57 protein-coding genes, 1 other RNA gene and 1 pseudogene (2 of these 59 cut by a window edge) are annotated in these 57,671 nt (G+C 28.2%); 50 read left to right on the top strand and 9 right to left on the bottom strand.

The genetic code is table 11. The annotated features are described in order from the left end of the window. The 12 genes from ftcD to spoVAE all read left to right on the top strand — a co-directional run. Positions 1-445: the final stretch of a glutamate formimidoyltransferase gene (gene ftcD, locus CSGHG_RS04360; RefSeq protein WP_010293009.1), read on the top strand. It extends 452 nt beyond the left edge of the window; 445 of the gene's 897 nt are visible here — the last part of the coding sequence; its start codon lies off the left edge, out of view; the stop codon is at positions 443-445. 290 nt (positions 446-735) lie between these two features. Next, a complete protein-coding gene (hutI, locus tag CSGHG_RS04355) occupies positions 736-1,971 on the top strand; it encodes an imidazolonepropionase (protein WP_010293008.1) in 1,236 nt (411 codons plus the stop codon). Positions 1,972-1,992: 21 nt separating this feature from the next. Continuing rightward, positions 1,993-2,628, top strand: a complete 636-nt coding sequence (locus CSGHG_RS04350; protein WP_010293007.1) for a cyclodeaminase/cyclohydrolase family protein — start codon at positions 1,993-1,995, stop codon at positions 2,626-2,628. Positions 2,629-2,820: 192 nt separating this feature from the next. Continuing rightward, a complete protein-coding gene (locus tag CSGHG_RS25035; protein ID WP_010293006.1) occupies positions 2,821-3,708 on the top strand; it encodes an HsdM family class I SAM-dependent methyltransferase in 888 nt (295 codons plus the stop codon). A gap of 401 nt (positions 3,709-4,109) precedes the next feature. Next, complete coding sequence (locus tag CSGHG_RS25030; protein ID WP_010293005.1) at positions 4,110-4,247, top strand: hypothetical protein; 138 nt, start codon at positions 4,110-4,112, stop codon at positions 4,245-4,247. After that, on the top strand, positions 4,244-4,570 hold the full coding sequence (locus tag CSGHG_RS25025) for a TaqI-like C-terminal specificity domain-containing protein (RefSeq protein WP_081496226.1): 327 nt from the start codon (positions 4,244-4,246) through the stop codon (positions 4,568-4,570). The genes CSGHG_RS25030 and CSGHG_RS25025 overlap by 4 nt, the downstream gene beginning before the upstream one ends. Before the next feature lie 475 nt (positions 4,571-5,045). Further along, positions 5,046-5,381 carry an anti-sigma F factor antagonist gene (gene spoIIAA, locus CSGHG_RS04340; protein WP_010293002.1) on the top strand — a complete coding sequence of 112 codons (336 nt, stop codon included), beginning with the start codon at positions 5,046-5,048 and terminating at the stop codon, positions 5,379-5,381. 13 nt (positions 5,382-5,394) lie between these two features. Next, positions 5,395-5,826 carry an anti-sigma F factor gene (gene spoIIAB / locus CSGHG_RS04335; RefSeq protein WP_010293000.1) on the top strand — a complete coding sequence of 144 codons (432 nt, stop codon included), beginning with the start codon at positions 5,395-5,397 and terminating at the stop codon, positions 5,824-5,826. Positions 5,827-5,835: 9 nt separating this feature from the next. Beyond that, entirely contained in the window at positions 5,836-6,591 is a 756-nt protein-coding gene (sigF, locus tag CSGHG_RS04330; RefSeq protein ID WP_010292998.1) for an RNA polymerase sporulation sigma factor SigF, read from the top strand. A gap of 152 nt (positions 6,592-6,743) precedes the next feature. Continuing rightward, positions 6,744-7,190 carry a stage V sporulation protein AC gene (gene spoVAC, locus CSGHG_RS04325; RefSeq protein WP_010292997.1) on the top strand — a complete coding sequence of 149 codons (447 nt, stop codon included), beginning with the start codon at positions 6,744-6,746 and terminating at the stop codon, positions 7,188-7,190. 4 nt (positions 7,191-7,194) lie between these two features. After that, positions 7,195-8,217 (top strand): stage V sporulation protein AD, encoded by a 1,023-nt coding sequence (gene spoVAD / locus CSGHG_RS04320; protein WP_010292996.1) that lies wholly within the window; start codon positions 7,195-7,197, stop codon positions 8,215-8,217. Then, the gene (spoVAE, locus tag CSGHG_RS04315) at positions 8,218-8,574 is read left to right on the top strand and encodes a stage V sporulation protein AE (protein ID WP_010292995.1); all 357 of its coding nucleotides are present in this window, start codon (positions 8,218-8,220) and stop codon (positions 8,572-8,574) included. 31 nt (positions 8,575-8,605) lie between these two features. Here the strand turns inward: spoVAE and CSGHG_RS04310 are convergent, their stop codons facing one another. Further along, positions 8,606-11,038, bottom strand: coding sequence for a transglycosylase domain-containing protein (locus tag CSGHG_RS04310; RefSeq protein ID WP_010292994.1), 2,433 nt, complete (start codon positions 11,036-11,038; stop codon positions 8,606-8,608). A gap of 183 nt (positions 11,039-11,221) precedes the next feature. Between CSGHG_RS04310 and yunB the strand changes: the two genes are divergently transcribed. Continuing rightward, positions 11,222-11,854 carry a sporulation protein YunB gene (yunB, locus tag CSGHG_RS04305; RefSeq protein ID WP_010292993.1) on the top strand — a complete coding sequence of 211 codons (633 nt, stop codon included), beginning with the start codon at positions 11,222-11,224 and terminating at the stop codon, positions 11,852-11,854. A 45-nt stretch (positions 11,855-11,899) separates the two neighbouring features. On the opposite strand, the gene hpt is transcribed toward yunB, so the two are convergent. Further along, positions 11,900-12,424 (bottom strand): hypoxanthine phosphoribosyltransferase, encoded by a 525-nt coding sequence (gene hpt, locus CSGHG_RS04300; RefSeq protein WP_010292991.1) that lies wholly within the window; start codon positions 12,422-12,424, stop codon positions 11,900-11,902. Positions 12,425-12,827: 403 nt separating this feature from the next. Here hpt and hflX point away from each other — a divergent pair, with 403 nt between their 5' ends. From hflX to CSGHG_RS04260, 8 genes are all read left to right on the top strand, one after another. Next, entirely contained in the window at positions 12,828-14,621 is a 1,794-nt protein-coding gene (gene hflX, locus CSGHG_RS04295; protein ID WP_010292989.1) for a GTPase HflX, read from the top strand. A 139-nt stretch (positions 14,622-14,760) separates the two neighbouring features. After that, positions 14,761-15,408 (top strand): HEAT repeat domain-containing protein, encoded by a 648-nt coding sequence (locus CSGHG_RS04290; RefSeq protein WP_010292988.1) that lies wholly within the window; start codon positions 14,761-14,763, stop codon positions 15,406-15,408. A gap of 14 nt (positions 15,409-15,422) precedes the next feature. Continuing rightward, complete coding sequence (locus CSGHG_RS04285; RefSeq protein WP_010292986.1) at positions 15,423-16,076, top strand: YigZ family protein; 654 nt, start codon at positions 15,423-15,425, stop codon at positions 16,074-16,076. A 129-nt stretch (positions 16,077-16,205) separates the two neighbouring features. Further along, complete coding sequence (locus tag CSGHG_RS04280; protein ID WP_010292985.1) at positions 16,206-16,946, top strand: YebC/PmpR family DNA-binding transcriptional regulator; 741 nt, start codon at positions 16,206-16,208, stop codon at positions 16,944-16,946. A gap of 150 nt (positions 16,947-17,096) precedes the next feature. Continuing rightward, positions 17,097-17,438, top strand: a complete 342-nt coding sequence (locus tag CSGHG_RS04275) for a hypothetical protein (protein WP_010292984.1) — start codon at positions 17,097-17,099, stop codon at positions 17,436-17,438. Positions 17,439-17,443: 5 nt separating this feature from the next. Beyond that, on the top strand, positions 17,444-17,617 hold the full coding sequence (locus CSGHG_RS23035) for a hypothetical protein (RefSeq protein WP_155844728.1): 174 nt from the start codon (positions 17,444-17,446) through the stop codon (positions 17,615-17,617). 278 nt (positions 17,618-17,895) lie between these two features. Further along, positions 17,896-18,057 carry a hypothetical protein gene (locus CSGHG_RS23030; RefSeq protein WP_155844727.1) on the top strand — a complete coding sequence of 54 codons (162 nt, stop codon included), beginning with the start codon at positions 17,896-17,898 and terminating at the stop codon, positions 18,055-18,057. Between the two features lie 80 nt (positions 18,058-18,137). Continuing rightward, positions 18,138-18,707 carry a GNAT family N-acetyltransferase gene (locus tag CSGHG_RS04260; RefSeq protein WP_010292983.1) on the top strand — a complete coding sequence of 190 codons (570 nt, stop codon included), beginning with the start codon at positions 18,138-18,140 and terminating at the stop codon, positions 18,705-18,707. 62 nt (positions 18,708-18,769) lie between these two features. Here CSGHG_RS04260 and CSGHG_RS04255 read toward each other — a convergent pair whose 3' ends face one another. The 3 genes from CSGHG_RS04255 to CSGHG_RS21730 all read right to left on the bottom strand — a co-directional run bounded on the left by CSGHG_RS04255 (position 18,770) and on the right by CSGHG_RS21730 (position 22,055). Then, a complete protein-coding gene (locus CSGHG_RS04255) occupies positions 18,770-19,798 on the bottom strand; it encodes a PTS sugar transporter subunit IIC (protein WP_010292982.1) in 1,029 nt (342 codons plus the stop codon). A 596-nt stretch (positions 19,799-20,394) separates the two neighbouring features. After that, positions 20,395-21,255 (bottom strand): response regulator, encoded by an 861-nt coding sequence (locus CSGHG_RS04250; protein WP_010292980.1) that lies wholly within the window; start codon positions 21,253-21,255, stop codon positions 20,395-20,397. A gap of 2 nt (positions 21,256-21,257) precedes the next feature. Next, complete coding sequence (locus CSGHG_RS21730) at positions 21,258-22,055, bottom strand: ATP-binding protein (protein ID WP_010292979.1); 798 nt, start codon at positions 22,053-22,055, stop codon at positions 21,258-21,260. A 717-nt stretch (positions 22,056-22,772) separates the two neighbouring features. Between CSGHG_RS21730 and CSGHG_RS04240 the strand changes: the two genes are divergently transcribed. The 21 genes from CSGHG_RS04240 (at position 22,773) to CSGHG_RS04145 (ending at position 44,339) form a co-directional block, all read left to right on the top strand. Continuing rightward, complete coding sequence (locus CSGHG_RS04240; protein ID WP_010292977.1) at positions 22,773-23,393, top strand: hypothetical protein; 621 nt, start codon at positions 22,773-22,775, stop codon at positions 23,391-23,393. Between the two features lie 220 nt (positions 23,394-23,613). Beyond that, positions 23,614-24,204: a Holliday junction branch migration protein RuvA gene (gene ruvA / locus CSGHG_RS04235; protein ID WP_010292975.1), complete on the top strand. Its 591-nt coding sequence runs from the start codon at positions 23,614-23,616 to the stop codon at positions 24,202-24,204. A gap of 57 nt (positions 24,205-24,261) precedes the next feature. After that, complete coding sequence (gene ruvB, locus CSGHG_RS04230; RefSeq protein WP_010292972.1) at positions 24,262-25,263, top strand: Holliday junction branch migration DNA helicase RuvB; 1,002 nt, start codon at positions 24,262-24,264, stop codon at positions 25,261-25,263. 320 nt (positions 25,264-25,583) lie between these two features. After that, positions 25,584-26,609 (top strand): tRNA preQ1(34) S-adenosylmethionine ribosyltransferase-isomerase QueA, encoded by a 1,026-nt coding sequence (queA, locus tag CSGHG_RS04225; RefSeq protein WP_010292969.1) that lies wholly within the window; start codon positions 25,584-25,586, stop codon positions 26,607-26,609. A 61-nt stretch (positions 26,610-26,670) separates the two neighbouring features. Continuing rightward, entirely contained in the window at positions 26,671-27,798 is a 1,128-nt protein-coding gene (tgt, locus tag CSGHG_RS04220) for a tRNA guanosine(34) transglycosylase Tgt (RefSeq protein WP_010292967.1), read from the top strand. A gap of 221 nt (positions 27,799-28,019) precedes the next feature. After that, a complete protein-coding gene (yajC, locus tag CSGHG_RS04215; RefSeq protein WP_010292966.1) occupies positions 28,020-28,313 on the top strand; it encodes a preprotein translocase subunit YajC in 294 nt (97 codons plus the stop codon). 56 nt (positions 28,314-28,369) lie between these two features. Beyond that, on the top strand, positions 28,370-28,738 hold the full coding sequence (locus tag CSGHG_RS04210) for a TIGR04086 family membrane protein (protein WP_010292965.1): 369 nt from the start codon (positions 28,370-28,372) through the stop codon (positions 28,736-28,738). 149 nt (positions 28,739-28,887) lie between these two features. Further along, positions 28,888-29,025: a six-cysteine ranthipeptide SCIFF gene (gene scfA / locus CSGHG_RS19845; protein ID WP_010292964.1), complete on the top strand. Its 138-nt coding sequence runs from the start codon at positions 28,888-28,890 to the stop codon at positions 29,023-29,025. A gap of 62 nt (positions 29,026-29,087) precedes the next feature. Then, complete coding sequence (scfB, locus tag CSGHG_RS04200; protein ID WP_010292963.1) at positions 29,088-30,461, top strand: thioether cross-link-forming SCIFF peptide maturase; 1,374 nt, start codon at positions 29,088-29,090, stop codon at positions 30,459-30,461. 93 nt (positions 30,462-30,554) lie between these two features. Then, the gene (gene secD, locus CSGHG_RS04195) at positions 30,555-31,799 is read left to right on the top strand and encodes a protein translocase subunit SecD (protein ID WP_010292961.1); all 1,245 of its coding nucleotides are present in this window, start codon (positions 30,555-30,557) and stop codon (positions 31,797-31,799) included. Between the two features lies 1 nt (position 31,800). Next, a complete protein-coding gene (gene secF / locus CSGHG_RS04190) occupies positions 31,801-32,670 on the top strand; it encodes a protein translocase subunit SecF (RefSeq protein ID WP_010292959.1) in 870 nt (289 codons plus the stop codon). A gap of 156 nt (positions 32,671-32,826) precedes the next feature. Next, on the top strand, positions 32,827-33,747 hold the full coding sequence (locus CSGHG_RS04185) for a DHH family phosphoesterase (RefSeq protein ID WP_010292957.1): 921 nt from the start codon (positions 32,827-32,829) through the stop codon (positions 33,745-33,747). 289 nt (positions 33,748-34,036) lie between these two features. Then, entirely contained in the window at positions 34,037-34,555 is a 519-nt protein-coding gene (locus CSGHG_RS04180; protein WP_010292954.1) for an adenine phosphoribosyltransferase, read from the top strand. Between the two features lie 352 nt (positions 34,556-34,907). Further along, complete coding sequence (locus tag CSGHG_RS04175) at positions 34,908-37,085, top strand: RelA/SpoT family protein (RefSeq protein ID WP_010292951.1); 2,178 nt, start codon at positions 34,908-34,910, stop codon at positions 37,083-37,085. Positions 37,086-37,105: 20 nt separating this feature from the next. Beyond that, a complete protein-coding gene (dtd, locus tag CSGHG_RS04170; RefSeq protein WP_010292950.1) occupies positions 37,106-37,561 on the top strand; it encodes a D-aminoacyl-tRNA deacylase in 456 nt (151 codons plus the stop codon). 19 nt (positions 37,562-37,580) lie between these two features. After that, positions 37,581-38,186: an MBL fold metallo-hydrolase gene (locus tag CSGHG_RS04165; protein WP_010292949.1), complete on the top strand. Its 606-nt coding sequence runs from the start codon at positions 37,581-37,583 to the stop codon at positions 38,184-38,186. Positions 38,187-38,213: 27 nt separating this feature from the next. Beyond that, positions 38,214-39,662: a coproporphyrinogen III oxidase gene (locus CSGHG_RS04160; protein WP_010292948.1), complete on the top strand. Its 1,449-nt coding sequence runs from the start codon at positions 38,214-38,216 to the stop codon at positions 39,660-39,662. 12 nt (positions 39,663-39,674) lie between these two features. Further along, positions 39,675-40,928 carry a histidine--tRNA ligase gene (hisS, locus tag CSGHG_RS04155; protein WP_010292947.1) on the top strand — a complete coding sequence of 418 codons (1,254 nt, stop codon included), beginning with the start codon at positions 39,675-39,677 and terminating at the stop codon, positions 40,926-40,928. 253 nt (positions 40,929-41,181) lie between these two features. Beyond that, positions 41,182-42,972, top strand: a complete 1,791-nt coding sequence (gene aspS, locus CSGHG_RS04150; protein ID WP_010292945.1) for an aspartate--tRNA ligase — start codon at positions 41,182-41,184, stop codon at positions 42,970-42,972. A gap of 139 nt (positions 42,973-43,111) precedes the next feature. Further along, positions 43,112-43,292: non-coding RNA, 6S RNA (ssrS, locus tag CSGHG_RS22490), on the top strand. Between the two features lie 477 nt (positions 43,293-43,769). Beyond that, a complete protein-coding gene (locus CSGHG_RS04145; protein WP_010292944.1) occupies positions 43,770-44,339 on the top strand; it encodes a DUF3867 domain-containing protein in 570 nt (189 codons plus the stop codon). Positions 44,340-44,448: 109 nt separating this feature from the next. On the opposite strand, the gene CSGHG_RS04140 is transcribed toward CSGHG_RS04145, so the two are convergent. From CSGHG_RS04140 to CSGHG_RS04125, 4 genes are all read right to left on the bottom strand, one after another. Further along, positions 44,449-44,898: a threonine/serine exporter family protein gene (locus CSGHG_RS04140; protein ID WP_010292942.1), complete on the bottom strand. Its 450-nt coding sequence runs from the start codon at positions 44,896-44,898 to the stop codon at positions 44,449-44,451. Further along, on the bottom strand, positions 44,898-45,665 hold the full coding sequence (locus tag CSGHG_RS04135; RefSeq protein WP_010292940.1) for a threonine/serine exporter family protein: 768 nt from the start codon (positions 45,663-45,665) through the stop codon (positions 44,898-44,900). The genes CSGHG_RS04140 and CSGHG_RS04135 overlap by 1 nt, the downstream gene beginning before the upstream one ends. Before the next feature lie 296 nt (positions 45,666-45,961). Next, positions 45,962-46,429, bottom strand: a complete 468-nt coding sequence (locus CSGHG_RS04130) for a threonine/serine exporter family protein (RefSeq protein ID WP_010292938.1) — start codon at positions 46,427-46,429, stop codon at positions 45,962-45,964. Next, entirely contained in the window at positions 46,429-47,199 is a 771-nt protein-coding gene (locus CSGHG_RS04125) for a threonine/serine exporter family protein (RefSeq protein ID WP_010292936.1), read from the bottom strand. The genes CSGHG_RS04130 and CSGHG_RS04125 overlap by 1 nt, the downstream gene beginning before the upstream one ends. A gap of 504 nt (positions 47,200-47,703) precedes the next feature. Here CSGHG_RS04125 and glyA point away from each other — a divergent pair. The 8 genes and pseudogenes from glyA to CSGHG_RS04085 form a co-directional block, all read left to right on the top strand. Continuing rightward, the gene (gene glyA, locus CSGHG_RS04120) at positions 47,704-48,939 is read left to right on the top strand and encodes a serine hydroxymethyltransferase (protein WP_010292934.1); all 1,236 of its coding nucleotides are present in this window, start codon (positions 47,704-47,706) and stop codon (positions 48,937-48,939) included. A gap of 12 nt (positions 48,940-48,951) precedes the next feature. Continuing rightward, a complete protein-coding gene (locus CSGHG_RS04115; RefSeq protein WP_010292932.1) occupies positions 48,952-50,307 on the top strand; it encodes a sigma-54 interaction domain-containing protein in 1,356 nt (451 codons plus the stop codon). Positions 50,308-50,748: 441 nt separating this feature from the next. Continuing rightward, positions 50,749-51,800: pseudogene (locus CSGHG_RS24560) on the top strand (NADP-binding protein). Between the two features lie 16 nt (positions 51,801-51,816). Continuing rightward, positions 51,817-52,110, top strand: a complete 294-nt coding sequence (ortA, locus tag CSGHG_RS04105) for a 2-amino-4-oxopentanoate thiolase subunit OrtA (RefSeq protein ID WP_010292928.1) — start codon at positions 51,817-51,819, stop codon at positions 52,108-52,110. 9 nt (positions 52,111-52,119) lie between these two features. Then, positions 52,120-53,541, top strand: coding sequence for a 2-amino-4-oxopentanoate thiolase subunit OrtB (gene ortB, locus CSGHG_RS04100; RefSeq protein ID WP_423243721.1), 1,422 nt, complete (start codon positions 52,120-52,122; stop codon positions 53,539-53,541). Between the two features lie 56 nt (positions 53,542-53,597). After that, positions 53,598-53,966 carry an ornithine aminomutase subunit alpha gene (locus CSGHG_RS04095; RefSeq protein WP_010292924.1) on the top strand — a complete coding sequence of 123 codons (369 nt, stop codon included), beginning with the start codon at positions 53,598-53,600 and terminating at the stop codon, positions 53,964-53,966. After that, positions 53,960-56,140, top strand: a complete 2,181-nt coding sequence (gene oraE / locus CSGHG_RS04090) for a D-ornithine 4,5-aminomutase subunit OraE (protein WP_010292923.1) — start codon at positions 53,960-53,962, stop codon at positions 56,138-56,140. Before CSGHG_RS04095 ends, oraE begins: the two co-directional genes overlap by 7 nt. 383 nt (positions 56,141-56,523) lie before the next feature. Further along, positions 56,524-57,671 carry the 5' portion of a GlmL-related ornithine degradation protein gene (locus CSGHG_RS04085; RefSeq protein ID WP_010292922.1) on the top strand. The gene runs 178 nt beyond the window's last position, so the window shows 1,148 of its 1,326 coding nt (coding positions 1-1,148); it begins with the start codon at positions 56,524-56,526; the stop codon falls past the right edge of the window.

Here is a 57,671-nt window from a genome sequence, read left to right as displayed (position 1 = left end):
AAAAATAAAAGAAGAAATGTGGGCACCAGATTATGGTCCTAAAGAGGTTAGTGTTAAAGGTGGCTGTGTTGCAATAGCAGCAAGACAACCATTAGTAGCTTTCAATGTAAACTTAGATACATCAAATGTTGAAATTGCAGATAAAATTGCTAAAACAGTAAGACATTTAGGTGGTGGATTAAGATTTGTTAAGGCTATGGGAGTTATGTTAGAAGAGAGAAATATAGCTCAAGTTTCTATGAATCTTGTAAACTATGAAAAGACAGCAGTTTACAGAGCTTTTGAAATGATTAAAATGGAAGCAAAAAGATACGGCGTTTCAGTAGTAGGTAGTGAAGTTATAGGGCTTGTACCGATGAAATCTTTAATAGATTGTGCAGAATATTATCTTCAAATAGAAAACTTTTCAATGGATCAAATATTAGAAAAAAGAATTAGTGAATAGTTTATAAATTTAGGCATAAAAAATAGATAATAGACTAGTATTCTTATTTATTTAACAGGAATATTGGGTATAGTATTTGTATTTATATGCTTTCATTTGAAGATGTATAGGGTTCTAAGTTGACTTTAAAGTTTATATTTTAAAACTTGGATACCCAAAAGAGTGAGACATGCTCGGGAACACTTTAGATTCAGCAAAACTCTTTAAAAAAGTTGTTTTTAGATTAAAATATAACTTTAAATACGAGCTTGTCTTTTTATATATTTAAAATTGAGGTGTTTAGTATGTCAATGATAATAAAAGAAATTGACTGTTTGGTGACTTGCAAAGGTAGTCATAGAAAGACCAAAAATGATATGAATAATGCTCATATCATAGAGAATGGATATATCATTGTAAAAGATGATATTATAGTTGAAGTTGGACAAGGCGATGGCTATAAAAAACATTTAAATGATTGTGATAAGTTAATCGATGGAAAAGGAAAAACTGTTACACCAGGACTTATAGATCCTCATACTCATTTAGTTTATAGTGGATCAAGAGAAAAAGAATTACCATTAAAATTAAATAAAGTAGGATATATAGAAATTTTAAATTCTGGTGGTGGGATTTTAAGTACCGTTGAAAATACAAAAAAGGCTTCATTACAGGAATTAGTTGATGAAAGTAAAAATAGATTGGATATAATGCTAAAATATGGAACAACTACTGTTGAAAGTAAATCAGGATATGGTCTTGATTTAGAAACAGAGCTAAAAATGCTTAATGCAAATAAAATTTTAAATGAAAGTCATCCAGTAGATGTAGTTTCAACTTTTATGGGATTGCATGCACTTCCAGCAGAATTTAAAAATAATAGAGAAGAGTTTTTAAAAATTGCAAAAAAAATGATTCCAGAGATTGCAAATAAAAATTTAGCTGAGTTTATAGATTGTTTTTGTGAAGACGGTGTATTTTCAGTAGAAGAGTGTAGAGAATTTTTAGAAGAAGGAAAGAAATTTAATCTTATACCAAAGGTTCATGGTGATGAGGTTGAACCAATGGGAGGAGCAGAACTTGCAGGAGAAGTTAAGGCAATTTCTGCAGAACATCTTATAGCAGCAAGTGATGATGGAATAAAGGCTTTAGCAGATAATAATGTAATAGCAGTATTACTTCCTTCCACAGCTTTTTACCTTATGGTTGGAAGTTTTGCAAGAGCTAGAGATATGATAGAAAATGGCGTTGCTGTTGCCTTAGCTACAGATTGTAATCCTGGAACCTCACCAACTGAATCTATGCAAGCAGTTATGACATTTGCAGCATTTGGCATGAGGATGTTCCCAGAAGAAATAATAAATGCAATGACTATAAATGCAGCAGCAGCAATAAATCGTGAAAAACAAATTGGAAGTATAGAAGAAAATAAGAAAGCAGATATAGTTATATTTAATTCTAAAAATTTAAATTACCTAATTTATCATTTTGGTATAAATGCAGTAGACAAAGTTATAAAAAATGGTAAAATTGTTGTTGGAAATTAATTAGGGAGGCGAAAAGAAAATATGTTAGATAAAAAAACAATTAGAGAATTTATGAGTGAACTTGCATCAAATTCACCTGCACCGGGTGGCGGTAGTGTTTCAGCAGTATCAGCATCATTAGCAGCATCATTAGTATCTATGGTATGCAATTTAACAATAGGAAAAAAATCTTATGAAGCACTTAGTGAAGAAGAAAAACTTCAAGTAGATAATAGCTTAAAAGTTTGTGATGTTGTTAAAGATGAATTCTTAGATTTAATGAATGAAGATACTGAAGTATTTTTAGAACTTATGAAAGCATTTAAAATGCCTAAAGAAAGTGATGAAGAAAAAAAAGCTAGAAGTGCTAAAATACAGTTGGGTTATAAGGGTTCATTAGAAGTACCTTTAAAAACTGCTAAAAAGACATTTAGCTTATATGATTATATATTATCAGTTGCTAAATATGGAAATAAAAATGCAGTTTCAGATGCTGGAGTAGCGGCATTAATGGCTCAAAGTGGTCTAGAAGCAGCTATATTAAATGTAAAAATTAATGTAACTTCCATAAAAGATGAAGAATATGTAAAAAACGTAAAAACAGAAATAGAACATTTGGTTAATGACGGAAGAGCAAGAAGAGATGAGATATTAGCTATAGTTGAAAGTAAGCTATAGAAATTAATTTAATAAATTTACAAATATAAAAAGTCATTTTAAAATAGAAAATTAAATCTATTTTAGAGTGACTTTTTTGTATCATTTTGATATAAACCCTTTTATTTACAGATATACTTCAATAATTTTACAAATTATGATATACTAAATTAAGAAAATTGTTTGAATATTGAGAAAAGATGAGGGGAAGTTATGGACTTTGATTTTAAAAGGCAAGTTATGGAGTTATATAATCTTTTAATAACTCCAATTGATGAAATTTTTAAACAAACTGCCATAGTGAAATTTAAAAAAAATATTAAATTAAAAGAAGATGATTTAATTGGAGAATATTATTATGAAGGTCTAAAAGAAAATAAAGAAAAGGGGATTGTATATACTCCATATCCAATAGCTAAATATATAGTTGAAAGCAGTATCACTAAAGAAGATGTGATAAATAATCCATATATTAAAGTAGTAGATCCTTCTTGTGGTGTTGGTAATTTGATTATTCCATGTTTTACACACCTATATAAAATGTATAAGGAGAACTTATCTAATATAAATAAAGTTAATGGTATCAATATTTTGGAAAAAGATATAACTAGACATATTATAGAAAATAATTTATATGGATTTGATATAGATGAAGTTGCATTAAAAATTTTACAAATAGATTTGTTCAGTTGTAGTAATTATATATATGATAAAAATCTTGGCAATAAGGATTTTTTATTTTTAGAAGAAGATTTAAGATTTGATATATTTATAGGAAATCCTCCATATGTAGGACCTAAGCAAATAGATAAAGAATACTCGTTAAAATTAAAAGAACGATTTAGAGATATATTCAAAGATAAAAGTGATTTATCATATTGTTTTTTTAAAAAGTCATTAGACTTATTAAGAGTAAAAGGAAAATTATCATTTATAACATCACGATATTTTTTAGAATCATCTAGCGGTAAAGAATTAAGAAAAACATTAAGAGAAAATACTCACATAATAAGAATAATAGATTTTTATGGGGTCAGGCCTTTTAAAGGTGTAGGTATAGACCCAGTAATTATTTTTATAGAAAAAGAAAAAATAGTTTAAGGGATGTAGAAATTATAAAACCGCTATCTGATAAAGGTCGTAAGGATGATAAATTTTATAACTCTTTATTTTTAAACCAGGGAGATGCTTATAAAAAATTTTTAATAAGTGAGTCTACATTAAATGGAGAACGATGGATTTTAAGAAGCAATGATATAAAATCCATTGTAGAAAAAATAGAAAGTTTTTGCCAGTTTCAATTATCAGATATTTGTACTAGCCATCAAGGAATTATTACAGGATGCGATAAGGCTTTTGTTGTTGATGAAGAAACTATAAAATGTGAAAATATAGAAAAGGAATTATTAAAACCTTGGATAAAAGGAAGCTTTATAAAGAAAAATCAAGTAAATAGAAGAAAAAATTATATAATATACTCTGATTTAATAGAAGATGAAGAAATGCAACCTAATGCAATAAATCATATAAGACAATATAAAGAAAAACTAAGTAAAAGAAGAGAGTGTATAAAAGGGGTCAGAAAATGGTATCAACTTCAATGGGGAAGAAATAAAGAAATTTTTGAAGAAGAAAAATAATATTCCCATTCAAGGCATCTGCTAATAAGTTTTCTTTAGATAATGGTAGTTATTTTAGTGCAGATGTTTACGCATTAAGGCTTAAAGAAAATAAAAATTTTAGATATGAAGACTTATTGTTTATATTAAATAGCAAAATTTATGATTTTTATTTTAAAACTTTTGCAAAAAAACTTGGAGAAGACTTATATGAATATTATCCTAATAATCTTATGAGACTATATATACCTAATATTAAAGGAAAAGAACTTTCAAGTGAGCAACAATTATATGAATATTTTAATTTTAATGATAAAGAAATTGAATTAATAAATGAACAATAAAATTGATATGAAAGTTTATTGTTCATTTATAAAACTATAGGCAAATAATCTCCAATTTAAATTTATTTATTAAGTGAGAAAAGTTCAATTAATATTTTACAGATAGTTAAAAAGTTATTTTAGTTAAGAGTTAAGGAGTTCATTATGCACTATGTTTCTGATAATTCTAACCGTAATTTTTTATTTTATATAAATTTATAAAGTAAATTATATTATTAAATTGAAGAAAACAGGGCTTCAATGTCTATAACAAATGTTATTGTAAAGTATAATATTAAAAAAATATTGGATTAAGTTAGAAAATATTTTATATTTTGCTTATAAAAAATAAGTTTTATTATAAAATAATAGTAAAATAATGTAAAAAATTTAAATTTGTGTTATAATGTTTTTGTAATATAACATATTTAAAAGAATATAATAATAAGTTAAATAGATTAATATTAGAATTTTAGTAATGGTTGGAGGGAATATTATGCAATTAACATTTGAAAAGTTAAATGAAAAGTTAATAGTAAAACTTAACGGAGAGCTTGATCATCATAGTGCTTCAGAACTAAGAAATAAGATAGATGACAGAATGGATATGGAAGGAACTATGAAACTTATATTAAATTTTTCAGGAGTATCTTTTATGGATAGCTCAGGGATAGGAGCTGTTATAGGAAGATATAAAAAAATATCTATGCATGGTGGAAGTCTATGTGTGACAGATTTAAAACCTTCTATAAAAAAGGTTTTTGAGTTGTCAGGTTTATTTAAAATTATTGATGTTTATGACAATGTTGATGAAGCATTAAAGAATGTTTAATGGAGGGATTAAGATGAGTCACAATAGAATGAAAATAGAGTTTTTAAGTAAATCTGAAAATGAAAGCTTTGCAAGAGTTGTAGTATCAGTGTTTGCAGCTCAATTAGATCCAACAATAGAGGAGATAAATGATATAAAAACTGCTATATCAGAGGCGGTTACTAATGCTATAATACATGGCTATGAGGAAGATTCAACCAAAATGGTTGAAGTAGAAGCAACTATAGAAGGAAATGAATTGACTGTAATTGTTGTAGACAAAGGAAAAGGTATAAATGATGTAAAAACAGCTAGAGAGCCACTATTTACCTCAAGACCAGACTTAGAAAGGTCAGGTATGGGATTTACTGTTATGGAGACTTTTATGGATAGTTTAGAGGTAATATCAACACAAGGTGAAGGAACTAAAGTTATTATGAAGAAAACTTTTAACTCAGCAGTATAGGTGACTAATATGGGGGAAAAAAATTATAAGGTGAATAATTATAATTACGATGATAATATGGAGCTTATAAAAAAAGCTAAAGGTGGCGATAAGGAAGCTCTAGATTTTCTAATTGAAATGAATTTACCACTAGTATCTGCATTAAGTAAGAAATTTTTAAATAGGGGCTATGAGTATGATGATATATTTCAAATTGGCTGTATAGGCCTTGTAAAAGCTGTAAATAATTTTGATGATGGGTTTAATGTTAAGTTTTCAACTTATGCAGTTCCAATGATTGTAGGAGAAATAAAAAGGTTTCTAAGAGATGATGGAATAATAAAAGTAAGTAGAAGTATAAAAACTGTTGCAAAAAAGATACATTATGATAAAGATACACTTGCAAAAAAATTAGGAAGGGATCCTACAATAGAAGAATTATCTAAATTTTCAGAAATACCTAAAGAAGAAATAATCACTGCACTAGAGGCATCTAATAATATGCAATATTTATATGATACTATTCATCATGATGATGGCGCACCAGTATTATTAATTGATAAATTAAGTGAAGATTATGAGGAAGATACAGAGGTTTTAGATAAATTAGCATTAAAAGAAGCACTAAGTAAATTAGATGCAAAATCAAGACAAATTATTATGTTAAGATATTTTAAGGATAAAACACAAGTTGAAGTTGCTAAGATGCTAGGTATAAGTCAAGTTCAGGTATCTAGAATAGAGAAAAAAGTATTGAAAATTATGAAAGAAAAATTAAGTGGTTAAGATGTAAAAATATCTTAACCACTTTTAATTTTTAGATATAAAGTTTTTAATAAGATTATATTTTATTTTAATATAATCTTATTAAAGAATAATAGTAAGATTAGTTACTAATAATATATAGAAGAATAATAGTTATAAAAGAGGTGAACTTTATGAAGGAAAATAAACTGAAGAAAAAATTTCATCAGTTATATGAAGAAGAAACTCCTAAACCAAATTTAATAAAAAACTGTTTTAGAGCATTTTGGACAGGAGGATTAATTTGCACTATAGGTCAAGTGATATATAATGTATTACTTCGATTTGGAATATCTGTTGAACAGGCTAAAGTATATTTACCTATAATAATGATATTTATAGGAGCTAGTCTAACAGGAATTGGTGTTTATGATAAAATTGGTGATTATGCAGGTGCTGGTTCTGTAGTACCAATAACAGGGTTTGCTAACTCTGTAGTATCTCCAGCTATTGAATTTAAAAAAGAAGGCTATGTTTTAGGTGTTGGAGCAAAAATATTTACAATTGCAGGTCCAGTTTTAGCATATGGAACAACAGCTTCGGTAATATTAGGACTTCTATATTATTTTATTAGGTGGTGATTTTTTGGCAATCAGAATGGGAAAGCAAACAGTAAAATTAGAAAGTAAACCTAAAATTCTTTCTACATATACAGTTGTAGGTCCTAAAGAAGGAGAAGGGCCATTAAAAGATTATTTTCACGAAATATTAGATGATGATATGTGTCAGTGTGAAACCTTTGAAAAAGCAGAAAGTAAGATACACTATTCAGCAGTTCAAGGATGTATAAAAGATGCAAATGTAAAAGAAAGTGATATAAACTATATATTTAGTGGAGATTTATTAAATCAATTATTTTCCTCAAGTTTTATGGCTAGAGATCTTTGTATACCATTTATAGGTATGTATGGTGCTTGCTCTAATATGACAGAAACTCTTTCAGTTGCAGCCATGGCTGTAGAAGCTGGATGTGCTAATTATGCTATCGCATCTACATCCTCGCATTTTTCGTCAGCAGAAAGACAATTTAGAGTTCCATTAGAAATGGGAAGTCAAAGAACGCCTAGTTGTCAATGGACTGTTACAGGAGCCGGAGCAATGATGCTAACAAATAGAAATGTTAAGCATAAACCACATATTACATATATTACAACAGGTAAGATTAAAGATTATGGGATAACAGATCCTAATGAAATGGGAGCAGCAATGGCACCAGCAGCAGTAGATACAATTAAACAACACTTTGTTGATACAGGTTTAAAACCTAATTATTATGATTTGATTGTTACTGGAGATTTAGGTAGTATAGGAAAAACAATAACAGAAAAGCTATTATTAGAATGTAAAATTGATGTTAAAAAAAATTACATTGATTGTGGTGCAGAAATATTTGATTGTGAAAAGCAAGATACCAATTCTGGAGGCAGTGGTTGTGGTTGCTCAGCGGCTGTTATGGGAAGTTATATTTACAAGAAGATGATTAAAGGAGAATTAAAAAGAGTTCTCTTAGTTTCAACGGGAGCACTTTTAAATTCTATATCAACCCTACAAGGTGAGACTATACCAGGTATTGCACATGCTGTAGCTATTGAAATGGATGGTGATTAAATGAATGAATATTTATCTGTATTTATAGTTGGTGGAATAATATGTGTTATTGGTCAAATATTAATGGATACAACTAAGTTAACTCCAGCAAGGATATTAGTTTTGTTTGTTACAGGTGGTGTTATATTACAGGGCCTTGGAATATATGAAAAAGTAGTGCAAATAGGAAAAGCTGGTGCTACTGTACCACTACCAGGCTTTGGATATTCGCTAGCAAATGGTGTAATGAAGGCTGTTGACAAAGATGGTTTTCTAGGAATATTTACTGGCGGTGTTCAAGGTGCAGCTGGAGGAATAAGTGCAGCTATTGTATTTGGGTATATAATGTCAGTTTTATCTAATGCTAAAACAAAGTAGAGCTTTGAATTTCAAAGCTCTACTTTGTTTTTTAAAATAATTTTCTATTACTAGATTTATTTTTATTTTTATTTGAATTGGAATTCTTATCTTTATCTTTGTCTTTATCCTTATCTTTATCTTTATTTTTCTCCTTGTCTTTATCAGTAGTCTTATAAGATGTTGGATCTGTTTCAGTAGGGACTAACCATTTTGAATCATTAAGGAATACATATGAATAATAATCCCTAGTTATAAATACTCCTGTTTTTATTTTGCTTTTTGGTGTATTTTCAGATGGTAAGTAATATTTTCCATCAGCGCCTAAAACATATTGAGACTCTACGTGAATGTTATCTAAAGAAGAAGGTTGAGTGCCGTCAATAAACAACTCTGAGTATACACGATTGCCTCTAGGATCTTTATAAGATAATTGTGTAGGAAGAGTACCTGAGTCTCTACAGATATCTACACTGACAATTCCATCAGGACGTGCTAATTCCGAATATTCTAAGCTCCTATGAGCAGCAGCCATAACTCTACCCCAAAGTGCAGCAGGTTTATCACTGTTCATATTATAAATTGGAGTATAATCATCATTTCCAATCCATACTGCAGCAGAAAGATAAGGCGTTAACCCTGCAAAGGTTAAATCAGTAGAATCAGAAGCAGTACCAGTTTTACCTCTAACTTCCATATTACCAAAAGCCGCACTAGGACCAGTTCCAATTACAGGTTCTTTTAGCATATCATAAACTATATATGAAGCTTGAGATGATAAGACAGTGTTTGTTTCAATTTTATTTTCTAAAATTACTTTTCCATGTCTATCTAATACTTTTGTATATAATCTTGGTTTAGTGTAAACTCCATTATTACCAAAAGTTCCATAAGCTGCAGATAAGGCTAAAGGATTTGTTCCAGCTAAACTACCACCATCTAGCTGTCCTAAAGCTAGAGCTGAAATTGAGCTTTTATCTGTTTCATCTAGTTGAATTCCAAAATTTGTGCCATATTTTGCAGAAATATCAAGACCAATAGTGTCTGTTACTTTAGTAGCAACAGTATTTCTAGAACTACGTATAGAATCTCGTAGTGTCATATAACCTTCATAGTCTAATTGCGCATTTTTAGGATCATATGGAGGATCTCCATATTTTGAACCTATTGAAGTTGGAATTGGAGAATCTTCAATCATTGAACCAGCAGTTAAAATCTGCTCATTTATAGCTGGAGCATAGACCGTAAGTGGTTTTAATGAAGAACCAGGAGAACGTAAGAAATTTTCAGAAGCAGCTCTATTATAAGAGTTTGGTTCCTGCTTACCACGGCCACCAACAATACATTTAACATCACCAGTTTTATAATCCATGATTGTTGCTGATGCTTGTAAGTTTGGATTATCATTAATATTTAATATAGATCCATTAGAATCATTTACTATTTCTTGAACCTCATTTTGAAGTTCTGTATCCATAGTGGTATAAACTTTATAACCACCATACATTAACTTATCAAGTGCTTCGGATTTAGAAATTTTATAAATCTCTACCATATCATCCACAACTTGATTTATGGCAGGTCTTGAAAAATATTCAAAATTCATTCCATTGTTAGAATTAATATTAAAGTCAAATGTCAAAGGGTCTTCAATTGCAGCATCATATTCTGTATTAGTTATTTTCCCAAGTTCTAACATTTTATCTAAAACAGTTTTTGTTCTAGGAGAATCAAAAGGTATATTATTTTTAAAGTTTTCATAAGCATTATAATAAGACACAGATGGATTCTGTGCAGCGCCTGCTATAAAAGCTGATTGCTTTAATGTTAAATCCTTTGAAGATTTATTAAAATACATTTGAGATGCAGCTTCTACACCATGGGAAGTTCCACCTAAGTATATAGTATTCATATAAGATTCTAAAATCTCACTTTTACTAAGTTCTTTTTCAAGTTTTAAGGATAAGTACATTTCTTGAACTTTTCTTTTTATGGATGTTCTATTTTCTAGGGAATCTTCTAGAAAATATCTATATTTAACTAACTGTTGAGTTATAGTAGATGCCCCTTGTAAATTACCTTCAGACATGCCAAAGATGATTTTAACATCTTGAAATATTGCTCCACCTATTCTTCTAAAATCAATACCTTTATGAGAATAAAAACGTTCATCCTCTATGCTAACAAAAGCATCTTTTAAATTTTCAGAAGTTTTATCTATATCTATAGATATTCGTCGCTCTGGAGTTAAGAATTCATCTATTAGATTACTTTTAGAATCATATATAGTAGAAGTTTCCTCAATATCAAGGAACTTTTCCACATCTATTGTTGGTGCAGTTTTTATCATACCGTAAACTACGCCAGTACCTATTGCTGCACATGATAAGAATAATATAATAAATACAATAAATATACCTTTAAGTATTTTTTTTCTACTTGTTTTATTATTTTTATTTTCAACCGTAGGCTTTTTTTCACTCATAAGCATCCTCCTTAGGATTATTCTGTTGATTATCATTTTTGTATTATATCATACTATATAAAATTAATAAAATTTATAAAATTATTCTTTATATAAATAATAGTACATATAATTTATTATTACTATTTTACTAGAAAGTAAACATATTAAGAAAATTTTATTAAAAAAAGGGGATAATTGTATATGAAAAAATACATGAAGTTAAAAATAGTAATGGTAATTATATTTATATTTGCCATACTTAGTTCATTTATATATTATTTTGATGAAATTATATTACCAAGTGTTCTTGCAATTTGTGATGGAGAAATGAGAGCAAGAGCAGTGCAAGTTATGAATAAATCTATTTTGGAAAAATACGTAAATGAATTTGATTATGAAGACATTATTAAATTTCAAAAAGATGAGAATGGGAATATTGTATTGGTACAAGCAGACACATTAAAGATGAACAAAATTGCTAATGAAGTATCTTTAGAAATTCAAGAAGAATTAAATAATTTAAGTTATCAAGATGTAAAAATTCCAACTGGATATATAACTAAGAATAATATATTGGCAAATTTTGGACCTAAAATAACAGCTAAAATGCAACCGATAGGGCATGTAGAAACAAAATACAGTTCAGATTTTGAGACAGCAGGTATAAATCAAGTAAGACATAAAATATATGTAGAAGTAAAAACAAATATTAAAGTGATATTACCTATGGCTAATGAAGATGTACAAGTTGCTACTCAGGTACCTATAGCAGAAACGATTATAGTAGGAAAAATACCTGAAACTTCAATACAAATGGATATGAATAAACAATAAAAAAACGAGTGATTTTTCACTCGTTTTAAGATTAAATAAATTTAATTATGATTCCCAATTAAATATGTAAGGTATGTTTCTATAATAATCACCATAGTTTAAACCATAACCAACTACAAATAAATCTTCAATAGCAAATCCGCAAAAGTCAGGTTTTATACTTACTTTTCTTCTTGATGGTTTATCAAGTAAAGAACAACATTTAACAGAATTTGCACCTAAGCTTTTTATATGATTTACAACAAAATCCATTGTTATCCCACTGTCAATAATGTCATCAACAATTAAAACGTCAAACCCTTCTATATTGTCAGGAACATCATTAACAACTTTAACAATACCAGATGATTCTTCATTATGACCATAGCTAGAGGTTGTCATAAAACCTATTTTTGTAGGAACATATATATATCTTACTAAATCAGCAGCAAATATAAAGCTACCTCTAAGAAGTGATAAAACATAAAGTTTTTTTCCTTCATAAGCTTCAGAAATTTCTTTTCCTAGTCTAGCATTTGCTTTTTCAATTTCTTCTTTAGAAAATAATACATTAACTTTTTTGTTTTCCATTTGAACACGCCCCTATATAAATATTTTGTTTGAATTTATTGTTTAATTAATGCTTTTAAAAATAATATATACGTTAAATATTATGCCCTTAGTGTAAATAATATATTGAATTTTAAATAACAATAAATTGTATTATAAAAATGATATATTATTTATATTAACAACAATTATAAGTTTTTTCAATAAATATATAAAACAAGCTATAATCCTAGTGTTTAATAACAGAAAAAACATAATTAGAGTTAAAATTTTAAATATAAGTTTATGAATTTAGTTAGGTATAAAATTAATTGGAATTTGGCAAGGATATAAATATTAGTAGATATTTAGCTTAAGATGCTATACTATTATTATGTGATTTTAAAAAAAGTATGCTAGTTAGCTTTTATAAGGAGGGGTTTGCATGATAGATGGAAATATAGATGGAGTAAAAAAATCCATATTAAATAAATTAGAAGTTATACAAGATTTAAAGGTGCCTAAAGATACTGTTGTTACTTTAGATATAGTAAATATATTAAAAGAAGTTACATTAGAAATTGAAAGGGAAGTTAGTGTTGCAATAGATAGAAAGGGGAATATAGTCTCAATAGCTGTAGGAGATAGTAGCACTGTTGACGTGCCTTTAATTGATGTTCGTGAAGGAAAACTTTCAGGTGTAAGGGTAATACATACTCATCCCAATGGTAATCCTAAACTTTCCGCATTAGATATATCAGCACTAATAAAATTAAAATTAGATGCTATGGTAGCAATAGCTGTTAGTGAAAGTGAAGAACTTAATTATAATATTGGTTTTTGTGATGTAACTGATAATATATTAGTAGAAGAAGAAGTGCATTTAAGAAACAGTGAGGAACTTTTAAATTTTAACCTTTTAGAAAAAATAAAATATATAGAAGATATTATTAAAAACAATAATGTCGTTGAAGATAATACGGAAAGAGCAGTTTTAGTAGGTACTGAAGATGAAGAAAGTTTAGAGGAATTAGAGGAGCTTGCTAAAGCTTGTGAGGTAGTGCCTGTATATTCAACGCTTCAAAAGAGAAGTAAGAACAAGATAGACCCGGCTTTTTATATAGGAAGAGGAAAGGTTGAAGAAGTAGCTTTAATTAGACAATCATTAAGGGCCAATGTTGTTATATTTGATGAAGAACTTTCTGGGGCACAGGTTAGAAATTTAGAGCAGGCATTAGGCGTTAAAGTTATTGATAGAACTACATTAATTCTTGAAATATTTGCAAGACGTGCTAAATCGAAAGAAGGAAAAATACAAGTAGAACTATCTCAACTTAAATATAGACTTTCAAGACTTGCAGGACTTGGAACCGTTCTTTCAAGAACTGGTGGAGGTATAGGTACAAGAGGACCAGGAGAGAAAAAATTAGAAACAGATAAAAGGCATATAAGAGAAAGAATATTAGATCTTTCAAAAGAACTTGACAGAATAAAGCATATTAGGGTTACACAAAGAGAAAAAAGAAGTAAAGATACTGTATCTAAAATAGCCCTTGCAGGTTATACAAATGCTGGGAAATCAACACTGAGAAATAAGTTATGTGATTTATATCCTTTAAAATCTGCTACCGTTAAAGAAAAAGTTTTTGAAGCAGACATGTTATTTGCTACCTTAGACACTACTACAAGAGGAATACTTCTTCCAGATAATAGAGTAGGAACAATAACAGATACAGTTGGATTTATAAGAAAACTTCCACATGATTTAGTTGAAGCATTTAAATCTACATTAGAAGAAGTTATATATGCTGATTTAGTACTTCATGTTGTTGATAGTGCTAATAGTGATGCTGAAAAGCAAATAGAAGTTGTAGAGGAAGTTTTAAAAGAGCTTAAGGCTAATGATAAACCTACTATGTTAATCTTAAATAAAATAGATAGTGCAGATAAAGATATAATCAATAAATTAAAAGAAAAGTACGATAACTATGAGATAATAGAAGTGTCTGCAAAAGAAAATATAAATTTAGATTTGCTTTTAAATAAATGTACAAAGTTACTTCCATATAAGTTGAAAAAATTTAAAGTTTTAATTCCATATAGTGATTCAAGTACTGTTGCGTATATTCATAGAAATGGAAAAGTAGATAGTGAGAGTTATGAAGCAGAAGGAACGCTGATGGAAGTTCAAGGTGATGAAGAAGTTTATAATAAGTGCAAAAAATATATAGTAGAATAATATTTTTAAAAGGTGACTTTATTCATTGTTAATGAAATTGAGTCATCTTTTAATTATGTCATTTAATTATGCCATGCTATGAAAATGTAAAGTGGTATATTATAATGTATATAATGAAATGTGTACAGGTGGTGAGAAGATGAGCAAAGGATTAGTAAAATTCGATTGGAATTTTATAGAAAACTATTCTGAAGAGGAAATATCATATTTTCTTCATTTAGAAGGAAAATCTTTAGATGCCATAAGTAGAATTAGAAATATTGACAAAAGTGATGTTCAAAGACATCTTATATTGTCAAAGATGAAATATAGATATTTAAATAAGAGTGAAAATATTGAACAATTGTTTAAAAATTTAACTACAGTAGCTAAAAATGAAAGAATATATATATTAAATAGCTTAGACACAGTTAATAAAACTAAACTTATAGATTACATATTAAATAATCATTTAAATATATCATTAAAAGAAAAAGAAGTAGCAATATGGATGTTAGGAGAGCTAAAGTCTAATAAATCCGTTGACTTTCTTATAAGATGTACGGTTCATAAGTTTGTAAACATAAAAAGATTGTCCGTTTCTGCACTAGGGAAAATTGGTGATGGAAAATGTGAGCCAGCGCTTGCAAGAGCATTAAAGGATGAAAATGGTCAAGTTGTTAGCTATGCCATAAAGTCATTAAAGAAAATTAATGGTATAGATTATAAGGAAAGAATAAAAGAAATATATAATTCTACAGATAAAGCTTATATACAAAAGGCTTGTGAGGAATATTTAGGTATATAGAATGGAGGAATGGTATGAGTTATTTTACTATAAAAGATGAAGCAAAGGCAGAGTTTGATGAGAGAAAATCAGTTTTTATAGGACATGCCAAAAGGGTAACAACAGAAGATGAAGCAAAAGAATTTGTAAGTAAAATAAAAGGTATGCATAAACAAGCTACACATAATTGCTCTGCATATATTGTAGGAGAAAATAAGAATATTCAAAGGTATAGTGATGACGGAGAGCCTCAAGGGACAGCAGGTATACCTATGTTAGAAGTTTTAAAGAAAAATGATTTAACAGATGTAGCAGTTGTTGTTACAAGATATTTTGGTGGTATACTTTTAGGGGCTGGTGGGCTTGTAAGAGCTTATTCGAAGGGCGCTGCTGAAGCCATAAAAGAAGCTGGGATTGTTGAAAAGGTTAAAGGGTTTGAGATAAGAGTTATATTAGAGTATGATTTACTAGGAAAAATACAATATATATGTGGGACTAACAATTGGTATATAGAGGATATAATTTACACAGATAAAGTTGAATTAATAATGTACTGTGAAAGTAGTAACTATGAAGAAGTCTCTAATAGTTTTGTAGAAGCAACAAGTGGAAAAGTTATAATAAGTGAAGAAGATGAAGAATTTTACTTTAAAATGGGAAATAGGTTATATAAAGAGTGTAATATTTAACTTGATTTTGATAAGAATTTATATATTCTTGAATTTGAAAGGAATATTTCATTATGTTATAATGTTGCAGTAATATTTAAAATAAGCCATTATAGGCAGTATTTATATATTTAGTTAGGAGGAGTTCAAATGTCAGGACATTCAAAGTGGCATAACATACAAGCTAAGAAGGGTAAAGTTGATGCTAAAAGAGGAAAAATATTTACAAAAATAGGAAAAGAAATAGTTGTTGCGGTTAAAAATGGTGGACCTAGTGAAGATACAAATGCTAAATTAAGAGATGTTGTAGCAAAAGCAAAAGCTGCAAATATGCCAAATGATAACATTCAAAGAGCCATAAAAAAAGCAGCGGGAGAGTTAAATGCTGTTGATTATGAAACAATTGTTTATGAAGGATATGGTCCTGAAGGAACAGCTGTTATAGTTGAATGTTTAACAGATAACAAAAACAGAACAGCAGGAAATGTAAGATATGCATTTTCTAAACAAGGTGGAAATATGGGTTCAACAGGATGTGTAGGATTTATGTTCCAGTCTAAAGGTGAAATAGTTATAGAGAAAATTGATAGCATAGATGAAGATGAATTAATGATGTTAGCTTTAGATGCAGGAGCAGAAGATTTTGCTGCAGAAGAAGAAGTTTTTGTAGTAACAACTGCACCAGAGGATTTTGGAAAAGTAAGAGAAGCATTATCAGAAAGTGGAATTGAATTTTTAGAAGCTGGAGTGAAAATGATACCAGATACATACACTGAAATAAATGAAGAAACAGCTGTGAAGTTCCAAAAAATGCTTGATGTTCTAGAGGATGATGAAGACGTTCAAGAAGTTTACCACAATGCTGAATTCCCAGAAGGATGGGAAGGTTAATAGTTGTAATAAACTATTGGAAAATCTATCTTTCATTACAGAATAACTATTTGTAATGAAAGGTAGATTTTTTTAGTTAATAAGTTTTTTTCTAGTAAACAATATAGTGATAGATTTTTTAAATTATAATCATAAGAATGGAGTGTTTATATGCTTTATACAATAATAGTTAGCATAATAGTTATTATATTATTTATATCTTTAAGAAAAAGTATAAATAGAATTATAAGGTGGATGTTATTTTTGTTTATAATATGTATTATTGGTGGAATTGTTTTTATAAAAGGAACAAATTTTGAAAACTATGTTGAATCTTTAAATACAAATTGGAGTTTAAATCTTCCAAAGGCACAAAAGGAATTAAAAGTTTTAGACAGTGGCTCAAGTTTTTTTGGTGATGGAGAAGATGTTGTTATATTGCAATATTCTAAAGAAAAATTACTTGATATAAAAAAGAGCTTAAATGGGAGAAATGTAATAAATATATTGTAGGGGATATGCAAAAATTTTATAGTAATAACAAAGAAAGTTATAAGAAAGAAAGTTTAGTACTAGATAATAATAATAAGTATTTATATTTTCATAAGTTTGAAAATGATAATTATGATTGGATTACTTTTCTTTTAGATGAAAGAGAAAATTGTATTTATGTTTTTGAAAGTCATATGTAATTTATAAAGTAAAATTTAAATATTTTAAGTATGTAATAAGTATGTAATTTGAAGCGTGTTTTAAAGTTGAAGATAAAAGAATAATTTAAGGTATTGTGTTTTTATAAATTAGATATATTACTGTTTTAGGTTAATTTCAAAATAATAAGATAAGGATACAAAAGATGATGAAATTAGTTGCTATATTTGGAATATTTTGATAATATGTATGTAATAAAAGTGTTGTATGGTAAATTATATGAATTAAGTTCATATAATTTAATTAGGGGGTGCTATTTATGTTAGATAGTTTTAGAAGAACTTCAGCTAGAGAAGCGGAATTTAGGGGAGAACCAAATGATACTAAAAAATATTTTTTAAAATCAAATGTTAAAGCAAATGCAATTATAGTAGGAGCTATTATAATTGGGATTGCCATAGGTTTTTACTTTTTATCATAATATTAAATAAATTATAAAAGCAATAACTAATAATTTATATAGTTATTGCTTTTAATTTATAAAATGGTATAGGAGTTTTTATGAGTATAGAAGATAGAAATGGTTACTTTGAATATTTTCCTTTTTTAGAAAGTGAAAGGTTTTACTTAAAAGAAGTAAATTACAGTTTTAAAGATGAATTTATTAAAATGATGTCAGATGATGAAAGTATGAAAAATTCAGGCATGGAGATTACTAATGTAGAAAAACAGTGTGATATGTATTTAAAAAAAGTTAAAAATATGTATGAAAATAAAACAGGTATAAGGTGGAGTATAATAGATAAGAAAACTGAAAAATTTTTAGGGGAGATAGGAATATATAATATAGATTTTAATTCAAATAATGCAGAAATAGGATATAGTATTTTGAAAGAATATTGGAGATGTGGAATCGCAAGCGAATGTATATTAACTGTTGAAGAGTTTTTTTTCAATAATCTTAAAATGCATAAAATTATAGCTAAAATAGATATAAAAAATACACCATCTGTAAAATTGATAGAAAAACTAAATTTTTATAGAGAGGGAGTTTTAAGAGAACATTATTTTAATAATATAGAAAAACAATATATCAGTATAGCTATATATTCAAAAATAATTAATAATTAAGAAAATAGAATCAATAAAAGACAGACAAGCAATTTAGTCTGTCTTAATTTATATTATTTATTTTAGGCTACTTCTTCAGTTCCGGTAATATTAGAAGGTTGTCTGCCTTTATTCTTAAATACAGACCCACCAAGTAATCCAGCAACAGTTCCACCAAGTATGGCAAATATTATAGCAAAAATCACATTTTTAGGATTATTAAAAGCAAATGGTGCTAATAGACCAGGAATCGGTGATGCTGTACCAGGGGCGTTGTTGATTATTCCAAATATTGCAGCTGAAAGTCCAGCAAGGCCTCCACCAAAGAAATTTGAAACATATATAGGGATTGCATTAATTGTTATTATATGAGCTTGAGTTAATGGTTCTAACATCACTGCTACAATATTGCTTTTATTTCCTAGTTTTAATTTTTTAAATATTAATCCGTTTGTAAAAGACCCTCCTACACAAGCTATAGAAGCAATACCCATTGCTAGACCTTTAAGTCCTAGCATTGCAGTAAGAGCCATTGAACTTAATGGAGATGTACAAATCATTTTCATTATTCCACCTAGCAAAAAGCCCATTAATAGTGGTGATTGTTCAGCGGCAACGGATATCATTCCACCTATACTAACTAAAGTAGAATTAACAACAGGATCCACACCTATAGCAATAAATCTTGCAAGTGGAGCAATAATTAAAGCACCTAATATTACATCTAATCCTTCAGGTAAATATTTCTCTATATAAGGAGATATAAGTCCAATAATATATCCAGCTATGAAGCCGGGTAATATACCATAGCCACCAACTGCTACACCACCAGCTACAGCGAAAACAGGGTTAGCCCCCATATTCAATGATACCAATATTACAGCAGCAACTCCACCTAAACTACCTGCGGCCGTACCTACAGTTCCAAAAAAAGTTAGTTGCAATAAGTCGCCAGTTATATATTTATGGATGGCTTCTACTAAAAAAGTAGCTACTGCTGCATTAGCAAGTCCAGACATTGCTTTTTGTCCTTTAGGCATTTTTAAACTAAATAGTGAGAATAAAACTAAGGTTAATAGTAAAAGTCCTATACCTTTAACTAGTATTAACATAAAACCCCTCCTAAAATTAAAGCTTACATGTGAAAAATTTTCAAAGTGAAATATGATAATAAAAAATGAATGTTGCATGTAAAAAGCACTAACGATTTTTAAAACAAATAGGTTTCTTTTAACTTATTTATAAGTATAATAGGTAGTTACAGAAAACTACAGATAATTACAAGAAAAATATTTAAATTTTTAGAATATACTAAAAATTTAAACAATGTACATGGCTTTATAAATTAACTTAATAATAATTTAAATAAATATATAAATGTTTAATAGGTTGTTAAAAAATAAAAAAACTTAAAGATATAATTAATTAAAAAAACTTCAATAAAATGTATAAGAAAAGAAGTTATCTTCACATATACATTTCATTGAAGTTTATATTACAATACTTAAATTAACATATTCATATAAGGTATTAAGTTGATCTTAAGAATTATCTATCCTCAAACTTGAATATCCCAAATAGTGAGAAATGATCAAAATCACTTAGAATTTAACACTGTATCTTACATAAAAATATTTTAAAGTTATCAAATAAATTTTAAATATAAATTTTGATACTTAATAATAAGTAGAAATAGAAATTACAAGTATTAATCTTTACTATAAAACATTAATGCATTTAAAAACTTTTTTATGTTTGTTTTTCCACCAGCAGAAATTTTCCCTCTTATAAAGTCCATTTCTTTTTTTACTTGTTCAAAATTATAAAGAGTATTAGAATATTCATTAAAACTATCATTCATATAATCTTCAAGTCCGAGATTAGCAAGGTTGACCATTCCGGCATTTGCTGCTCTACGGATTCTTTGTTCCATTGATTTTGGACTGTCAGTAAATTTTTTGCAAAGTTTATTTAGTGTGAAATCATATACACTCTGATTAGTTTTTATTAAATATTCAACTAAAGTTAAAATATCTTTACTACCTAACTCACCCATGATACCTAATTTTTGAAGTACTGCTTGAAGTTTTAACATAAAATTATTTTCTTTAGATAATTCTTCAGTTTGAGGAGTAGAATCATTTATGTTTGTTGAAATTTCTTTTATAAATAAATTTTGCATTTTATAAAATGTTCTATTTATTGATATTGATTTAGATACTTTATCTATAACATTTTCTACTTCTATAGCATTTATAGGTTTTTGAATAAAAAATTCAATACCGGCTTCATAGGCCTTACCTATAATATCTTTTGAACTTACTTGAGATAACATAATAAAATTAATATCTAAATTTTCTTCTTTACATTTTTCAACTAAAGATATACCATCCATTAAAGGCATCAGAAGGTCCACTATAACAATATCAGGAGTTAAGTTTTTTATATCTTCTAATCCATCTATTCCGTTAGTAGAATATCCTATAATTGTTCCTAAACTTCTACTTTCTATGATTAATTTTAATATATTTATTATGTTTACATCATCATCTATTAAAAAAAAATTCATGGTTATGATTCCTCCAATATATTCTTTGGTATATAAATTAAAAAGGTTGTCCCTATACCTTCAAGGGAAGTAACATCAATTGAGCCTTGTAATTCATCAGTTATTATGTCTTTTACTAGGCTTAACCCTAGACCACGATTAATTTCGCCTGTTTCATAATTGATTTTAGTTGAATATCCTGGTGAAAATATGTAATTTAAATTTTCACTTTTAATGCCTAATCCATCATCTTTAACTTTAAAAATATGATTTCCTTCATCTGTATAATGAATAACATTAATATAATGCTTCCTATCATCAGTAATAGATTCTATTGAATTTATAATTAAATTTCTAAGAATAGACATAAGAAAATAATGCTTGCTTGTAAAAAAATTTCTTTCTATAGAAAAAGATAAGGAGATATTCTTTTTGTAGGAAGAAATTTCTCGTATCATACTAATTTGAAGAATTTTTATGATTTCTTCAAAATAAATACCATTATCATTAAGATTATCTTCTAGAGCTTCTTTAATTCCCCTAACAACTAAATAATATTCTTTTTTTATTTCGTGAATGTCTTTTGCAATTATTAATGAATCATTGGCCCAGGTTTCACTAGATGTATTTTTAGAAATTTTTTCGAAAAGTCCATAAGATGTAGACATTATATTTTCAATTGTATGCATATTTTTTTCCATCCAAAAAACTTCACCTTTTAATTTAGCTGTTACCCATAAAAGTTTTTTATATCTTTCAGCATGCTCTTTTTTTAAAAGGATAATACTGTAATAATCAATTGCAACAAAAACTATATACACTAAAAGAGAACGTATAATGGCAACTAAAATAATACTTTCTTGAACTTTAAGGGAAAAGATTATAGTACCAACACGAATAAATCCTTCAATAAAATTAGCAAAATAATCTATTATTATTAGATTAAGTAGAAAAAATTTATTTTTTAAATTATAGTTAATAGTTTTATATAAAAATTAAAAGATAATCCATAAAATATATAAAAAAATATTTCAGGTGAGTATGCTGAAATTGAATTATCAAAACTGCCAGTAGTAAGAAAATGAACGATTATTCTTAGAAAAAAAATTCCTAGTGAAGATAATAATGTGGTTAAGGCAACATTAAAACTTCCTAGAAAATATATAAATATAGGCAACAATATTATAGCAAATGAAATTTTAAAATTTGTTAAAAATAAATTTATATGAAATTGTGCCCCAATAGAGATAAAAAAACTAACTAGAATAGTTCTTTTTATGTTATTATTTATATCTAATATATTTAAATTTATCATATAAAAACCCTTCTTAATCATTTGAAATATTCAAATATTCGCACTATTTATTTTATCACAAAATATGAAATATCTAAACTTTCATAAACAAAATAAAAAAATAATATAGAAAAATAAATTAAAATTTAAATTTATTCAGCAATATTCATCATAATTGTATAAAAAGTATAAAAATGGATAAAAATCTTAATAAAGACTTTTATACAAAGGAGTGAATTAAAAAATGAACAAATTAAAGGAATACAAATTTCAAATTTTATCATCATTAATAATAGTTTTTGCATTGTTTTTTTGTGGATATTCATTTTATATAAATATAGCTAAGAATAAACAAGTAGATACATTAACAAAGGAAGTTAGTTCTGCGAATGTAAAAGATAATACAGTGGTAGAGTTTCTTATAAAATATTCTAATTGCAATAATTTTATAAATGATGATAAAATGATGAAATTAGTAGAAAAGGATAAAGATAAAATTAAAGATTTAAAAGAGGGACAATTAGAAGAAATATATAAAGGATATGGATATAAATTAGATAAACATACCTCTAATAAAATTACCTTTATAAAAGAGATTCAAGGATATGCATATGAAAGTGGAAAATATTTTATAGGAATAAATGAGAATAAAGTTGTTATATACAATAAAAAAGAAGATAATAATTTAGTAGTTGTTGAAAATATGGTTCCAAATGTAAGAAGTGAAGATAAAAGGCCTATAACATTAGAAAATCTTAAGGATAAAGGCAATTTAATAGAAAGTTTTTATGAAGGAAAGAAAGAATATCAATTTGATGATAAAGAATCAGCATTAGAATATGCAAAAGCATTATGTAGTTCATAAAATATAAAATAATTAAGTTTAAAATGCATAGTAATTTTACTATGCATTTTTTATATACACATATAAAAACTAACTAAAATCATACATTGATGCAATTTAAAAGTGTTAAGGTTGAATTGAAAATCTGTTGATGTTAAAGTAATATAGTGAAATACTATATAAATTTAATGTTATAATTTATTAGTAAAAAATTATAGAATGTTAGGAAGGATTTATAAAAATGTATGAATATATAAAGGGTAAATTCATTTCTATAAATAAAGATTATGTAGTTGTAGAAAACAATGGAATTGGATATAAGATATTTACATCAGGAAATACAATGGCCCAGATGCCAAATACCAATGATGAAGTAAAATTAAATATTATCCAAATCGTAAGGGATGATTTTATAGGACTTTATGGATTTTTAACAAAAGAAGAAGTTGAAATGTTTAATTTGCTACTTACAATAAATGGGGTTGGAGCAAAGGCAGCATTATCATTATTATCTATATGTACAGTTACAAATCTTAAGTATGCAATATTAAGTAGTGATGAAAAAACTATTACAAAAGCTCCTGGAATAGGAAAAAAAATAGCCCAAAGAATCATTTTAGAATTAAAAGATAAGCTAGATTTGCAAGAAGTTATGGAAACTGGAATAGATGAGACTATAATAGAAATGGATGTTATTCATAACGAGGCTTTTGGTGCCTTACTAGCTTTAGGATATTCAGAGAAAGAGGCTGAAAAGGCAGTTAAAGCTGTTGGAAAAGAAGCAAATATAGAAGATATGATTAAGAAATGTTTAAGATACTTAATGAAATAATCTGAATTTAAAATAGTATATAAAGTTACTATATAATTTTAAGAAAGGAGTGATTATATGGAGGATAGAATTGTTACTTCTGATTTTATAGAAGAAGATGGCGATGGAGAGTACTCATTAAGGCCGCAAAGATTAAAAGAATATATAGGTCAAAATAAAGTTAAAGAAAGATTAGATATATTTCTAAAAGCAGCTAAAATGAGGGGTGAACCTTTAGATCATACTCTTTTTTATGGACCACCAGGTTTAGGAAAAACTACGCTTGCTAATATAGTTGCAAAAGAAATGGGTGGAAATTTAAAAGTTACATCTGGCCCTGCTATAGAAAGGGCTGGAGATTTAGCATCTATTTTAACATCCTTATGTGATAATGATGTTTTGTTTATAGATGAGATACATCGACTGAATAGAGCTGTAGAAGAAATTTTATATCCAGCAATGGAGGATTATTCTTTAGATATAGTTATAGGAAAGGGCGCATCAGCAAAGTCTATAAGATTAGATTTACCTAAATTTACTTTAATAGGAGCTACAACTAGGGTAGGACTTTTAACAGCTCCACTTAGAGATAGATTTGGAGTGCTTTGTCCTATGGAATATTATAGTGAAAATCAATTAAAAGAAATAGTTGTTAGGTCAGCAGAGATTATGAATGTATCTATCAAAGAAGATGCGGCATTAGAAATTGCAAAAAGGTCTAGAGGTACTCCTAGAATTACAAATAGGTTATTAAAAAGAGTAAGAGACTATTCCATTGTAAAAGGAAATGGAATAATTGATTATGAAGTAGCAAATAATGCAGCAGAGCTTTTAGAGATTGATAGAGAAGGATTTGATCAAATAGATAATAAAATAATAGAAGCAATAATATACAATTTTGGTGGTGGGCCAGTAGGAATAGAAACTTTAGCCTATTATATAGGAGAAGAATTAGGGTCTTTAGAAGAAGTATATGAACCGTATTTGATAAAAAAAGGGTTTATAATAAGAACACCTCGTGGAAGGATAGCTTCAGAAAAGGCTTATAGACATTTAGGCATTCAAATGCCAGAAAAATAATATTTGAGATATAGCTTATAAAGTGGTAAAATAATAACCTTGAGAGAATTTATATTAGAGACAAAAATAAAGTTATATATAGGAATTAAAGATGGCATTTAAAATAGTAATACTATATGAGAGTAAAAAGTGGCTAGAAGAAGGTTATATATGAAAGTTTATTGCTAGAGCTAGCCACTTAATGTAACTTTTTTGATGGTATAAAGGTTTCGCATATGATAAGAGTAAGAATCTAAAGGTTATGTTAAAATCTTATACTATATAAATATAATTTGAATTTTTTATTTTTAATAAATTTAAAAATTAGGACGGTGTAGACAGTGAACGTAAAAGATTTTTATTTTGATTTACCAGAAGAATTAATAGCACAAGTGCCCTTAGACAAAAGAGATGAATCAAGACTTATGCTAGTTGATAAAAATACAGGAGAATTAGAACATAGAACATTTAAGGATATTATAGATTTCTTAGATGAAGGTGATTGCTTAGTTTTAAATGATACAAGGGTTATGCCAGCAAGGTTATATGGACATAAAGAAGAAACTGGTGCTAAAATGGAATTCCTTCTTTTAAGAAGATTAGAAAAAGATGTTTGGGAAACATTAGTAAAGCCAGGAAAAAGAGCTAAAGTTGGAAACAGATTTGAATTTGGGGAAGGTAAATTAAAGGCTGAAGTAATAGAAGTACTTGAAAATGGAAATAGAAAAGTTAGATTTGAATATGAAGGAATATTTGAAGAGGTACTAGATGCTTTAGGAGAAATGCCATTACCACCATACATAACAGAAAAATTAGAAGATAAGGAAAGATATCAAACAGTTTATTCTAGGGAAGTTGGATCGGCAGCAGCGCCAACGGCAGGGCTACATTTTACAGAAGAACTTTTAGAAAAGCTTAAAGAAAAAGGTGTTAATATAGCATTTGTTACTTTACATGTTGGTCTTGGAACATTTAGACCAGTAAAAACAGAAAAGGTTGAAGAACATGAAATGCATTCAGAGTATTATTATTTAAATAAAGAAAATGCTGATACAATAAATGCTGCAAAAGATAAAGGTAAAAGAGTAATAGCAGTAGGAACAACATCCAATAGAACTTTAGAAAGCATTGCAGATGAAAGTGGAAGAGTTAAAGAACAATCAGGATATACAAGTATTTTTATATATCCAGGATATAAATTTAAAATAGTAGATGCTCTTATAACTAATTTTCATCTTCCAGAATCAACGCTTATAATGTTAATAAGTGCTTTTTCAACAAGAGATATTGTTATGAATGCATATAAAGAGGCTGTACAAGAGAGATATAGGTTCTTTAGTTTTGGAGATGCAATGTTTTTACATTAGATCTTGATACATACTATTATAAAAACATGTGTAATAAAATTACAAAAGGATGGTTGGATTTATGTACAAATTATTAAAAAAAAGTGGAAAGGTAAGAAGGGGTGAATTTACAACGCCTCATGGAGTTATACAAACTCCTGTATTTATGAATGTTGGTACACTAGCAGCTATAAAGGGTGCTGTGTCATCTATGGACCTAAAAGACATAGGCTGTCAAGTAGAGTTATCAAATACATATCATTTACATTTAAGACCAACAGATACGGTTGTTAGCAAAATGGGTGGATTACATAAATTTATGAATTGGGATAGACCTATACTTACAGATTCAGGTGGATTTCAAGTTTTCTCCCTTTCTAAAATGAGAAAAATAAAGGAAGAGGGAGTTTATTTTAACTCTCATATTGATGGGAAAAAAATATTTATGGGACCGGAAGAAAGTATGCAAATACAAAGCAACTTAGCATCTACTATTGCTATGGCTTTTGATGAATGTATACCTAATCCTTCTTCAAGAGAATATGTAGAGGCATCTGTTGCTAGAACGACAAGATGGCTTGAAAGATGTAAAGTAGAAATGGATAGATTGAATTCTTTACCAGATACTATAAACAAAGAACAAATGCTTTTTGGAATAAACCAAGGTGGAGTTTATGAAGATATAAGAATAGAACATGCTAAAACTATCACAAAGATGGATTTAGATGGATATGCTATCGGTGGATTAGCTGTAGGTGAGAGTCATGAGGATATGTATAGAATTATAGATGCAGTAGTACCTTATTTACCTCAAGATAAGCCTATATATTTAATGGGAGTTGGTACACCGGAAAATATATTAGAGGCAGTATCAAGAGGAGTAGACTTCTTTGATTGCGTTTTACCAGCAAGAAATGGAAGACATGGACACGTATTTACTAAACATGGTAAAATAAATCTTATGAATGCTAAGCATGAATTAGATGATGCACCAATAGATGAAGGATGTCAATGTCCAACATGTAAGAACTATAATAGAGCTTATATAAGGCACTTATTTAAAGCTAAAGAAATGTTAGCTATGAGGCTTTGTGTATTACATAATTTATATTTTTATAATAAGCTTATGGAAGATATAAGAAATGCAATAGATGGCGATTATTTTGAAGAATTTAAAGCAGAAAAATTAAAAGCGTGGGGCTCAAAATAATAGGTTTTACTATTTATATATTATGGTTATAATATAAAAGATAGGTAAATATTTTAAAAAAGTTCATTAATTTTAAAAAACATATAACTTTTTATAAAGAAATATGTTAAAATGCTCCATGTATCATTTTACGATAAGTATTATGAGATGAGATTTAATTAAAATTAAATTAAAAAATTTAACATGATTATAAGTAATCGTGTAAATAAGGAGGAATAAGGATGCAAGCTATTTTATTTAACATTGTACCTATAGTATTAATGTTAGGGTTATTTTATGTTATGATTTTCTTGCCAGAGAAAAAAAGAAAGAAAAAGTATCAGGATATGTTAGGTGATTTAAGCCTTAATGACGAAATAATGACAAAAGGTGGAATCATGGGAAGAGTGGTTAATATCCAAGAAGAATTTATAATATTAGAGAGTGGTCCGGATAGAGCAAGGATAAAACTAGCTAAAAACGGAATTAGTTATGTTATAAAATCAAAAGAGGAAAAAGACACTAAAGCAGAATAAAACAATGAATAAAAGCCCCCTAATTGTAATATATTACAATATAGGGGGGGATTATAATGGGTAAAAAAATAAAGTATTCCTGTGTTGGACATGGTGTACTTAGAGCATTTATATTAACAATGTTTGCGTTAATAGTATACTCATTGCTTATAAGTGTCATATCAGTGGGTCCGAAAGTAAATTCTATATTTTATATAATACTAACCTTAATAAGTATTATATATGGAACTATATGTGCTACTATTAAAGCCGGAAGTAATGGTTGGCTTATGGGAATTTTAGTTGGATTATTTTATATTGTAGCATTATTTATAGTTTCAATATTATGTGGTAAAGAATTTGCATTTGGAGTAAAGGAAATTACAAGAGTGATTATGGCTACCTTAGTAGGTGCATTATCAGGAATGATTACAGTGAATCTATAAAATTAAAATTAATTATAGATATAACATTGGTGTAATTAATAAATATGAAAAAAATTTTAAAAACTTGATATATACTATTGTACAATAACAGGTTTTGAAATTATAATATATATATTATTAAAAACACCTAAAGGATGGAGGAATTTACAATGAAACACATTAAAACAGTTAACAAATCAAACATAAAAGAAAGCTTAAAGAAGCCAGGATGCAAAGAGTGTGCAAACTCTTGTCAATCAGCATGTAAAACTTCATGCACAGTAGCTAACTTAGCTTGTGAAAACTAATTAATAGTAAAAAGAGGCAGTAACTATATAGTTGCTGCTTTGTGTTTAGTAGGAGGAATAAAATGGCGTTAATTCATAAATTTAAACAAGATAATGATTACTATGTAATAGATGTAAACTCAGGAGCGGTTCACGTAGTTGACGAATTAGTTTATGATCTTTTAGATGAAAACAAATTAAGAAGTAAAGAAGAATTAGTTGAAGATTTTAAAAATAAATATTCTGTAGAAAGTATAGAAGAAGTTTATAGCGAATTAAAAGAATTAGTAAGTGAAGGAATGTTATATTCATTAGATTTATATGAAAATATAGCAAAAAAAAGTGGACAAGCGCAATCATATGTTAAAGCAATGTGTCTAAACATAATTCATGATTGTAACTTAAGATGTAAATATTGTTTTGCAGATGAAGGTGAATATCATGGATGTAGAAAAGCGATGTCTCCAGAAGTAGGCAAAAAAGCAATAGATTTTGTAATCCAAAGTTCAGGACCAAGAAAAAATATAGAGGTAGATTTATTTGGTGGAGAACCATTAATGGCATTTGAACAAATTAAGGAAATTGTAGATTATGCAAAAGAACAAGAAAAAATTCATAATAAGAATATAAGATTTACAATGACAACAAATGCAACACTTTTAAATGAAGAAAATATGAAGTATCTAGATGAAAACATGGGTAACTTAGTTTTAAGTATAGATGGTAGAAAAGAAGTCAATGATAAAGTAAGAGTTAGAGTAGATGGTTCAGGCTGTTATGAGAGCATTTTACCTAAAATAAAATCTATGGTAGATATGAGAGATAAATCTAAATCTTACTATGCAAGAGGAACATTTACAAGAGAAAATACAGATTTCTTTGAAGATGTAAAACATATGGCAGATTTAGGTTTTGATGAAATTTCTATAGAACCTGTTGTACTTCCAGATGAACACGAACTTTCTTTAAGAAAAGAAGATTTACCAACAATATTTGAACAATATGATAAATTATATGAAGAAATGTTAAAAAGACATAAAGAAGGAAAAGAATTTAGATTCTATCATTTTAATATAGATCTTCAGGGTGGTCCTTGTGTATATAAAAGGATATCTGGATGTGGAGCAGGACACGAGTACATAGCAGTAACTCCAGATGGAGATATTTATCCTTGTCATCAATTTGTAGGAAACGAAGATTATTTAATAGGAAATATATATGATGGAATAAAGAAAAATGAAATAGTTCAAGAATTTAAAGAGGCTCATATATATAACAAACCAACTTGTAAAAAATGTTGGGCTAGATTTTATTGTAGCGGGGGATGTCAAGCAAATAACTTCAATTTTAATGGTGATATGCATATACCATATGAAATTGGTTGTGAAATGCAGAAAAAGAGAGTTGAGTGTGCTATAGCATTAAAGACTAAAATTATGGAAATGGAAGAAAAGTAATCCAAAATTGTGATTGACTATGAATTTTGGAAGATATATAATAAATAACATTGGAAAAAACATAAATTTACTAATGTAAGAAAGGGGATAGACATGAAGAGAGGTAAAAGTGTGTCCTTATTTATTGGCGCTGTGGTAATTATAGCCTTGCTAGCATATATTGGATACTTTGGTGCAGAAGCCTTTGGATATAGATTCAAATCTTTTGGACAGTCCATAAATAAAGGTCTTGATCTTCAAGGTGGTTCATCTATACTTATGGAGATAAAATCTGATAAAGTAGATAAAGACACTATTAATAGAACTATTGAATTAATTTCTATGAGGGTAAATAAATTAGGAGTCAGTGAAACTTCAGTAACTCGTGAAGGGGAAAAAAGAATAAGAATTGAAATTCCAGGTCAATTTGACACAAAATCTGTACTTGATACTGTTGGAAAAACAGGCGATTTAAAGTTTACAGACTCTGAAAAAAATATAATTCTTTCAGGAAAAGATGTAAAAAATGCAGTTGCTCAATATGACAATGAAGGAAAAGCGGTAGTTGGATTAGAATTTAATGATGAAGGAACTAAAAAATTTGCAGATGCTACAACTAAAAATGTAGGTAAACAAATTGCAATATCAATGGATGATGAGGTTCTAACTAATCCTCAAGTAAATCAAGCGATAACTGACGGAAAAGCAGTTATAACCGGCATGAAATCTTTAGAAGATGCTACAAGAATAGCTAATATAATTAAATCTGGTGCACTTCCAGTACCTGTTGAAACTCTTTCTGTTAAAACAGTAGGACCAACTATTGGTATGGAAGCTGTAGGATTGAGCAAGAAAGCAGCTGTAGTTGGCATAGCTTTTGTTATGATATTTATGTCTTTATACTATAAGCGTCCTGGCGTTATATGTTCATTAGCCATTGTATTATATGTATGTCTGTTATTATATGCTTTTGCTATCTTTGAAGTAACATTAACTCTTTCAGGTATTGCAGGATTTTTATTAACAGTAGGTATGGCTGTTGATGCTAATGTACTTATATTTGAGAGAATAAGAGAAGAATTAAGAACTGGAAAATCAGTAAAATCATCAGTTGAATCTGGATTTAGTAAAGCTTTAGCAACTATACTAGACTCGAATATAACAACTATAATAGCTGCTGTTTCTTTATATATAATAGGAACTGGTTCAGTTAAAGGATTTGGGTTAACGCTTGTAATTGGTATAGTAATAAGTATATTTACTGCTTTAACTGTTACAAAGTTCTTAATAAATATGGCAGTGAATATTGGTATTCTTAATAAACCATCCCACTTTGGCGTTAAAAAGGGGGTAAATTAAAATGAAATTTATAGAAAAAACTAAAATTTGGTTTACTATATCCCTTATACTGATAATCGTAGGAATGGGTACAGTAGTATTTAGAGGGTTAAATTATGGTATAGATTTTACAGGTGGTACAATTATAGATATAGCTTTAAATGATAAATTTGAGAAGAATAAAGCTGATGAAATATTAGAAAAATATGCAAAAAATAAATATGCTACTAAAGTTGTAGATAATGGAAAAGAACTTGAAATAATAGTTCAAGAAGGTGTACTTACAGATGAAACAACTGATAATTTAATTGAAGATATGAAAAAAGAATTTTCATTAGATGATTCAGCAATTTTAAACAAAGAAAATCTAGGTGGAACTATTGGTAGAGAACTAAAAGTGAAAGCATTTATAGCTGCTATAGTTGCAAATGTGGCTATGCTTATATATATTGGGTTTAGATTTGAATTTAATTTTGCAGCAGCAGCAATAATTGCAGTAGTACATGATGTCTTAATAACTGTAGGAGTTTATGCAGTTTTAGGAATACCTGTTAATACACCATTTATAGCGGCAATACTTACTATTATAGGATATTCTATAAATGATACAATAGTTATATTTGATAGAATTAGAGAGAATTCAAAGAAAATGAGAAAAGTAGAAATCTCTGAGATTGCAAATATAAGTATAAATCAAACCTTATCTAGATCTATAAATACTGCACTTACAACATTATTTACTATAACTGCAGTGTATGTATTTGTTCCAAGCATAAGAGAATTTTCATTACCATTAATAATTGGTATAGCTATGGGAGCTTATTCATCAATATTTATAGCTAGTCCAATTTGGGTTATCTTAAAAAATAGAAAAAAAGCAGCAAAAATATAACATAAATTGCAAAAAAATATAATATATATTATGGGGGATAGGTTTTTTGTGAAAAAAAAGGCATATCTCCTGCTTTTTTTTACAAAAATATTTGTAATGTTATAGATTTTAAATTATAATATTAGTTGTTTTCTATTGTTTTGGAGGAGCATGTTTATGGATGAACACTACGTTAAAAATACCTATAATTCTCTATTGCTAAAAGGTATGAAGAGTGCTCTTAAAAGAATAATAAAAGCGATAAATGAGAGAGAAAAAATAGTAATTTATGGTTATTATGATTTTGATAGTATTACTGCAATTTCGCTTTTAATATTAGTATTAAGATACTTAAATGCTGATGTGGAGTATTTTCAACCTAATGAAATTAGAGAAGATAGAAATTTAAAAGATAATGATATACAAAATTACATAAAGTACTTAGGTGCAGATCTGATAATAACTGTAGGTTCTACTGTAAGCTCAGAAAAAGAAATTCAACTATGCAGGGACCTGGATATAGATATTATTGTTACAGATTATCATAAAGATTGTAAGTGCTATGATGAAGTTGTTGTTATAAATCCTAATAAAGAGGGATGCAACTATCCATTTAAGAATCTTTCAGCATCTGGAGTAGCTTACAAGTTAGTACAAACTGTATCAGAATATTATAAAATGACTTGTATAAATAAGTACATAGATCTTGTTATGTTAGGGACTATATCTAAAGGAGTGCCTGTTATTGGTGAGAACTGTTTTATAGTGAATGAAGGATTAAAACAATTAGAATGTAGTAATAATTATGGTATAAGAGCTTTAATTGATGATAATAATGTAGATGACATAGAAGAATTTATACATAATAATTTGACGATGGATATATTTCAAAGGACTAACGCTATGGGAAGAATAGATAATGCAAGAATAGCTATAGAATTATTTACTACTAATGAAAAACATAGAGCAAAACAGATATCTAAATATCTGTATAATGAAATAAAAAAAGTAAAAAGCAGAATTTTAATAGTAAATCAAAAATCTTTGTATAACTTATATAAAGGTGTAATTAAAATGTTTATATATCCTGAAAGTTGAGGCTTTTTCACTATATTAATTAAAAAAATGAGAGTTTGTATAATGTTTTATATGTTCTGTTATTAAGTAATATTTAAATGAATAAAATATCATATTTTATATATACTAAATGTATAATTTTGGTGATGGTTAATTATAGTTTAAATATACAGTTTAATATATAAATACAGGACATAATAACATTTTGTTTTGATGTATTGTATTTAGCAAGGTATATTTGTGGTTTTTAGGATTTTGAGATAATTTAAATTCTAAGAATATGATAAATTATAAAAAGGGGGAAACGACAATGAATTTAAAAGAAAAAATAAGAGTTATAGATAATTTTCCTAAAGAAGGAATTAGTTTTAAAGATGTTACGACTTTGCTTGGAGATGGAGAGGCTTTAAAGTTCACCATAGACAAAATTGTAGAACATTTAAAAGATAAAAATGTGGATTTGATAGTTGGACCAGAAGCTCGTGGTTTTTTATTTGGAGTGCCTGTTGCTTATGCACTAGGAGTTGGATTTATTCCATGTAGAAAGCCAGGTAAGTTACCATATGAAACATATAACACTAAATATGGATTAGAATACGGTAGTGATACATTAGAAATTCATAAAGATGCTATAAAAAAAGGTCAAAGAGTAGCTATAGTAGATGATTTATTAGCAACAGGTGGAACTGTTTCTGCAGTGGCAAGCCTTGTTGAAAAGATGGGTGGAGAAGTAGTTTCTTTAGATTTTGTAATTGAACTTACAGAACTAAATGGAAAAGAAAAGATAAAAGACTATGATGTAATGTCTTTAGTACAATATAACCTTTAATCTTAAAATGGTATTTATAAAAATTAACAGCTTAATTGCAGGGTTTCAAGTAAGCTTTAAAAACTATTTATTTTAAAACTTAAATATTTAAAGGAATTATACAATCTCATAAGTATCAAAACTCAACACTGAATTTTGAATGAAAATATTTTTAAGTTCTTGAATAAATTTAATTTCAAGTTTGTATCCCTACATTAATAATAAAGATGATATTATAAATAAAAGCTGACATTATTTCTATAAAATGTTTAAAGCAAATTGCATTAATAAAATTGTTATTATATAATAATATCATTGATAAAAATAGTGGCTGGTTACTTAACCAGCCTTTAGTTTTAGGAGTGTAATCTAGATGCTAGAAAAGTTATTGGATAAAATAAATAAAAATTGTACAAATGTTGATATAGAAGAAGTTCGTAAAGCTTTTGAATTATCTTTTGAAGCACATAAAGAGCAAAAGAGAGAATCCGGTGAGCCTTATATAATTCATCCGTTAGAGGTAGCCTGTATATTGGCAGAATTAGGTCTAGATACATCAACTATAGTAGCTGGACTTCTACATGACGTTATAGAAGATACAGATTATACATATGAAGATATATGCCAAATGTTTAGTGTTGAGGTAGCTGATTTAGTACAAGGGGTTTCTAAATTAGGTAAAATTAAATATAAAACTAAGGAAGAGCAACAAGCTGATAATGTAAGAAAAATGCTTCTTGCTATGGCAAAAGATATAAGAGTTATACTTATAAAACTTGCGGATAGGTTACATAATCTACGCACTTTAAAATTTAAAAAAGAAGCTAAACAAAAAGAAAAAGCAAAAGAAACATTAGATATTTATGCTCCATTAGCACATAGACTAGGGATATCTAAAATAAAATGGGAACTAGAGGATTTATCTTTAAGATATTTACATGAGAAAGAATATTATGAACTTGTAAAAGAAATAAGCCAAAAGAGGGCAGAGCGAGAAGTTCAAATAGAGAATATAATTAAAAATTTACAAGATAATTTAGATAAAGTTGGAATTAAATCTGAAATAGAAGGTAGGCCAAAACACTTTTATTCTATATACAGGAAAATGGTTAAGAAAAATAAAACAATAGATCAAATTTTTGATTTAACTGCAGTTAGGGTGCTTGTAGATGATATAGGCGATTGTTATGCTGCTTTAGGTATAGTTCATACTATTTACAAGCCTATACCAGGACGATTTAAAGATTATATAGCTATGCCTAAACCTAATATGTATCAATCTATACATACTACAGTTATAGGACCTTTTGGAAAACCTGTTGAAATTCAAATTAGGACTTATGAAATGCATAGGATAGCAGAATATGGTATTGCTGCTCACTGGAAATATAAAGAAGGCATATCAAATAATAATGACTCTTTAGAATCAAGACTTTCATGGCTTAGAGAAATGTTAGAATGGCAAGGAGAAACTTCAGATGCAGAAGAATTTATGGAAGGTTTTAAAATAGATTTATTTTCAGATGAAGTTTTTGTTTTTACTCCTAAAGGTGATGTAATAAGTCTTCCATATGAGTCTACACCTATAGACTTTGCTTATAGTATACATACAGATATAGGACATAAGTGTACTGGGGCAAAAGTTAATGGCAAGATTGTACCGCTAACATATCATTTGAAAACTGGAGAAATTGTTGATGTTATAACTTCTTCCAATTCTAAAGGGCCTAGAATGGATTGGATAAACATAGCTAAAAGTAATAGAGCTAAAAGTAAAATTAAATCATGGCTTAAACGTGCTAAAAGAGACGAAAGTATTGAAAAGGGAAAAGAACTTTTAGAAAAGGAATGTAAAAAACATGGATTTACATTAAATGAAATTTTAAAAGCTTCTGCCCTAGAAAAAATTTTAAAAAGATATAATTTAAAATGCTTAGATGATTTATATGCAGCTATAGGTGTAAATGAAATCATACCTACTAATATCGTTAATAAACTTAAAGAGTCTTTAAATGAGAGTCAGATTCAAAGCAAAGATGATGAAATAAAATCCATTGAAAATAAAAACACTATAAAAATTAGAGCAAATAATAAAGGGGTTTCACATATTCAAGTTAAAGGGGAAGGAAACTTATTAGTAAGGTTTGCTAAGTGCTGTAACCCAGTGCCGGGGGATGAAATAATAGGATATATAACTAAAGGAAGTGGAGTTTCAGTACATAGAAAGGATTGTAAAAATCTCATAGCTTTGGAAAACAAAGAAAAGGAAAGAATTGTAGATGTAAGTTGGGAAGATGAAAAGAATTTTGGTGAGTATTTGACAAAAATTCAAATTAAAGCTGATGATAAAGTTGGAGTACTTACAAATATAATTCAAATTATAAATGATAGCAGTGTAAATATTATATCAATAAATGCAAAAACAACAAAGGCTAGAGAAAGTATTATAAATGTTAAAATATCTATAGCCACTGTAGAGCAATTAACTAAAATACAAAAGAAGATACGATCATTAAATGGTGTATATGACGTTTATAGAATAAAAAATTAAATTAGATAGGGTGGATAAAAATGAGAGCTATAGTTCAAAGAGTAAAAAATTCTAGAGTTGAAGTTGAAGATAAAATCATAGGGAAAATAGAAAAAGGATTAAATGTTCTTATTGGGATAAGTAAAGAGGATACAGAAGCGGATATAGATTATATAGTGAGAAAAGTTTTAGGAATGAGAATATTTGAAGATGAAAATGATAAAATGAATTTTTCTGTAGAAGATATAGGTGGAAGTATACTTTTAATTTCTCAGTTTACGTTATATGGCGATTGTAGAAAAGGGAAAAGACCTGATTTTATGAAGGCACAAGGTGGAGAAAAAGCAAAAGAGCTATATGATAAACTAGTTTTAGAGTTTAAAAATAAACTAGGTGAAAATAAAATTGAAACTGGTGAATTTGGAGCAGATATGCAGGTTTATATACAAAATGATGGACCTGTAACATTACTATTAGAAAGTAAAAAAGACTTTTAGTTATAGGTGGGTGTTAATTATGGTAATAAAAAGAGTTGTTGCAGGAATATATGGAGCAAATTGCTATATAATCATGGATGAAGAAACTAAAGAAGCAGTTGTTTTAGATCCTGGTGGAGATGTAGATGATATAGAAAAAGAAATTGGTAAATTAGGCGCAAATGTGAAATATATTCTTCTAACACATGGTCATGTAGATCATGTAGGTGGAGTAGATGAATTGTTCAAACTTGTAGGTGGAGAAATAGGAATAAGTGAAAAAGATTATAAGTTTATGAAAAAAGGTACTTATATCTATGGAGATGTTTTCTTTAATGGTGTAAATATGTACTTAAAACAAAATGATAAAATTAAGTTGAAAAACTTTGAGATAGAATGTATAGAAACACCTGGACATACGCCAGGAGGGCTTACATTTAAAATAGGAAATAATGTGTTCACAGGTGATACATTATTTACAGGTTCTGTAGGTAGAACGGATTTAGAGGGTGGAGATACAGAAGCTCTTATGAACTCTATCAAAAATAAACTTATGATACTAGATGATCATACTATTGTGTTCCCAGGTCATGGTCCAAGAACTACAATGGAAAGAGAGAAAGCAACTAATCCATTTTTGAGATAGAATTTTAGAAAAAGGACTTGATAAAAATTGTATAATAAGGATACTGAAATAAGAGTTAATTTAAATAATTTACAATTTAGATATGATATTTTTCAAATGATAAATTTATTTTATGCTTTCAGTGATATAGAATTTGTTGATGAAAAAGAGGATATAAAAATAGATATTTTTCAAGAAAAAATATCTATAAAACATAAAGATATTATTAAAGATTATACTATAAATGATAATTATAAAATTAAAGAAGAAGTTAGAAAAGCAGTTTTTGCTTTTCTAACTGATTTAACAAACAAAAACTTGGTTTGGGGAACTTTAGTTGGAATAAGACCATCTAAAAAGGCTATAGAACTTTTGGAAAAAAATATTAGTGAAAATGATATTATAAAAGAATTTAATGATAGATATTTTACATCAAAAGAAAAATCTCAACTTTGTATAGATGTTGCAAAATGGGAAAGAAATATAATAAATAAGGATGAAAAAACTATTAGTGTTTATATAGGAATGCCATTTTGTCCAACTAGGTGTGCGTATTGTTCATTCACATCTAACCCAATATCAAGCTGCAAAAATATAGTTAAACCTTATTTAGAAGCATTACATAAAGAAATATCAGAACTAAGCTTATATATAACTAAAAGGGAACTTAAAATAGAGTGTGTCTATTTTGGAGGGGGTACTCCAACTGCTGTAAACAATGAAGAGTTTGAATATATAATGAAACATATATACAATTCTTTTATAGAAAATAAACATATAAAAGAATTTACAGTTGAATGTGGTAGACCAGATAGCATTACAAGAGAAAAGCTTTTAACAATGCAAAAATATAAAGTTCAAAGAATAAGTATAAATCCTCAAACAATGAATGATTCAACACTAAAAGTTATAGGAAGAAATCATAATGTTGAGTCTGTAGTTGAAAAGTTTAATTTAGCTTGTGAATTAGGATTTGATAATATAAACATGGATATAATAGTAGGGCTTCCAGGGGAGAATCTAATTAATATAAATAAAACCTGTGAAGCTATTAAAAAGTTAAATCCTCAAAGTTTAACAGTGCATGGTATGTCTATTAAAAGAGCATCTAAACTTTATGAGAATTTAATAAATAATAAGAAATTTGAAATACCTAGTCAAGATGAGCTTAATGATATGTATGAAAAGACTGTTCAATTATCAAAGGAACTTGATATGAATCCATATTATATGTATAGACAAAAGAATATGGTAGGGAACATGGAGAATATAGGATATTCAAAAGATGGTAAAGAAGGTATATATAATATACAGATGATAGAAGAAAAACAAACAATTGTGGCATTAGGAGCAGATGCTGTTTCAAAAGTTGTTTTTTTAAATGATAATAGAATTGAGCGCTTTGGAAATGTAAAAGATGTAAGAGAATATATAAAAAGAATAGATGAGATGATAGAAAAGAAAATAAATTTATTAGAATCTCTTTATGGAGTATAAAGGAGGAATTTCATGAACTTTAAAGCACCGAAAGGAACTAAAGATATATTACCATCAGAAGTGTATAAGTGGCATTATGTAGAAAATTTAATGAGAGATATAGCTGCTAAATACGGTTGTTTAGAAGTAAGAACTCCAATGTTTGAAAGTACAGATTTGTTTAAAAGAGGTGTTGGTGAAACAACAGATATAGTTCAAAAGGAAATGTATACTTTTGAGGATAAAGGCGGAAGAAGTATAACATTAAAACCTGAAGGCACAGCACCAGCTGTTAGAGCATTTGTTGAAAATGCACTTTATGCAGATGCGCAACCAACAAAATTATATTATTTTACACCAGCATTTAGATATGAAAAAATGCAAAAGGGTAGATTAAGACAACATCATCAGTTTGGTGTTGAAGTTTTTGGTTCGCAACAGGCTTCGGTAGATGCTGAAATAATAAGTATAATTATGGATGTTTATAAACACTTTGGAATAGAAGGATTAGAGCTTCATATAAATAATTTAGGATGTCCAAATTGTAGACAAAAATATAATGATGCATTAAAAGAATATTTAGAGTTAAAAAAAGAAGGATTATGTCCAACTTGCCATAGTAGGTTAGAAAAGAATCCATTAAGAATATTAGACTGTAAAGTTGAAGCATGTAAAGAAATTGTAAAAGATGCACCTATAACATTAGATTATGTATGTGATGAATGTAAGAATCACTTTGAAAATTTAAAAACATATTTAGAGGCTATAGGAATTAGCTATATTGTAGACCCTATGGTTGTTAGAGGTTTAGACTATTATACTAAAACTATATTTGAAGTTATGGATAATGGATTTACACTTTGTGGTGGTGGTAGATATGATGGCTTAATTAAAGAAATTGGTGGTCAGGATATACCTGCTGTAGGTTTTGGTATGGGAATGGAGAGGCTATTATTAACTCTTGAAGAAAAAGGTATAGAAATACCAAAACCAAACTATATTGATGCTTATATTGTTTCAATGGGGGAAAGTTCTAAAATAGAGGCTGTTAAACTTGTTAATTCCTTAAGACATGTAGGAATAAAGGCAGATTGTGATCATGTTGGAAGAAGTGTTAAAGCACAGATGAAATTTGCAAATAAAATTGGAGCAAGTTTTACAGCAGTTTTAGGTGAAGAAGAAATAAATAATAGAAAATTCAAGCTAAAAAGAATGGATGATGGAAATCAATTTGAACTTAGTTTGGATAATATAAATGATATATCAAATATAATTAAAAATAATTAGTTTGCCATTAGGAATAGAAGTTAAATTCTTAATTTATAACTAGAAGGTTTTCAATTTTATAAAACCAATTGAGTTTAAATTGTTATTTTAAATGGGTTTCTTATCTAAGTAAATTTAAATTTAGGTGGGAAACCCATATAATGAAGTTATAGCTATTAGAGTTATAACCGGAATAAAATTTATGTTATAAATACTTAATAATTTTTTTGTATATCTATACATAAAGGATAAGTAATTTTTAGGAGGTACAAATATGGGAGAAGCATTAAATGGGCTTAAAAGAACCATTATGTGCGGTGAACTTAGAGAGGAACATGTTTCTCAAAAGGTTACTGTAATGGGATGGGTCCAAAGAAAAAGAAACTTAGGTGGTCTAGTTTTTATAGACTTAAGGGATAGAACTGGTATACTACAAGTAATGTTTGGAGAGGAAATAAATAAAGAGGCTTTTGAAAAAGCTGATTTAGCTAAACCAGAGTATTGTATAGCTGTAACTGGTGAAATTGTAAGAAGAGAATCTCCAAACAATAATATTCCAACTGGAATGGTAGAGTTAAAAGGTGAAAGTATAAAAATATTATCTGAATCAGAAACTCCTCCAATATATATAAAGGAAAATCTAGATGCAGCGGAAAATATAAGATTAAAATATAGATATTTAGATTTAAGAAGACCAGATATGCAAAATATCTTTATGATAAGAAATAAAGCAAATAAAATTGTTAGAGATTATTTAGATGAAAATGGTTTCTTAGAGATGGAAACGCCTATGTTAACTAAGAGTACTCCAGAAGGAGCTAGAGACTATTTGGTTCCTAGTAGAAATTATCCTGGAATGTTTTATGCATTACCACAATCACCACAAATATTTAAACAATTGCTTATGGTTTCAGGATTTGATAAGTACTATCAAATAGTAAAATGTTTTAGAGATGAAGATTTAAGAGCAAACAGACAACCTGAATTTACACAAATAGACTTAGAAATGTCATTTGTAGAAGTTGATGATGTAATAGCGTTAAACGAAGGATTGATTAAAAAAGTATTTAAAGAAATAAAAGGAATAGACGTGCAACTTCCAATAAAAAGAATGCCATTTAAGGAAGCTATGGAAAAGTACGGTTCTGATAAACCAGATTTAAGATTTGGTATGGAGATAAAAAATATCACAGATGCTGTTAAAGATAGTGAATTTGCGGTATTTAAAAATGCAATAGCAAATGGTGGTTCTGTAAGAGCTTTAACAGTAGAAGGCGCTTCAGATATGGGTAGAAAAAAAATAGATAAGCTTGGAGAATTTGTTAAAACTTATAAAGCAAAAGGTTTAGCATGGATAGCATATAAAGAAGAAGAAATTAAATCACCAATAGCTAAATTCTTTAGTGAAGAAGAGATGCAAAATTTATTAAATGCTGCAGAAGCTAAAGTTGGAGATTTAGTATTAATAGTTGCAGATGTAGATAGTGTAGTATTGCAATCATTAGGAGCATTAAGATTAGAAATTGCAAAACAGCTTGAAATATTAAAAGATAATGATGAATTTAATTTTGTTTGGATAACAGAGTTCCCATTATTAGAATATGATGAAGAAGAAAAAAGACATGTAGCATTACATCATCCGTTCACATGTCCTATGGATGAAGATTTAGAACTTTTAGATGTAGATCCTTTAAAAGTTAGAGCTAAAGCTTATGACATAGTTTTAAATGGAGAAGAGCTTGGTGGAGGTAGTATAAGAATCCATGATACTAAACTTCAACAAAAAATGTTTGAGCTTTTAGGATTTAGTAAAGAAAGTGCATGGGAGAGATTTGGATTTTTATTAGAAGCATTTAAATATGGACCACCTCCACATGGCGGACTTGCATATGGTTTTGATAGAATGGTTATGTTCTTAGCTGGAACAGATAACATAAAAGATGTTATAGCATTCCCTAAAAATCAAAATGCATATTGTCCAATGAGTGAAGCTCCAAATCTTGTTGATGATAAACAGTTACAAGAATTATGTATTAAAACCGACGTGAAAAAAGAAGAAAATTAATATTAAAAGAAATTATGAATTGAGCATATATTTCAAAATTGTGGACAAAATAAAAGTATAATAAATTTTGTTAAAAAGTATTAATAAATATTTGAAAAAATAGTATTGTTAGTATATAATATAGTTATAAGTTGAATTAATTTTCCTACTGTGTGCGTGGAAAAGGCCTATATTGAGCCAACATTTTAACAATAGGAATCACTGCTCTTTATTTGGAGTGTTGACTTGAGTACGACTTAAGTACCAGAAAAATAAAGGAGGATTCCACCCGTGGTAGTACGGGTTCAAATACGCCTTGGAGACGGCATAGTGGGGTTAATTTAAAGAATTAAAGGTTGCATTTATGTAACCTTTTTTTTATACTAAATAAATAAAAACTATTCAGTATATAAAAATTTGATAACAGTTTATTGTAGAGGCCAATTAAAACAACGTATTTTAAACATGAAAATTATTAATACTATTAGGTTGGCTAAGAGTGTTTTGCAGAACTGCAAGCCAATAACAGGTACTGTATTGGATTCTATTTGTTATGAAATAAGTTTAAAATTTGAATTTGTTTTTAATGTGTATGTATAAATTACACTCAAAATTATATGGGAGCATTTTACTAACCATAATAGACTGTAAATGATCATTGACGTTTAAGTTTTATAAAAGTTGTGAAGTTTATTTTATGTTTTAATATACATGAAATATAGTGGGATTTTACATATGGAAGTTTTAATATCATGTTACAATACATATAAGTATAAAAAAGGAGGACTAACTAATTTAGATAATTAGTTAATAAGTATATGAGTGATATAATTAATTTTAATGAATTGAAAACTAAAGCAAGTGATAAAGATATCGATAAATTTGAAAATTATATATATGAGTTATATTATTCAATGTCACAAGGAAAAATGAATATAAGTGACTTTACAAAGAGTCTAAAGGAATATATGGATAAAAACTCTATATCTAATGAAAAATTAATGAATATTCAAAAGAAACTCATGGAGAGATATGGATTTAATTCTGAGGATTTACAAAATCAAATGAAAGATTTTGGTGTTGATTTAAATTCTATGGGTCTTGGAAACATAACTGAAGAATATGAAAGTTTAAGAAAAACTATTAGCTTTCAAGAAAAATATCAAGGGAAAACTAAAAATTCTGCTGTTATGATATATAAAATAACTAATGATATTAATGATTTAGATGTTTTACTAGAGCAAGAAAATGTTATATTAAGAAGTTCTAATAAAATAGATATTCAAGATATAGAGTTAAATGAATTTTTATGTTCCTATAAAAAATTATTAGAAGGAAAAACACTTAAAATCTCCATATGTGAAAATGCAAAAGAGTATGAATATTAAAATCAAAATATAACAAAATCTATATTTAAGTGTTTGAATTTTGAGCATATGTTTAAATTTAAGGACGTCCCTAATTTACAAATTAAGGACGTTTTTTATATTAAAAAATTTAATAAGTGCGTTTTTTTGAAAATATACTAGTTAAAAGATTTGCTACTGTAGAGGTAAGAATTACAGCTACAGCTATTGAACCGGCATAAGATAATGTGTCTAATCCTTTAATTAAAGATAGTTCATAATTTCCCTTTACAGTTTCGAAAGTAGTATAATACATTCCACTTCCAGGAACAAGAGGAATTAATCCACAAATTAAATACAAGGTTACTGGTTTATTAAAGACTTTTGCGCAAATTTCTGATACCATACTTACAGCTATTGTACCAAAAAACATGGAAACTACAGCCGAATAACCTAAAAATAATAGATATTTATAAACTACCCAAGACAATGCGCCGCCTAAAGCAGTGAAAAATAAATGTTTTTCTCTAATATTAAATATAACACCAAAACATACTGTGCTCATAAATGCATATATAAAATCTAATAATAATTGAGGCATTATAGAGTACCTCCTAAAATAAATATGAATAATTTAAATCCAATAGCTGTTCCTATAGCAATGCTTACTGCTATAATTAAAGCTTCGACAGCTCTAGAGATACCTGAAATTAAATCTCCGTTAAGAGTATCTCTAATAGCATTAGTAACTAAAAGTCCAGGGACAAGAAGCATTATAGCTCCTATAATTATTTTATCAATGTTAAAGTTTGGATTAAAATGATGTGCAATAACAGCAATGGAAGAAGCTATAAATCCTCCACACACATTTGTGAAAAAACTGTTAACATTGTATTTTTTGAAAATTCTACCGCTTAATGTAATTAACATTCCTATAAAAAAAGAAATGAAAAAATCTCTAAAAGCACCTCCAAATAATAATGCGAAAAATCCTGCAGCAAACATTGAGCTTATTAAAACAGTATCATCTCTATAAGGAGGAAGTGTAGATATATATCTTAATTCTCTTTCAATTTCACTTGTTGGAATAGATTTATTAGATATTCTCTCTGATAAATCAGCTACTAATGAAACCTTTTTTAAATTTACGGTTGTTCCTGTTAATCTTCTTACAGTAGAAACAGTTTCACCATTATTGTTAATAGAAATTACAATAGTCGTTGGTGTTATAAAACTGTTCACGTTATGTATTTCAAATGTTTTGCATATTGTGGAAATTGTTTGTTCGACTCTATAAGTTTCTCCACCATTTTCAAGCATCAGCTTACCAGCATCTGCAGCTATGTGAATAATATTATCAGTATCCATGTATGCTCCTTTCTATTATAAATTTAACAATGCTCCTCATAATTATAGCTAGAAATATAAAGAAAGTTCAATAGGATATAAAAAAATTGCAAAATTTTAATAATACAATATATTTTGTATATATTGTATTATTAAAATTTTATATTAGTTAAAAAAATATAGTATATAAAAAATGAGTATTTAAAAGTCCTTCATTTTTTTGAATTTTTAATAAAAAACCAACATTTTGGAGAATTTCAATTATATATTCTTCAAATATGTTGGTATAAGAAATTTATTTAGTTTATTAACAGAGATTATTGCTCACTCTCCATTTTTTTTAGTCTAGATTTTAAAATTATTTTTGTTAAAAGCCTACTCAATGTAGAAACAAACATAACTGATACAGAAATTGAACCAGCATTAAATAAAGTTTGTATGCCTTTTGTAAGAGCAGTTGAATAATTTCCTTTAACAGCCTCAAAGGTTGTATAGTACATTCCGCTTCCAGGAACAAGGGGAATTAACCCACAAATAAGGTATACAGTTACTGGATTTTTAAATACACGGGCGCATATTTCAGCAACAATACTGACCATTAATGTTCCTAAGAACAAGGCTAATACATCTGAAAGTCCATTTAAAATAGCTAATTTATACACAAACCAAGATAGACCACCACCAAGAGAGGCGAAAAATAAGTCTTTTCCTCTAACATTAAATAATATTCCAAATCCTAAAGAGCTTATAAATGCATATATAAAAGCTAATATCAATACTTTCACTATAGTGTACCTCCTAAGATAAATATCCAGACTTTAAATCCAATAGCAGTTCCAATTGCTATACTAGCAGCTATTATTAAAGCTTCTACAGAACGAGAAATACCAGAAAGTAAATCTCCAGATAAAGTATCTCGAATAGCATTAGTAATAACTAATCCAGGAACTAAAAGCATTATAGAACCTATTATTATAGTATCTACATTAAAAGATGGATTAATATGATTTATAATAACTGCAATAGAAGAAGAAATTAATCCACCAAAAACATTACTAAAAAAATTATTAACTTCATATTTATCAAAAAGCCTTCCTGTAAAAGTTATGAGAAGTCCAATGAAACAAGAAATAAAGAAGTCTCTTAAATTTCCTCCAAATAGTAATGTAAAAAATCCTGCTGTAAGTGTAGAACTTATTAAACTTGCGTCGGAACTATACGCAGGTATATTATTTATGTAATGTAATTCTTTTTTTATATCATCCATAGATAAAGTATTTGTATAGAGATTTCTAGACAAATCATTTATAAGGGCAACTTTTTTTAGATTTACTGTTCTATTTTTTAAACGTCTAACTGTAGTTATAGTTTCAGAATTTTTATTTGTTATAGAAAGAACTATAACTGTTGGAGTAACAAAGTTCTCTACATTTTTAAGTCCAAAAGCTTGACATATCATAGAAATAGTCTGTTCAACTCTATAAGTCTCACCACCATTTTCAAGCATTATTTTACCAGCATCTGCTGCTATATGAATAATATTATCAGTATACATGGCTACTCCTTTCGATGAAAAAAATTATGCTTATTCAATTATATATAAAAATTTGCAAAATTCAATAGGATATGAAAATATTTAAAAAATAAAATTTATTTTTCTGTTAATTTTAAATTTAAAGTTTATTAATAATTTTTTAACAGATTATTTAAGAATCCTTATTTTTACAAATAAATTTGATAATATTTTAATAAAAGTAAAAATATAGAATGGTATTCGTTTTCATTTGGAAAAATATAGATTAATATTTATTGTATATTTAAAAATAAAATATGTAATAAATTATGTATTTTTTAAATGAATTATAAATTATATCGATTACATAATTTATTTAAATTTATATACAAACTATAAAAAAATTTTAAAATTTATAGTTTGTGAAATATATAAGAATTTGTTACAATGTTAATAAAATAATGCTAAAATTAATAAGATTTTAAAAACATTATTATTTTGCATAATTAAAAATTTAATATTCAATATATTTAGGGGGGCAAAAAAATGAATTTAAATAATTTACAACTTAATGACAAAGAGTTACTAGAATTTATTAATGAGGAAACACAACGTCAAGAAGATCATATTGAGCTAATTGCATCAGAAAACTTTGTATCAGAAGGAGTTATAAGAGCATTAGGATCAGTACTAACTAATAAATATGCAGAAGGTTATCCAGGAAAAAGATATTATGGTGGATGCTTTGCTGTAGATAAGGTAGAAGATCTAGCAAGAGATAGAATGACAAAATTATTTAATGCAGATCATGCAAATGTTCAACCACATTCAGGTTCTCAAGCGAATATGGCTGTATATTTAACAGTGTTAAATCCAGGAGATACAGTACTTGGAATGGATTTAAGTCATGGTGGACATTTAACACATGGTAGTCCAGTTAATTTTTCAGGAAAATTATATAAGTTTGTATCTTATGGAGTAGATAAGGAAACAGAAACTATAGATTATGAAGATGTTAGAGCAAAAGCATTAGAATATAAACCAAAATTAATAGTTGCTGGAGCAAGTGCTTATTCAAGAGTTATAGATTTTAAAAAATTTAGAGAAATAGCTGATGAAATAGGAGCATATTTTATGGTAGATATGGCTCATATAGCAGGATTAGTTGCTACAGGACATCATCCATCACCAGTTCCATATGCAGATTTTGTAACAACTACAACTCATAAAACTTTAAGAGGACCAAGAGGTGGAGCTGTACTTTGCAAAGAAGAATTTGCTAAAAAATTAGATAAATCTATATTCCCAGGAATGCAAGGTGGACCTTTAATGCATTGTATAGCAGCAAAAGCTGTTTGTTTTAAGGAAGCAATGGAAGATGATTTTAAAACATATATAGACCAAGTTGTAAAAAATGCAAAGGTTTTAGGTGAAGAACTTGAAAATTACGGATTTAGAATAGTTTCTGGTGGTACAGATAACCATGTTATGCTTGTGGATTTAACAAGTAAAGATTTAACAGGTAAAGAATTAGAAGCTATGTTAGACGAAGTAAGAATTACAGTAAATAAAAACACTATACCATTTGAAACAAAAAGTCCATTTATAACAAGTGGAATAAGAGTTGGTACTGCAGCAGTAACAACAAGGGGATTTAAAGAAGAAGATATGAAAGAAATAGCTTCTTTAATAAATGATGTAGTAGAAAATAGAGGAAAAGATTTAGAAGGAATAAAAGAAAGAGTAGCTATACTTTGTAATAAACATCCATTATATATGTAGTGGTGAGTTAAAATGAAAAGTGAGCATATTTTACAGTATTTAATAAACAATATTAACGAGGGAATACACATTGTAGATAATAAAGGGAAAACTATTTATTATAATTGTGCAATGGAAAAAATAGAAGGCTTAAAAAAAGAAGAAGTATTAGGTAAAAAAGTTTATGAATACTTAAAAGCAATGGAAAATGGCTCTACACTTATGAAAGCACTTAAAGAGAAAAAAGAATATAGGGATGTATTACAGAATTATTTTAATAAAGAAGGTAGAAAAATAACATCTATAAATACAACAGTTCCAGTAATTGCGAATGATAAGGTTATAGCAGCTATAGAGATTGCAAAAGATATGACTCAAATAAAAAGTTTAAATGAAAAGTTGTGTGATTTAGAGAAAAATAATAAAAAATCTAAAAAAAATCATTATGAATTTAAAGATATAATAGGTGATAATTTAATTCTTAAAAATGAAGTAAACAAATCTTTAAGGGCTAGTTTGAGTAGTTCATCAGTTTTGATATATGGAGAAACTGGAACTGGTAAAGAAGTTTTTGCTCAAAGTATACATTATGGAGGAGTTAGAAAAGACAAGCCGTTTATTCCTATAAACTGTGCTGCTATACCTAGTGCTTTATTAGAAGCTATGTTGTTTGGAACGGTAAAAGGGAGTTTTACTGGAGCAGAAAATAAAAAAGGTTTATTTGAAGAAGCTAATGGAGGAACAATGCTTTTAGATGAAGTTAATTCTATGGAACCTTATCTTCAATCTAAACTTTTAAGAGTTCTTCAAGATGGATATATAAGGCCAATAGGGAGTAACAAAATAGTAGATATAGACGTTAGAATCATAGCAACATTAAACGAGGAGCCTGAAAAACTTATTGATAGTGGTAAACTTAGAAAAGATTTTTACTATAGGTTAAGTGTTATAAGAATTAACATACCGCCACTAAGAGAGCGTAAAGAGGATATTGAAAAAATAGCTAATTACTTTTTGGATTATTACAACAATATTTTGAATAAAAATATTAAATTAATAGACCCAAAGGTTATAGAAGATTTCTTGAATTATGAATGGCATGGAAATATAAGAGAACTTAAAAATGTCATAGAAGCAGCAATGAACATGATAGATGAAGGCGAAGTGTTAAATAAGGAATACTTTGAAAATAAAGCTATATTTAATAATAAAAGTGAAAAACTTTATTTTTGGGAAGGAAATGTTTCAATTAGTGATTATTTAGATAATTTGGAGAAAGAAATTATAGAAAGAATTTTTTCGAAAAATGGAAGAAATATTACTAGGACAGCAAAAGAACTTAAGATATCTAGGCAAAATCTTCAATATAAACTAAAAAATATTCTATAAACTAATAAATATATTTATGAACTAGAATGAGTGCATATATTTTTGCATTTATTCTAGTTTTTTTATTTTTACTTAGTGAAAAATGGTATTTTCATACTTAATAAGTAAAAAAAATTTGCAGTTAGTGCAAAAAAATGGTCATTATTTAAAGAAAGTTTAAAATTTGTTAAAACAAAATAGAGATTTAAATTGAAAAACTAACATATATTACTATTAAATATGGCATTGAAATTGCTTTAATAATTATAGGGAAACAAGCTACAATTTAAATTTATTCAATAGACTTAAAATATTTTCATACAAGAAGAAGTGTTGAGTTTTAAGTGATTTGGAGCATGTCTCACTATTTTAAATATCTAAATTGTGGAATGGATAATTTAAAAATGAATATCTAAGTCTAGGGTAGTTTTAAATGTATTTCCATTAATTGGGGGATTGGGCATGGAAAATATAAAAGTGATTTTTTGGGGATTAGGGGTTATAGGTAGTGAAATGGCAAGAATGACACTAGATAAAGAAGGGTTAGAAATAGTAGGAGCTATAGATAAAGAAAAATTAAAAGTTGGATTAAGATTAAGCGAATATTTGAATTATGGTAATAGTTATATTGTTATTAATAATAACCCTATAGAAATACTTAAAAGTGTAAAGGCAGATATTGTTATATTAGCTATTGATTCAGATTCACTTGTAGAATCTATATTCCCAAAAATAAAACTGATAATACAAAATAAAATAAATTGCATAATAATTTCTGAGGAGATGATATATCCTTATTCAATAGAATCAAATTTATCTAAAGAAATTGATGATTTAGCAAAAATAAATAATGTTACGGTACTTGGTACAGGCATTAATACAGGATTTATGTTAAATTCTCTTATTATGATGCTCACAGCTTCTTATAAAAACATAAAATCAATAAGAGCAAGTAGAGTTACTGATTTATCAGGACTTGGAAGAACAATTATAAAAAGCCAAGGAGTAGGTACTACAATTCAGGAATTTGAAAAAGGTACAGAAAGAGGAACTATAAAAGGACAGATAGGTTTTGCTCAATCTATACCCATGATAGCTAATACATTAGGTATAAGATATGATGAGATAATTGAAAGTAAGGAGCCTATTATATCGAATACTTATAGAGAAACAGACACTGTTATAGTACATCCAGGAATGGTTGCAGGATGTAATCATATAGCTATAGCTTATAGAAATAACAAAAAATAATAGCTTTAGAACATACACAGCAAATATATCCTCAGTGTGAAGGTTTTGAAACTGGTGACTATATAGATATTTATGGAGATGGTAATTTACATCTTTGTATAACACAAGATATTTGCAGCAACGTAGGAACAGCAGCTCTTGCAATCAATATGATTCCACAGGTTTTATCAAGTAAAAGTGGCTTAAAAACAATGATAGATATGCAAATACCTCATATTATAGAGAATAATTTTGTAGATCAATTAAAGTATTATTTAAAATGAATTAGGGAGGAGAACTATGATAAAAAAAGGAAGTTATGTTGAAATCTCAAAGATAGTATTGGCTAGTGAAGATAGGGCTAAAAATATACCAGAAGATACAAAGTCAACTCCATTGAAAATGTGGGTTAGAGGACATGTACTTATGGATTGCAATATTGGAGATGAAGTTGAAATTGAAACTATTATAGGAAGAAAAATACGTGGTGTATTAGTTGAAGAAAACCCTAACTATAATCATAGTTTTGGCAAACACATAAGTGAAATTGACTATATAGGAAAGCAGGCTAAAGAAATTTTATTTGAAAATTAGTTTTAGGAGGTGAAAGTTTTGAATAAGTATGAAAAATTAATGTCTAGAAAGAATGAAATAATGATTAAATCAGTTGGGATAGATTTTTCAAAGTATGAGATTGGAAGAATTGCCTTTGATTATGAAGGAATGATGAGAGATATAGGATATTCATTAGGAGAAATAATGAAGATTCAAAGTAAAGTAGGAGTAGGAAATACACCTTTACTAGAATTAAAGAATATAACTAATTTGGCACGCAAAGTATCTAAGACAGGGAAAGCGGCTAGAATTTTCATAAAAGATGAAAGTTGTAATCCATCGGGAAGCTTTAAAGATAGAAGAGCATCAGTATCTGTTTATGATGCAAAAATAAGAGGGTATAAAGGTGTTGTATCAGCAACATCTGGAAATTATGGTGCAGCAGTTGCTTCTCAAGCATCTATGCAAGGATTGAAATCTATAATAGTTCAAGAGTGTTATGATTCAAAAAAGATAGGGCAACCTGAAATAATAGAAAAAGGAAGAAAATGTGATTGTTTAGGTGCTGAAGTTATACAACTTACAGCAGGACCAGAATTATTTTATACATTCTTAGAAGTCTTAGAGGAAACAGGATTTTATAATGCCTCATTATATTCATCTTATGGAGTAGCTGGAATTGAAACTTTAGGTTATGAAATAGCTACTGAGTGTAGAGAAAGGTTTGGTAAAGATCCTGTAGCGGTTATATCAACACATGCTGGAGGTGGTAATGTTACTGGTACAGCAAGAGGGCTTATAAAGGCAGGCGCAGTTGATACTAAAGTTATAGGAGCTTCTGTTAATCTTCAAGGTCTTCATATGGCAAGTGATACTGATTTTAATAGAAAATCATTCACTACAGGACACACTGGTTTTGGAATACCATTTATGGTGTGGCCAGATAGAAGTGATGTACCAAGAAGTGCAGCAAGACCACTAAGATATTTAGATAGATATGTTACTTTGAGTCAAGGGGAAGTTTTTTATGTTACTGAATTATTATCAAAAATAGAAGGTTTAGAGAGAGGTCCAGCAGGAAACACATCATTAGCAGCAGCATTTGCAATAGCTCAAGAGATGGAGGATGATGATATTTTAGTTGTTCAGGAAACTGAATATACTGGTGCTGGGAAGCATATTTTGCCACAATTAACTTTTGCCAAGGAAAATGGAATAGATATTGTAATTGGTGATCCTAAAAAAGAGGTTCCAGGTAAGAATATTATTCTTCCAGAAAACCCATCTAAAATATCTATATCAGAAAAAGATTTAAATCATTATAGAAAGTCGCTTATAAAAAATAGTGTTAAAAATTTAGAAGATAAAACTATAACCATGACAGATTTAGACTTCTTATGTGAAGAGACTAAATTATCAAAACTGGAGTTATTAGATATTCTTAGAGAGTTTAGCGTATATGTAAAATAAATTTTTAATTTAAGATAATGATTGAATTTAATTTTTATAAAATGGGGGGATGGACAATGAAAAGAGAAGATGATTTTCAAGTAAGAAGAAAGCATTTACAAAATTTAAGCGATGAAGAACTTTATGAAAAATTTTGGAGTTTAACAGAAGAAATAGTAAAACCACTAGTAGATTTATCATACAAAAATACCTCGCCATCAATTGAAAGATCTGTTCTTTTAAGAATGGGATTTTCTAGTATAGAAGCTGGAAAAATAGTAGCAGAAGGTAATAAATTAAATTTATTACAAAAAGGCATTGGAAATGTAGTTTTAAAATATGCAGATAAAAAAGGTATAGGGTATATGCAAGCAGGAAGAATTTTGGCGGAGGGTAATGGTTGGAATGAAGCTATTGAAATGTTTAGGGGGGATACAAATTGTTAGAAAAGAATAAAAAAATCAATGTGGAAGAAATATTAAAAGATTTAGATAAATATACGCCTAAGAGAAGAGGTTGGCATTGGAGAGAAGAATATGAAGAACCTATTGGTGAATTTACTTATAAGGAGATTAGCAAACCTTTAGAGAATAGTAGAAGTCTTCCATCATCTAGAAGTTTTAATAATATAGATCCTCAACCTATACCTATAATTACATCAGAAATAGCTTCTGGAAGATTTGAAGATGATATAAGAAGGATGAGAATGGCTGCTTGGCATGGTGCGGATCATATAATGGTTATAAGAACAGCAGGACAAAGTCATTATGATGGATTGATAGAAGGAACACCAGAAGGTATTGGCGGAGTTCCTATTACAAGAAAGGAAGTTAGAGCTACAAGAAAAGCTCTAGATTTAATAGAAGAAGAAGTAGGAAGACCTATTAATTTTCACTCATATGTTTCAGGTGTAGCAGGACCAGATATTGCAGTTATGTTTGCGGAGGAAGGAGTAAATGGTGCACACCAAGATCCACAATACAATGTATTGTATAGAAATATAAATATGGTACGTTCTTTTGTAGATGCTGCAGTTGCAAAAAAACTTATGGCATGGGCTGGTACACTTCAAATAGATGGAGCACATAATGCTAATGCAACAGCTATGAAAGGTTATAATGTAATGCCAGAGCTTATGGTACAACATGCTATAAATTCGAAATTTTCTGAACTTATAGGAATGAAAAGCGAAAATATAGCTCTTTCAACAGTACCACCAACAGCTCCTCCAGCTCCTTGTTTAAGATATGATTTGCCTTATGCAGTAGCACTTAGAGAATTGTTTAGAAATTATAAAATGAGAGCTCAAATGAATACAAAATACATGGATTCATGTACTAGGGAAGCTACGGTAACTCATACATTAAATCTTTTGATTTCAAAGCTTACATCAGTTGATATTCAAAGTACTATAACACCTGATGAAGGTAGAAATGTACCTTGGCATTATAATAATATACATGCTGTTAATACTGCAAAGCAAGCATTAATAGGTATGGACGGATTGATGGATTTAGTTGAGCTTAAAAAAGATGGTTATTTAGGAGAAAAAGTTAGAGAACTCAAAGAAAGAGCAGTGCTTTTTTTAGAAGAAATATTACAAAATGGAGGATATTTTGAAGCAGTAGAAAAAGGATTTTTCGTTGACTCAGGAGAATATCCAGCAAGAAACAGTGATGGAATTTCAAGAAAGATAGATGGTGGTATAGGAGTTGGTACAGTAGTAGAAAGAGATGAAGACTATTTTGCTCCGGTTTGTGGTCATTTTGGTTATAATAATATACCCCAAAAATACAATAAACCTTGTGATCCTATAGATGGATGTACCTTATGTAAACATGAAAAAATACAATATATTGATGAGTTAGATGAAGAAGATAATGTTTATAGAAGAATGGAAAAAGTTAAAGAGGATGGAACTATAATTCCAGAGGTAGAATGGAAAAAAGATGGGTATGTATCCGCTACTATTTTTATACCTGAAGAAGAACGTACTGCAGAAGCAGCGGCTATTGAAATGGGTAAAAATATGAACTTAACAGATGTTGAAGTTATTCACAAACAAATTATGCAAGATGCAGAGGGAACTTTAGTAGAAATTAAAGGTAGAGTGAATTTTGCAGTTAAAAAAGATGAATTGAAAGTTCCAGAGAAAAAAGAACTTTTAAGTGATGATTTCATGAGAGAATATGTTAAAGAAAATCCTATAAAGATAGTTGCTGCTACTGTAGGTGAAGACGAGCATTCTGTTGGGTTAAGAGAAATTATAGATATAAAACATGGTGGCATAGAAAGATATGGAATAGAATGTGTTTATTTAGGCACATCTTGTCCAGTAGAAAAATTAATAGATGCTGCTATAGAAACGAAAGCTCAGGCTATAGTAGCTAGTACAATAATAACTCATAATGATGTACACACTAAGAATATGAAAAAAATACATGATCTTTGTGTGGAAAAAGGTGTTAGGGATAAATTTATATTAGTTTCAGGAGGGACACAAGTAACTAATGAAATAGCTGTAGCAAATGGTATGGATGGTGGGTTTGGAAGAGGAACTCATGGTAATGATGTAGCATCATTTATAATTGAAACTCTTATGAAAAAAAATGAAGAATAATTAAGTGTATTAATTTAGGGTTCTAGAGATTAATGTTTAGCTTATGTAAGAAATTTATTGTTTAAAAATGGTAAGTAAAACTTCAAACTGTTATTCAGTTAGTTATTTCAAGAAACTCTAATAATCTTTTTCAAATTTTTAGGACTAAAGGGCTGAATCGACGTCCTGTTGAAGCAGTGACGAAACCCTTCCTTGGGTTTCGGTGCTAAAAATATTAAAAAACTTTATAAGAGTTTCTAAGTCATAACTAAAAATCATAACTAACTTAAAGTTCTATATATAATTAAAAAATATCTTAGGTAAGAGTTAATAAATCAAAAATTCAACTTAGAACCTTATAATAAAGCATAAGCAAAATTAAAAATAATAAGGGGGTGAAAATAATGAAGGTAGATTACTTGGTAGCCGAAATAGGGAGCACTACAACATTAGTTACAGCACTAAGTTTTACTAATGGTTGTGAAATTGTGGGACAAGGTAAGGCGTTTACAACAGTGCTTGATGGAGATGTAACTATAGGCCTTAAAAATGCCATTAAAGAAATAGAAAATGCTATAGGAGAAAGTATTAAATATAAAAAAATGTTAGCAACAAGTAGCGCTGCTGGAGGATTGAAAATAACGGTCCATGGTCTTGTGGAAGATATGACAGTAAAAGCTGCTAGAGAAGCAGCTTTAGGCGCAGGTGGAATAATAAAAATGGTTACATCTGGAAAACTAAGAAAAAGCGATTTGAAAAAAATAAAGGAAATTAGTCCAAATCTTATTATGATCGCAGGTGGAACAGATTATGGTGAAAGGGATACAGCACTATGTAATTCAGAAATAATAAAAAATGAAAATTTAAATATACCTATAGTATATTGTGGAAATATAGCAAATGTAGAAGAAGTAAAGGAAATATTTGAAGGCGATGAGTTATATATAATAGATAATGTTTATCCTAGGGTAGACGAAATTAATGTAGAACCTGCAAGAAAAATTATACAGAAAGCATTTGAAAAAAATATTGTTAAGGCACCAGGCATGGAACAGATAAGAAAAATGGTAGATGGTGCAATAATGACAACACCAGGGGCTGTAATGGAGGCTACAAAACTTTTGTATGAAAATATAGGTGATTTAGTTGTTATAGACGTAGGTGGAGCAACGACAGATGTTCATTCAGTAACAGAAGGATCTAAAGAAATATTAGATATGTTAGTGATACCAGAGCCAAAGGCTAAAAGGACTGTAGAAGGAGATTTAGGTGTTTATATAAATAGTCAAAATTTAATTTCAAATTTGAATAAAGATGAAAAAAAGGGATTAACAGATGTGCAGATACTAAATAACATAAAACCTATACCGGAGTCAGATGAGGAAAAGAAATGGAGTAGTGTCCTATGTAAAAAAGCTGTTGAGTTAGCAATTAAAAGACATATTGGTGTAATAAAGAGGTCCTATGGTAGTGGAAAAAATTTTTTAGCTTATGGGAAGGATTTATCAAAGGTTAAGTATATAATTGGAACTGGAGGGGCTCTTACTAGGTT

This window comes from Clostridium senegalense JC122 (genome assembly GCF_000285575.1).
GTDB lineage: Bacteria > Bacillota > Clostridia > Clostridiales > Clostridiaceae > Clostridium_J > Clostridium_J senegalense.
Note: the sequence above shows the minus strand (reverse complement) of the source record. Positions and strands in the feature narration are given on the sequence as shown.

Bases quoted from the DNA above. Each gene is read 5' to 3' on its own strand.
- hutI (WP_010293008.1), top strand. From the start codon at position 736: ATGATAATAAAAGAAATTGACTGTTTGGTGACTTGCAAAGGTAGTCAT.
- CSGHG_RS04350 (WP_010293007.1), top strand. From the start codon at position 1,993: ATGTTAGATAAAAAAACAATTAGAGAATTTATGAGTGAACTTGCATCA.
- CSGHG_RS25035 (WP_010293006.1), top strand. From the start codon at position 2,821: ATGGACTTTGATTTTAAAAGGCAAGTTATGGAGTTATATAATCTTTTA.
- CSGHG_RS25030 (WP_010293005.1), top strand. From the start codon at position 4,110: ATGCAACCTAATGCAATAAATCATATAAGACAATATAAAGAAAAACTA.
- spoIIAA (WP_010293002.1), top strand. From the start codon at position 5,046: ATGCAATTAACATTTGAAAAGTTAAATGAAAAGTTAATAGTAAAACTT.
- spoIIAB (WP_010293000.1), top strand. From the start codon at position 5,395: ATGAGTCACAATAGAATGAAAATAGAGTTTTTAAGTAAATCTGAAAAT.
- sigF (WP_010292998.1), top strand. From the start codon at position 5,836: ATGGGGGAAAAAAATTATAAGGTGAATAATTATAATTACGATGATAAT.
- spoVAC (WP_010292997.1), top strand. From the start codon at position 6,744: ATGAAGGAAAATAAACTGAAGAAAAAATTTCATCAGTTATATGAAGAA.
- spoVAE (WP_010292995.1), top strand. From the start codon at position 8,218: ATGAATGAATATTTATCTGTATTTATAGTTGGTGGAATAATATGTGTT.
- CSGHG_RS04310 (WP_010292994.1), bottom strand. From the start codon at position 11,038: ATGAGTGAAAAAAAGCCTACGGTTGAAAATAAAAATAATAAAACAAGT.
- yunB (WP_010292993.1), top strand. From the start codon at position 11,222: ATGAAAAAATACATGAAGTTAAAAATAGTAATGGTAATTATATTTATA.
- hpt (WP_010292991.1), bottom strand. From the start codon at position 12,424: ATGGAAAACAAAAAAGTTAATGTATTATTTTCTAAAGAAGAAATTGAA.
- hflX (WP_010292989.1), top strand. From the start codon at position 12,828: ATGATAGATGGAAATATAGATGGAGTAAAAAAATCCATATTAAATAAA.
- CSGHG_RS04290 (WP_010292988.1), top strand. From the start codon at position 14,761: ATGAGCAAAGGATTAGTAAAATTCGATTGGAATTTTATAGAAAACTAT.
- CSGHG_RS04285 (WP_010292986.1), top strand. From the start codon at position 15,423: ATGAGTTATTTTACTATAAAAGATGAAGCAAAGGCAGAGTTTGATGAG.
- CSGHG_RS04280 (WP_010292985.1), top strand. From the start codon at position 16,206: ATGTCAGGACATTCAAAGTGGCATAACATACAAGCTAAGAAGGGTAAA.
- CSGHG_RS04275 (WP_010292984.1), top strand. From the start codon at position 17,097: ATGCTTTATACAATAATAGTTAGCATAATAGTTATTATATTATTTATA.
- CSGHG_RS23035 (WP_155844728.1), top strand. From the start codon at position 17,444: ATGCAAAAATTTTATAGTAATAACAAAGAAAGTTATAAGAAAGAAAGT.
- CSGHG_RS23030 (WP_155844727.1), top strand. From the start codon at position 17,896: ATGTTAGATAGTTTTAGAAGAACTTCAGCTAGAGAAGCGGAATTTAGG.
- CSGHG_RS04260 (WP_010292983.1), top strand. From the start codon at position 18,138: ATGAGTATAGAAGATAGAAATGGTTACTTTGAATATTTTCCTTTTTTA.
- CSGHG_RS04255 (WP_010292982.1), bottom strand. From the start codon at position 19,798: ATGTTAATACTAGTTAAAGGTATAGGACTTTTACTATTAACCTTAGTT.
- CSGHG_RS04250 (WP_010292980.1), bottom strand. From the start codon at position 21,255: ATGAATTTTTTTTTAATAGATGATGATGTAAACATAATAAATATATTA.
- CSGHG_RS04240 (WP_010292977.1), top strand. From the start codon at position 22,773: ATGAACAAATTAAAGGAATACAAATTTCAAATTTTATCATCATTAATA.
- ruvA (WP_010292975.1), top strand. From the start codon at position 23,614: ATGTATGAATATATAAAGGGTAAATTCATTTCTATAAATAAAGATTAT.
- ruvB (WP_010292972.1), top strand. From the start codon at position 24,262: ATGGAGGATAGAATTGTTACTTCTGATTTTATAGAAGAAGATGGCGAT.
- tgt (WP_010292967.1), top strand. From the start codon at position 26,671: ATGTACAAATTATTAAAAAAAAGTGGAAAGGTAAGAAGGGGTGAATTT.
- yajC (WP_010292966.1), top strand. From the start codon at position 28,020: ATGCAAGCTATTTTATTTAACATTGTACCTATAGTATTAATGTTAGGG.
- CSGHG_RS04210 (WP_010292965.1), top strand. From the start codon at position 28,370: ATGGGTAAAAAAATAAAGTATTCCTGTGTTGGACATGGTGTACTTAGA.
- scfA (WP_010292964.1), top strand. From the start codon at position 28,888: ATGAAACACATTAAAACAGTTAACAAATCAAACATAAAAGAAAGCTTA.
- scfB (WP_010292963.1), top strand. From the start codon at position 29,088: ATGGCGTTAATTCATAAATTTAAACAAGATAATGATTACTATGTAATA.
- secD (WP_010292961.1), top strand. From the start codon at position 30,555: ATGAAGAGAGGTAAAAGTGTGTCCTTATTTATTGGCGCTGTGGTAATT.
- secF (WP_010292959.1), top strand. From the start codon at position 31,801: ATGAAATTTATAGAAAAAACTAAAATTTGGTTTACTATATCCCTTATA.
- CSGHG_RS04185 (WP_010292957.1), top strand. From the start codon at position 32,827: ATGGATGAACACTACGTTAAAAATACCTATAATTCTCTATTGCTAAAA.
- CSGHG_RS04180 (WP_010292954.1), top strand. From the start codon at position 34,037: ATGAATTTAAAAGAAAAAATAAGAGTTATAGATAATTTTCCTAAAGAA.
- CSGHG_RS04175 (WP_010292951.1), top strand. From the start codon at position 34,908: ATGCTAGAAAAGTTATTGGATAAAATAAATAAAAATTGTACAAATGTT.
- dtd (WP_010292950.1), top strand. From the start codon at position 37,106: ATGAGAGCTATAGTTCAAAGAGTAAAAAATTCTAGAGTTGAAGTTGAA.
- CSGHG_RS04165 (WP_010292949.1), top strand. From the start codon at position 37,581: ATGGTAATAAAAAGAGTTGTTGCAGGAATATATGGAGCAAATTGCTAT.
- hisS (WP_010292947.1), top strand. From the start codon at position 39,675: ATGAACTTTAAAGCACCGAAAGGAACTAAAGATATATTACCATCAGAA.
- aspS (WP_010292945.1), top strand. From the start codon at position 41,182: ATGGGAGAAGCATTAAATGGGCTTAAAAGAACCATTATGTGCGGTGAA.
- CSGHG_RS04145 (WP_010292944.1), top strand. From the start codon at position 43,770: ATGAGTGATATAATTAATTTTAATGAATTGAAAACTAAAGCAAGTGAT.
- CSGHG_RS04140 (WP_010292942.1), bottom strand. From the start codon at position 44,898: ATGCCTCAATTATTATTAGATTTTATATATGCATTTATGAGCACAGTA.
- CSGHG_RS04135 (WP_010292940.1), bottom strand. From the start codon at position 45,665: ATGGATACTGATAATATTATTCACATAGCTGCAGATGCTGGTAAGCTG.
- CSGHG_RS04125 (WP_010292936.1), bottom strand. From the start codon at position 47,199: ATGTATACTGATAATATTATTCATATAGCAGCAGATGCTGGTAAAATA.
- glyA (WP_010292934.1), top strand. From the start codon at position 47,704: ATGAATTTAAATAATTTACAACTTAATGACAAAGAGTTACTAGAATTT.
- CSGHG_RS04115 (WP_010292932.1), top strand. From the start codon at position 48,952: ATGAAAAGTGAGCATATTTTACAGTATTTAATAAACAATATTAACGAG.
- ortA (WP_010292928.1), top strand. From the start codon at position 51,817: ATGATAAAAAAAGGAAGTTATGTTGAAATCTCAAAGATAGTATTGGCT.
- CSGHG_RS04095 (WP_010292924.1), top strand. From the start codon at position 53,598: ATGAAAAGAGAAGATGATTTTCAAGTAAGAAGAAAGCATTTACAAAAT.